The 57,671-nt window shown below is 53.6% G+C and carries 47 protein-coding genes and 2 pseudogenes; 29 read left to right on the top strand and 20 right to left on the bottom strand.

What is annotated here, in order from left to right; genetic code table 11:
• The first annotated feature begins 18 nt into the window (after positions 1–18).
• The 5 genes from potF (at position 19) to rlmC (ending at position 5,489) form a co-directional block, all read left to right on the top strand.
• Entirely contained in the window at positions 19–1,128 is a 1,110-nt protein-coding gene (gene potF / locus WG891_RS21715; RefSeq protein ID WP_337264444.1) for a spermidine/putrescine ABC transporter substrate-binding protein PotF, read from the top strand.
• Between the two features lie 140 nt (positions 1,129–1,268).
• Positions 1,269–2,402, top strand: coding sequence for a putrescine ABC transporter ATP-binding subunit PotG (potG, locus tag WG891_RS21710; protein WP_076942297.1), 1,134 nt, complete (start codon positions 1,269–1,271; stop codon positions 2,400–2,402).
• Positions 2,403–2,426: 24 nt separating this feature from the next.
• Positions 2,427–3,389 (top strand): putrescine ABC transporter permease PotH, encoded by a 963-nt coding sequence (potH, locus tag WG891_RS21705; RefSeq protein ID WP_076942296.1) that lies wholly within the window; start codon positions 2,427–2,429, stop codon positions 3,387–3,389.
• The gene (gene potI / locus WG891_RS21700; RefSeq protein ID WP_337264443.1) at positions 3,386–4,231 is read left to right on the top strand and encodes a putrescine ABC transporter permease PotI; all 846 of its coding nucleotides are present in this window, start codon (positions 3,386–3,388) and stop codon (positions 4,229–4,231) included. Before potH ends, potI begins: the two co-directional genes overlap by 4 nt.
• 130 nt (positions 4,232–4,361) lie before the next feature.
• Positions 4,362–5,489 (top strand): 23S rRNA (uracil(747)-C(5))-methyltransferase RlmC, encoded by a 1,128-nt coding sequence (rlmC, locus tag WG891_RS21695; RefSeq protein WP_337264442.1) that lies wholly within the window; start codon positions 4,362–4,364, stop codon positions 5,487–5,489.
• Between the two features lie 40 nt (positions 5,490–5,529).
• Here rlmC and WG891_RS21690 read toward each other — a convergent pair whose 3' ends face one another.
• The 5 genes from WG891_RS21690 to artP all read right to left on the bottom strand — a co-directional run bounded on the left by WG891_RS21690 (position 5,530) and on the right by artP (position 9,336).
• Positions 5,530–6,264, bottom strand: a complete 735-nt coding sequence (locus WG891_RS21690) for an arginine ABC transporter substrate-binding protein (RefSeq protein ID WP_337264441.1) — start codon at positions 6,262–6,264, stop codon at positions 5,530–5,532.
• Between the two features lie 184 nt (positions 6,265–6,448).
• The gene (gene artM / locus WG891_RS21685; protein ID WP_337264440.1) at positions 6,449–7,117 is read right to left on the bottom strand and encodes an arginine ABC transporter permease ArtM; all 669 of its coding nucleotides are present in this window, start codon (positions 7,115–7,117) and stop codon (positions 6,449–6,451) included.
• Positions 7,117–7,833, bottom strand: a complete 717-nt coding sequence (gene artQ, locus WG891_RS21680; protein WP_076942291.1) for an arginine ABC transporter permease ArtQ — start codon at positions 7,831–7,833, stop codon at positions 7,117–7,119. The genes artM and artQ overlap by 1 nt, the downstream gene beginning before the upstream one ends.
• A 9-nt stretch (positions 7,834–7,842) precedes the next feature.
• Entirely contained in the window at positions 7,843–8,574 is a 732-nt protein-coding gene (artJ, locus tag WG891_RS21675) for an arginine ABC transporter substrate-binding protein (RefSeq protein ID WP_337264439.1), read from the bottom strand.
• 33 nt (positions 8,575–8,607) lie between these two features.
• Entirely contained in the window at positions 8,608–9,336 is a 729-nt protein-coding gene (artP, locus tag WG891_RS21670; RefSeq protein WP_337264438.1) for an arginine ABC transporter ATP-binding protein ArtP, read from the bottom strand.
• A gap of 371 nt (positions 9,337–9,707) precedes the next feature.
• On the opposite strand from artP, the gene WG891_RS21665 reads away from it, so the two are divergent.
• On the top strand, positions 9,708–10,556 hold the full coding sequence (locus tag WG891_RS21665) for an N-acetylmuramoyl-L-alanine amidase (protein WP_337264437.1): 849 nt from the start codon (positions 9,708–9,710) through the stop codon (positions 10,554–10,556).
• On the opposite strand, the gene WG891_RS21660 is transcribed toward WG891_RS21665, so the two are convergent.
• Together WG891_RS21660 and WG891_RS21655 are read right to left on the bottom strand one after the other, a co-directional pair.
• Positions 10,551–11,561 carry an NAD-dependent epimerase/dehydratase family protein gene (locus WG891_RS21660; protein ID WP_337264436.1) on the bottom strand — a complete coding sequence of 337 codons (1,011 nt, stop codon included), beginning with the start codon at positions 11,559–11,561 and terminating at the stop codon, positions 10,551–10,553. The genes WG891_RS21665 and WG891_RS21660 overlap by 6 nt on opposite strands.
• A gap of 163 nt (positions 11,562–11,724) precedes the next feature.
• A complete protein-coding gene (locus WG891_RS21655; protein WP_337264435.1) occupies positions 11,725–13,170 on the bottom strand; it encodes a DUF2867 domain-containing protein in 1,446 nt (481 codons plus the stop codon).
• A gap of 157 nt (positions 13,171–13,327) precedes the next feature.
• Here WG891_RS21655 and WG891_RS21650 point away from each other — a divergent pair, with 157 nt between their 5' ends.
• Entirely contained in the window at positions 13,328–13,675 is a 348-nt protein-coding gene (locus WG891_RS21650; protein ID WP_337264434.1) for a DUF1294 domain-containing protein, read from the top strand.
• A 54-nt stretch (positions 13,676–13,729) separates the two neighbouring features.
• Here WG891_RS21650 and ltaE read toward each other — a convergent pair whose 3' ends face one another.
• The 4 genes from ltaE to WG891_RS21630 form a co-directional block, all read right to left on the bottom strand.
• On the bottom strand, positions 13,730–14,746 hold the full coding sequence (gene ltaE / locus WG891_RS21645) for a low-specificity L-threonine aldolase (protein WP_337264433.1): 1,017 nt from the start codon (positions 14,744–14,746) through the stop codon (positions 13,730–13,732).
• Between the two features lie 94 nt (positions 14,747–14,840).
• Positions 14,841–15,845: an NADH oxidoreductase gene (hcr, locus tag WG891_RS21640; protein WP_337264432.1), complete on the bottom strand. Its 1,005-nt coding sequence runs from the start codon at positions 15,843–15,845 to the stop codon at positions 14,841–14,843.
• Positions 15,846–15,899: 54 nt separating this feature from the next.
• A complete protein-coding gene (gene hcp / locus WG891_RS21635) occupies positions 15,900–17,549 on the bottom strand; it encodes a hydroxylamine reductase (RefSeq protein WP_337264431.1) in 1,650 nt (549 codons plus the stop codon).
• A gap of 233 nt (positions 17,550–17,782) precedes the next feature.
• Positions 17,783–18,679, bottom strand: a complete 897-nt coding sequence (locus WG891_RS21630) for a lysine exporter LysO family protein (RefSeq protein ID WP_337264430.1) — start codon at positions 18,677–18,679, stop codon at positions 17,783–17,785.
• A 249-nt stretch (positions 18,680–18,928) separates the two neighbouring features.
• Between WG891_RS21630 and WG891_RS21625 the strand changes: the two genes are divergently transcribed.
• Complete coding sequence (locus tag WG891_RS21625; RefSeq protein ID WP_337264450.1) at positions 18,929–20,587, top strand: ATP-dependent endonuclease; 1,659 nt, start codon at positions 18,929–18,931, stop codon at positions 20,585–20,587.
• On the opposite strand, the gene WG891_RS21620 is transcribed toward WG891_RS21625, so the two are convergent.
• Positions 20,584–21,543: a VirK/YbjX family protein gene (locus WG891_RS21620; protein WP_337264429.1), complete on the bottom strand. Its 960-nt coding sequence runs from the start codon at positions 21,541–21,543 to the stop codon at positions 20,584–20,586. The two genes, WG891_RS21625 and WG891_RS21620, sit on opposite strands and share 4 nt — an antisense overlap.
• Positions 21,544–21,742: 199 nt before the next feature.
• On the opposite strand from WG891_RS21620, the gene macA reads away from it, so the two are divergent.
• Together macA and macB are read left to right on the top strand one after the other, a co-directional pair.
• Positions 21,743–22,855: a macrolide transporter subunit MacA gene (gene macA, locus WG891_RS21615; protein WP_337264428.1), complete on the top strand. Its 1,113-nt coding sequence runs from the start codon at positions 21,743–21,745 to the stop codon at positions 22,853–22,855.
• On the top strand, positions 22,855–24,801 hold the full coding sequence (macB, locus tag WG891_RS21610) for a macrolide ABC transporter ATP-binding protein/permease MacB (RefSeq protein WP_337264427.1): 1,947 nt from the start codon (positions 22,855–22,857) through the stop codon (positions 24,799–24,801). The genes macA and macB overlap by 1 nt, the downstream gene beginning before the upstream one ends.
• Before the next feature lie 75 nt (positions 24,802–24,876).
• Here the strand turns inward: macB and cspD are convergent, their stop codons facing one another.
• Positions 24,877–25,098 carry a cold shock-like protein CspD gene (gene cspD, locus WG891_RS21605; RefSeq protein ID WP_037393863.1) on the bottom strand — a complete coding sequence of 74 codons (222 nt, stop codon included), beginning with the start codon at positions 25,096–25,098 and terminating at the stop codon, positions 24,877–24,879.
• A gap of 345 nt (positions 25,099–25,443) precedes the next feature.
• Here cspD and clpS point away from each other — a divergent pair, with 345 nt between their 5' ends.
• Both clpS and clpA read left to right on the top strand, forming a co-directional pair.
• Positions 25,444–25,764, top strand: a complete 321-nt coding sequence (gene clpS, locus WG891_RS21600) for an ATP-dependent Clp protease adapter ClpS (RefSeq protein WP_337264426.1) — start codon at positions 25,444–25,446, stop codon at positions 25,762–25,764.
• Between the two features lie 169 nt (positions 25,765–25,933).
• Entirely contained in the window at positions 25,934–28,213 is a 2,280-nt protein-coding gene (gene clpA / locus WG891_RS21595) for an ATP-dependent Clp protease ATP-binding subunit ClpA (RefSeq protein ID WP_156292892.1), read from the top strand.
• Positions 28,214–28,416: 203 nt separating this feature from the next.
• Here clpA and infA read toward each other — a convergent pair whose 3' ends face one another.
• The 6 genes from infA to WG891_RS21565 all read right to left on the bottom strand — a co-directional run bounded on the left by infA (position 28,417) and on the right by WG891_RS21565 (position 34,810).
• Positions 28,417–28,635 (bottom strand): translation initiation factor IF-1, encoded by a 219-nt coding sequence (gene infA / locus WG891_RS21590; protein ID WP_002211347.1) that lies wholly within the window; start codon positions 28,633–28,635, stop codon positions 28,417–28,419.
• Between the two features lie 106 nt (positions 28,636–28,741).
• The gene (gene aat / locus WG891_RS21585) at positions 28,742–29,467 is read right to left on the bottom strand and encodes a leucyl/phenylalanyl-tRNA--protein transferase (RefSeq protein WP_337264425.1); all 726 of its coding nucleotides are present in this window, start codon (positions 29,465–29,467) and stop codon (positions 28,742–28,744) included.
• 30 nt (positions 29,468–29,497) lie between these two features.
• On the bottom strand, positions 29,498–31,234 hold the full coding sequence (gene cydC / locus WG891_RS21580) for a heme ABC transporter ATP-binding protein/permease CydC (RefSeq protein WP_337264424.1): 1,737 nt from the start codon (positions 31,232–31,234) through the stop codon (positions 29,498–29,500).
• Positions 31,235–31,236: 2 nt separating this feature from the next.
• Positions 31,237–33,003, bottom strand: a complete 1,767-nt coding sequence (cydD, locus tag WG891_RS21575; protein ID WP_337264423.1) for a heme ABC transporter permease/ATP-binding protein CydD — start codon at positions 33,001–33,003, stop codon at positions 31,237–31,239.
• Between the two features lie 250 nt (positions 33,004–33,253).
• Positions 33,254–34,225, bottom strand: coding sequence for a thioredoxin-disulfide reductase (gene trxB / locus WG891_RS21570; RefSeq protein WP_337264422.1), 972 nt, complete (start codon positions 34,223–34,225; stop codon positions 33,254–33,256).
• A gap of 261 nt (positions 34,226–34,486) precedes the next feature.
• Positions 34,487–34,810: a hypothetical protein gene (locus WG891_RS21565; RefSeq protein WP_337264421.1), complete on the bottom strand. Its 324-nt coding sequence runs from the start codon at positions 34,808–34,810 to the stop codon at positions 34,487–34,489.
• Positions 34,811–34,935: 125 nt separating this feature from the next.
• Here WG891_RS21565 and lrp point away from each other — a divergent pair, with 125 nt between their 5' ends.
• The 17 genes and pseudogenes from lrp to WG891_RS21485 all read left to right on the top strand — a co-directional run bounded on the left by lrp (position 34,936) and on the right by WG891_RS21485 (position 57,112).
• On the top strand, positions 34,936–35,430 hold the full coding sequence (gene lrp, locus WG891_RS21560) for a leucine-responsive transcriptional regulator Lrp (RefSeq protein ID WP_004928318.1): 495 nt from the start codon (positions 34,936–34,938) through the stop codon (positions 35,428–35,430).
• Between the two features lie 204 nt (positions 35,431–35,634).
• Positions 35,635–36,063: pseudogene (locus tag WG891_RS27100) on the top strand (DNA translocase FtsK 4TM domain-containing protein); the annotation flags it as partial.
• A 912-nt stretch (positions 36,064–36,975) separates the two neighbouring features.
• Positions 36,976–38,994, top strand: a pseudogene (locus tag WG891_RS27095) (DNA translocase FtsK); the annotation flags it as partial.
• Positions 38,995–39,190: 196 nt separating this feature from the next.
• Complete coding sequence (gene lolA / locus WG891_RS21550; protein WP_076942269.1) at positions 39,191–39,802, top strand: outer membrane lipoprotein chaperone LolA; 612 nt, start codon at positions 39,191–39,193, stop codon at positions 39,800–39,802.
• A gap of 8 nt (positions 39,803–39,810) precedes the next feature.
• Positions 39,811–41,154 (top strand): replication-associated recombination protein A, encoded by a 1,344-nt coding sequence (locus WG891_RS21545; RefSeq protein ID WP_156292898.1) that lies wholly within the window; start codon positions 39,811–39,813, stop codon positions 41,152–41,154.
• 110 nt (positions 41,155–41,264) lie between these two features.
• The gene (serS, locus tag WG891_RS21540) at positions 41,265–42,557 is read left to right on the top strand and encodes a serine--tRNA ligase (protein WP_337264419.1); all 1,293 of its coding nucleotides are present in this window, start codon (positions 41,265–41,267) and stop codon (positions 42,555–42,557) included.
• A 338-nt stretch (positions 42,558–42,895) separates the two neighbouring features.
• Entirely contained in the window at positions 42,896–45,349 is a 2,454-nt protein-coding gene (dmsA, locus tag WG891_RS21535; protein ID WP_337264418.1) for a dimethylsulfoxide reductase subunit A, read from the top strand.
• A gap of 10 nt (positions 45,350–45,359) precedes the next feature.
• Complete coding sequence (locus WG891_RS21530; protein ID WP_337264417.1) at positions 45,360–45,977, top strand: DMSO/selenate family reductase complex B subunit; 618 nt, start codon at positions 45,360–45,362, stop codon at positions 45,975–45,977.
• A 1-nt stretch (position 45,978) separates the two neighbouring features.
• Positions 45,979–46,839, top strand: a complete 861-nt coding sequence (locus WG891_RS21525; protein WP_337264416.1) for a DmsC/YnfH family molybdoenzyme membrane anchor subunit — start codon at positions 45,979–45,981, stop codon at positions 46,837–46,839.
• A gap of 47 nt (positions 46,840–46,886) precedes the next feature.
• A complete protein-coding gene (gene dmsD / locus WG891_RS21520) occupies positions 46,887–47,495 on the top strand; it encodes a Tat proofreading chaperone DmsD (protein ID WP_076942263.1) in 609 nt (202 codons plus the stop codon).
• The gene (locus WG891_RS21515; RefSeq protein ID WP_337264415.1) at positions 47,495–48,055 is read left to right on the top strand and encodes a 4Fe-4S dicluster domain-containing protein; all 561 of its coding nucleotides are present in this window, start codon (positions 47,495–47,497) and stop codon (positions 48,053–48,055) included. Before dmsD ends, WG891_RS21515 begins: the two co-directional genes overlap by 1 nt.
• Before the next feature lie 120 nt (positions 48,056–48,175).
• Complete coding sequence (locus WG891_RS21510; protein ID WP_076942261.1) at positions 48,176–49,321, top strand: MFS transporter; 1,146 nt, start codon at positions 48,176–48,178, stop codon at positions 49,319–49,321.
• 216 nt (positions 49,322–49,537) lie between these two features.
• Positions 49,538–50,434 (top strand): hypothetical protein, encoded by an 897-nt coding sequence (locus tag WG891_RS21505; protein ID WP_337264414.1) that lies wholly within the window; start codon positions 49,538–49,540, stop codon positions 50,432–50,434.
• Positions 50,435–50,815: 381 nt separating this feature from the next.
• Positions 50,816–51,823, top strand: coding sequence for a hypothetical protein (locus WG891_RS21500; RefSeq protein ID WP_337264413.1), 1,008 nt, complete (start codon positions 50,816–50,818; stop codon positions 51,821–51,823).
• A 218-nt stretch (positions 51,824–52,041) separates the two neighbouring features.
• Positions 52,042–52,815, top strand: coding sequence for a hypothetical protein (locus WG891_RS21495; protein ID WP_337264412.1), 774 nt, complete (start codon positions 52,042–52,044; stop codon positions 52,813–52,815).
• A gap of 11 nt (positions 52,816–52,826) precedes the next feature.
• Positions 52,827–56,141, top strand: coding sequence for a DEAD/DEAH box helicase (locus WG891_RS21490; RefSeq protein ID WP_337264411.1), 3,315 nt, complete (start codon positions 52,827–52,829; stop codon positions 56,139–56,141).
• A 266-nt stretch (positions 56,142–56,407) separates the two neighbouring features.
• Positions 56,408–57,112, top strand: a complete 705-nt coding sequence (locus tag WG891_RS21485) for a hypothetical protein (protein WP_337264410.1) — start codon at positions 56,408–56,410, stop codon at positions 57,110–57,112.
• Between the two features lie 103 nt (positions 57,113–57,215).
• On the opposite strand, the gene WG891_RS21480 is transcribed toward WG891_RS21485, so the two are convergent.
• Positions 57,216–57,623: a hypothetical protein gene (locus WG891_RS21480; RefSeq protein ID WP_337264409.1), complete on the bottom strand. Its 408-nt coding sequence runs from the start codon at positions 57,621–57,623 to the stop codon at positions 57,216–57,218.
• Positions 57,624–57,671: the final 48 nt, after the last annotated feature.

Below are 57,671 nucleotides of genomic sequence, written 5' to 3'. Positions count from 1 at the left end.
TTTTGGAGGAAGTTACGGATGGTCAACCAACGTAAAAAGTGGTTATCGGGTGTTGTCGCCGGTTTGCTGATGGCAGCTTCTGTTACAGCATCAGCCGCGGAGAATACGCTGCACATCTACAATTGGTCCGACTATATTGCGCCGGATACCCTCGCCAAATTCCAGAAAGAAACTGGCATTAAAGTGGTGTATGACGTCTTCGACTCCAATGAAGTGTTGGAAGGCAAACTGATGGCGGGCAGCACCGGTTATGATTTGGTCGTGCCTTCGTCCAACTTCCTTGAGCGCCAGTCCAGGGCCGGTATTTTTGAACCGCTGGACAAGAGCAAAATCCCTAATTACAAAAATCTCGATCCTGAGATGCTGAAATTGGTGGCAAACAACGACAAAGACAACAAGTACGGCATTCCCTACATGATGGTGACGACCGGTATCGGTTATAACGTCGATAAGGTGAAGGCCGTATTGGGCAAGGATGCGCCGCTTGACAGCTGGGATCTGATCCTCAAGCCAGAGAACCTGGAAAAGCTCAAAAGCTGCGGGGTGTCGTTCCTGGATGCGCCAAGTGAAGTGTATGCCACCATCCTGCATTATCTGGGCAAAGATCCGAACAGCACCAATGCAGAGGATTACACTGGCGCTGCGAACGATCTGCTGATGAAACTGCGCCCGAACATCCGTTATTTCCACTCTTCGCAATACATTAACGATCTGGCAAATGGGGATATCTGTGTGGCGATCGGCTGGTCCGGTGACGTGATGCAGGCAGCCAACCGTGCCAAGGAAGCGAAGAACGGTGTGAATGTGGCCTATACCATTCCGAAGGAAGGGGCACTGGCTTATTTCGATATGTTTGCGATGCCAGCAGACGCGAAAAACAAAGATGCGGCCTACCAGTTCCTGAACTTCCTGCTGAAACCGGAAGTGATTGCGGATATCAGTAACCACGTCTTCTATGCCAATGCGGTTACAGAAGCCACTGCGCTGGTGGATGCCCAGGTGCGTGATAACCCGAACATTTATCCGCCAGCGGATATTCGTGCCAAACTGTTTGCCTTGAACGTGCAGTCGCCGAAAGTTGATCGTGTAATTACCCGCGCCTGGACTAAAGTTAAAAGCGGGAAGTAATGTGTAAGGGTTCTGCAGATAGAGCCTGATTATCCATATTATCTGACCAGCAGGCGGAGGGTATTCCCGCCTGCATTGCCATTCTGGGCCATGGTAATTGCCGTGGTTATTTGTACTGTTTTAGCCGGAGAGCACCCCGATTGAACGACGCCATTCCTCGTCCTCAAGCCAAGTCGCAGAAGGTATTTACCCCTCTGCTGGAAATCCGTAACCTCACCAAAACCTTTGATGGCCAAAACGCGGTCGAAGACGTCAGCCTGACGATCTACAAAGGCGAAATCTTTGCGCTGCTTGGCCCCTCCGGTTGTGGAAAGTCCACGCTGCTGCGTATGCTGGCCGGTTTTGAACAGCCAACAGAAGGGCAGATTGTCCTCGATGGTCAGGACATGTCCCTCGTTCCGCCTTATCAACGCCCGGTGAACATGATGTTCCAGTCCTATGCGCTCTTCCCGCATATGACAGTGGAGCAGAATATCGCTTTTGGCCTTAAGCAGGACAAAATGCCGCGCGCGGAAATCAACGATCGCGTTACGGAGATGCTTTCTCTGGTACACATGCAGGAGTATGCCAAGCGCAAACCTCACCAGCTTTCTGGCGGGCAGCGTCAGCGCGTGGCGCTGGCACGCAGCCTGGCTAAGCGGCCAAAGCTGCTGTTGCTGGATGAACCTATGGGGGCGCTGGATAAAAAACTGCGCGACCGCATGCAGCTTGAGGTGGTGGATATCCTGGAGCGTGTTGGGGTGACCTGCGTGATGGTTACGCACGATCAGGAAGAAGCGATGACCATGGCGGGGCGTATTGCCATCATGAACCGTGGCAAGTTCGTGCAGATTGGTGAGCCGGAAGAGATTTATGAGCATCCGAACAGCCGTTTCAGCGCCGAATTTATCGGTTCGGTCAACGTGTTTGACTGCGTGCTGCAAGAGCGGCGCGATGACGCTCTGATCCTGCAAAGCCCCGGCCTGCGCCACGCGCTGAAGGTGGATCCTGACTCTTCGGTTGTGGATGGGGTGCCGATTCAGGTGGCACTGCGCCCAGAGAAAATCATGCTGTGCGAAGACCTGCCGGAAGACGGCTGTAACTTTGCCATCGGTGAAGTGGTGAATATTGCTTACCTGGGGGATTTGTCGATCTACCACGTGAAATTACTCAGTGGGCAAATGATCAGCGCTCAGTTGCAGAACGGCCACCGTTTTCGCAAAGGGATGCCGACCTGGGGTGACGAAGTACGCCTGTGCTGGGAAACCGATAGCTGTGTGGTTTTGACGGTGTAGTTGAGAAGGTGAGGAGTAACCATTATGACATTGCTTTCTGAACGTACGCCGGAGCCCCCGGCACGCACGCCCGGTGCGATAAAAGCCTTTATTCAGCGCTTGCAGATGGCCCACGGCCGCAAACTGGTGATCGCACTGCCATACCTGTGGCTGGTGCTGCTGTTTATGCTGCCTTTCCTGATCGTATTCAAGATCAGTTTGTCAGAGTTAGCCTTGGCGGTGCCGCCTTATACCGATCTGATGAGCTGGGCCGACGGCAAGCTTGATATCGCGCTCAACTTTGCCAACTATCTGCAACTGACCGACGATCCGCTGTACATCGACGCCTATCTGCAATCTCTGCAGATTGCCGCGGTCTCTACGCTGTGCTGCCTGATTATTGGTTATCCGCTGGCGTGGGCGGTTGCGCACAGTAAACCTTCGACCCGCAATATCCTGCTGCTGCTGGTGATCTTGCCGTCCTGGACGTCGTTCTTGATCCGCGTTTACGCCTGGATGGGGATCCTGAAGAACAACGGCGTGCTGAATAACTTCCTGATGTGGTTGGGGGTGATCGATCAGCCGCTGGTGATCCTCCATACCAACCTGGCGGTGTATATCGGCATCGTTTATTCCTATTTGCCATTTATGGTGCTGCCGATTTATACCGCATTGACGCGTCTTGACTATTCGCTGGTGGAGGCTTCGCTGGATCTCGGTGCCAAACCGCTGAAAACCTTCTTCAGCGTGATTATGCCTTTGACGCGCGGTGGTATTATTGCCGGTTCGATGCTGGTGTTTATTCCGGCGGTGGGGGAGTTTGTGATCCCGGAACTGCTCGGCGGGCCGGATAGCATTATGATTGGCCGCGTGTTGTGGCAAGAGTTCTTCAACAACCGCGACTGGCCGGTGGCCTCGGCGGTTGCCACCATCATGCTGTTGCTGCTGATTGTACCTATTATCTGGTTCCACAAGCACCAGAACAAGGAAATGGGAGGGCAGGGATGAATAACTTGCCGGTTGTACGTTCACCATGGCGTATTGCCATTCTGGTGGTGGGTTTCACCTTCCTCTATGCACCGATGCTGATGCTGGTGATTTACTCGTTTAACAGCTCGAAGCTGGTTACGGTGTGGGCCGGGTGGTCAATCCGTTGGTACATTGAGCTGTTTAACGATTCAGCGATGATCAGCGCCGTTGGCCTGAGCCTGACCATTGCGGCGGCATCGGCCACGGCGGCGGTGATCCTCGGCACCATTGCCGCCGTGGTGATGGTGCGCTTTGGCCGTTTCCGTGGTTCAACTGGTTTTGCTTTCATGCTGACGGCACCGCTGGTCATGCCGGATGTGATCACCGGTCTGTCGTTGCTGCTGCTGTTTGTTGCCATGGGGCACGCTTTTGGCTGGCCGTCGGAACGCGGGATGTTCACCATCTGGCTGGCACACGTCACTTTCTGTACCGCCTATGTTTCGGTGGTGATCAGTTCACGTTTGCGCGAGCTTGATCGTTCGATCGAAGAGGCCGCGATGGATCTGGGGGCAACGCCGCTGAAAGTATTCTTTGTCATCACTTTGCCAATGATTGCGCCAGCCCTGATCTCCGGTTGGATGCTGGCGTTTACCCTGTCGCTGGATGATTTGGTGATAGCCAGCTTCGTCGCTGGGCCAGGCGCCACCACGCTGCCGATGCTGGTGTTCTCCAGCGTGCGTATGGGGGTTAACCCGGAAATTAACGCCTTGGCGACGCTGATCCTGCTGGTGGTTGGTGTACTCGGTTTTATTGCCTGGTGGTTTATGGCGCGCGCAGAGAAACAGCGTGCGCGTGAGCTGCAAAGGGCCGCCCGTGGCTGATCGCCGAACCTGACTCAAGGCGCCGCCTGATTAGGCGGCGCTTTTTGATCGCCCATAAATAAGTTTTTGTGGGTTTACAGTGCTACAATCTGCGCCCTCATTAGTCACCCTGATTTCACGGTTAATATTCATGCATTGCGCTTTGTACTCGGCGGGCACCTGCCGTTCCTGTCAGTGGCTGGAAAAGCCTTATCCACAGCAACTGGCGGAAAAACAGCATCACCTGCAGTCGCTACTGGGTGAACATCCGGTAGAACAGTGGCTGGATCCGGTTGCCGGTGAGCAAGGCGCATTCCGCAATAAGGCGAAAATGGTGGTTAGCGGCAGCGTTGAACGCCCGCTGTTGGGGATGTTGCACCGCGATGGCTCGCCGGTAGACTTGTGTGCTTGCCCGCTCTATCCCGCCAGTTTTGCACCGGTATTCAGCGCATTGAAGCGTTTTATTGCCCGCGCGGGGTTAACGCCCTACAACGTGGCGCGTAAACGCGGTGAGCTGAAGTATCTGCTGCTCACCGAAAGCACCAGCAATGGCGGTATGATGCTGCGCTTCGTGCTGCGTTCAGAGAACAAGCTGGCGCAGCTGCGTGCCGCTTTGCCTGAGTTACAACAGCAACTGCCGCAGCTGCAGGTGATTTCCGCTAATATTCAGCCAGTGCATATGGCGATCATGGAGGGGGAACGCGAAATCCCGTTAACCGAACAGCAGGCGCTGGAAGAGCAATTCAATCAGATACCGCTGTATATTCGCCCGCAGAGTTTTTTCCAGACTAACCCGCAGGTGGCCAGCCGCCTGTACGCGACCGCGCGCGATTGGGTGCGTACGTTGGCTATTAATAGCCTGTGGGATCTGTTTTGCGGCGTGGGGGGCTTTGGTTTGCACTGTGCTCAACCGCAAACGCGGCTGACCGGTATTGAGATCAGCGCCGAGGCCATCGCCTGTGCCAAGCAGTCGGCGCAAACGCTGGGTTTGCAGCAGGTTGATTTCCAGGCACTGGATTCAACCCGCTTTGCCACCGCAGAAGGGGAAGTGCCGGAACTGGTGCTGGTTAACCCGCCACGCCGTGGGATTGGTAAAGACCTGTGTGAGTATCTCAACCGTATGGCACCGGGTTTTATTCTCTATTCAAGCTGTAACGCAGTGACCATGGCGCAGGATATGGCGAGTTTAACGGATTACCGTATTGCACGTGTTCAACTGTTCGATATGTTCCCGCACACCGCGCATTATGAAGTGCTGACGCTGCTGGTGCGTAATTAAACCGGGCCCGGCAAGCAGGCCCGTAAAACGTGCAACCTGCTTACTGTGGGAACCACTTATCGTTGATCGCCTTGTAGGTGCCATCCGCTTTGATGGCCTCCAGCGCGGTATTCAATTTGGCCAGCAGCGCCTGATTATCCGGGCGTACCGCAATGCCTAGGCCAGTGCCGAAGTAGGCGGCATCGGTGACATGCTCACCTACCGGAGCCAGCGTCGGGTTCGTCTTCAGCCACTGATTGACCACCGCAGTATCGCCGAATACGCCATCGATACGGCCGTTTTTCAGCTCCAGAACGGCATTCTGGTAGCTGTCATAAGAGACGGTATTAATGTCAGGATGTCTATCCTGCATGTATTTCTGATGAGTAGTGCCGTTCTCCATTCCGACCTTTTTGCCTTTCAAATCCGCCAACGAGTTGAATTTCCCTTTTTCGGCGATCACGATCGCCGAGTTGGCATAGTACGGCTGAGTGAAAGAAACCTGCTTGCTGCGCTCTGGCGTGATATCCATTCCGGAAATGACCGCATCGTATTTTTTGAATTTCAGCGCGGCGATCAGGCTATCAAATGCATGATTGGTAAAGGTGCATTCAGCTTGCATCTGTTTACACAGCGCCTTGGCTAGATCGATGTCAAAACCGACAATCTGGTTGCTGGCATCCAGAGATTCGAACGGCGGATAGGTGGCCGAAGAGGCAAAACGGATGGTATCCGCAGCGCTGGCGTTAAAGGTCATCCCGGCCAAAATCGTGGCGGCGAGTAACAGTTTTTTCATGGGTAAAACTCCTGTCAGAAATGGTTTTTATCGCGCCATCATTGGTTTTTACCTGGCGGTATTTGGGATGGCTATGCTGGAAATATGCCATTTAGTGAATTTATATGCAATTAAAATGACTATTAATTTTATTGAAGGGTAAAAAAAGCCCTGCATAGGCAGGGCTGGATAGAGCAGGGTAGGATCAGTTGCGGCGTTCAAACGCCAGCGCACGGCGTTCAATCAGGCGCATCAGCAACGTCAGCAAACCGTTGACGCACAGGTAAACGATGCCGGCGGCACCGAATACCATCACATCATAAGTGCGGCCATACATCAGTTGGCTGTAGCCCATCACTTCCATCAACGTAATGGTATAAGCCAGCGAGGTACTTTTGAATACCAGCACCACTTCGTTGGAATAAGACGATAGCGCACGCTTGAAGGCAAACGGCAACAGAATGCGCAGCGTTTGTTTGCGTGACATGCCCAGCGCTTCGCAAGACTGCCATTGGCCTGCCGGGATAGCGCGCACCGCGCCGTGGAACAGCAGGGTGGTATAGGCTGCGCTGTTTAGCGCCAGTGCGATCATCGCACACAGCCAGGGCTGTGAAAGAAGGCTCCACAGCCATGGATATTCGCGGATCGCCGGGAACTGGCCTGGGCCGTAGTAAATCAGGAAGATCTGCACCAGCAACGGAGTACCGGTGAACAACGTAATGTAGATCTTCACCAGGGGGGTAAGCACTGGCGTTTTCAGCGTCAGGATCACCGTCAGCAGCAGCGACAGCAGCAAGGCAACGATCAGCGCCGCGATGGTTAACGTCAGGCTGGTGTGCAGCCCTTTGAGGATCTCGGGTAAGAACTCAAGCATCAGGATGGCCCCCGTTCAAAACGCGTCGTACGGAGTTCGATCCGTTTAAGGATATATTGGCTGAACAGGGTCACGAGCAGATAAATCGCCGCCGCGATCACGTACCAGGTAAAGGGCTCCTGAGTGCGGGTAGCGATACTCTTGGTTTGCAGCATCAGATCGTTGACGCTGATCAGCGAGACCAGTGCGGTATCCTTCAGCAGCACCAGCCATTGGTTGCCTAACCCAGGTAACGCGTGACGCCACATCTGCGGCATGATCAGGCGGAAGAAAATTGCCGCTTTCCCTAGCCCCAGAGCTTGGCCTGATTCCCATTGGCCCTGCGGCACGGCTTTCAGCGCACCACGCAGCGTCTGAGAGGCGTAGGCAGAATAGAGCAGGGCCAGGGCGATCACGCCGCACAGGAACGGGCTGACTTCGAAGTTATCGATAGCTAACTGCACCGGCAACTGGAACAGGCCAAAATTCAGGGTAAAGCCGTCCGACAGCATCAGTAACAGCTGGGACGAACCGAAATAAATAAACAGCACCACCAGAATTTCCGGCAGGCCGCGCAGCAGGGTTACCCAGGCGGTGCCGAGCCAACTGACCACTTTCCAGCGTGAGGATTCCCAGACGGCAAACAGCATCGCCAGGATCAGCCCGAGGACCAGGGCACAAACGGCAAGGCCGACGGTCATCCCGGCGGCGCTGGCTAAAGGTTGGATTTCATTCATGGATGATGATTACTGCTGAAACCATTTTTTGTAGATGGTTTCGTAAGTCCCATCCTGTTTGATTTTATCCAGAGCGGCATTCAGTTTGCCCTGCAGCTCAGTATTCTGCAGACGCATGGCGATACCCAACCCGGTGCCGAAGTAATCTTTGTCCGTCACTTTGTCACCCACGGCGGCCAGTTCAGCGTTCTGCTTCAGCCAATCGTTGACCACGGCGGCGTCACCGAATACCGCATCAATCCGGCCGTTTTTCAGATCCAGAATGGCATTCTGATAGCTGTCGTAAGGTACGGTGGTGATTTCCGGGTGTTTGTCGGTCAGGTACTTCTGGTGAGTGGTGCCGTTCTGCACGCCAACGCGTTTGCCTTTCAAGGCGGCAACATCAGCCACTTTGCCTTTCTGCGCAATGAACAGCGCCGAGTTGGCATAGTAAGGCTGAGTGAACAGCACCTGCTTTTCACGCTCAGGGGTGATATCCATTCCAGATATTACCGCATCGAAGCGCTTGAACTTCAGGCTAGGGATCAAGCTGTCAAAGGCCTGGTTGGTGAAGCTGCAGTCAGCCTGGATCTCTTTACACAGGGCATTAGCCAGATCGATATCGAAGCCCTGAATTTTATTGTCTGCGCCGATAGATTCGAATGGAGGATAGGAAGCCTCCATCGCAAAACGGACCTTTTCGGCCGCAGAGGCGGAAACGCTGATACCCGCCAGAACGGCGGCGATAATGAATTTTTTCATCGTAAACTCCCCTAAAAACAGCAAGTCAATTTATTAGTGTGATAAATAGTTCGCAAATTCAGCGGTTTGCGGTTGCGCAAAGTGGCTGGCATCGCCCTGTTCCACCACGTGGCCGTTTTCCATATACACCACACGGCTGGCGGTTTTACGCGCCACTTCAACCTCGTGGGTGACGATCACCTGAGTGATACCGGTACCGGCCAGTTCGCGGATGATGCTGACAATCTGGGCGGTGATCTCCGGATCCAGTGCGGCCGTCGGTTCATCGAACAGCAACACCTGAGGCTCCATCATCAGCGCACGGGCAATGGCGACACGCTGTTGCTGGCCACCGGAAAGGTGCAGCGGGAAACGATCGGCAAAGTCGGTCAGACGCAGGCGTTTGAGCAGCTTATCGGCACGCTCCATCGCCTGTGCCTTGCTCAAGCCAAGCACGCGGCAAGGGGCTTCGATCAGGTTCTGCACCACGGTCAGGTGGGGCCAGAGATTATATTGCTGGAATACCATGCCGACGTTCTGGCGCAGCTCGCGAATGGCTTTTTCACTCGGCGTCTGTTTGAAGTCGAATTGATTGCCTGCAATCTGCAGTTGGCCTGAGCGCGGCATTTCGAGCAGGTTCAGGACCCGCAGCAATGAGCTTTTCCCCGCACCGCTTGGGCCAAGCAGCACTAAGGTTTCCCCTGCTGGGCAATCCAGCGTGATGTTAAACAGCGCCTGGTGCGCGCCGTAAAAGCAATTGATATCTTTTAGTTGAATACTCATGCGCCGGAATTGAATAGACATTGATGCCGCGAATGTTAACTTCCGCAGAATACTTATGCAATCTTTGTGAGTTAAAATTTATTACTACGCATCATAATGGTGAAAGAATAGTACAAGATACCGCGACTCACGCATGAATGGCGGATTTGTCGCGTACTGTGTGATATTGGTAGCGATTTTTCTTAAGCTGCTGATAATTTGCGCTGGCTTTTTCCAGGCTAACAGGTTGGCGGTGGAGCATGGGTAATAGGTTACACTTCCTTGTAAATCAGCGGGCTCTGTGATCATGTGTTGAGTATTGGTACAGGTTAATCAAGGTAAGTTACACATTACCGCCCAAGCCAATGGGCAAAAAAGACAGGAAGAAACAGATGAATATCAGGTCAGGGGTCGTTGCCATCATGCTAACGCTGTTAGTGGGCTGCCAACGCTCAGGGGGCGACACGTTGGTGGATCACGGCAGTTATCAGTTGGAAACGCGGCATCAGGCGCAGGGGACCGATCAGCGTATCCGTTTTCTGGTGATGCACTATACCGCCGAAGATTTCCATTCATCGTTGAAAACCCTGACCGATGAACACGTCAGCGCCCATTATCTGTTGCCTGAACATCCGTCATTACGTGATGGCAAACCCGTCGCCTTGCAATTGGTGCCGGAAGAGATGCGCGCCTGGCATGCCGGGGCCAGCTACTGGCGGGGGCGTAGCAGTCTGAACGATACCTCGATCGGTATTGAGATCGTCAACCCAGGTTTCAGCCGTACGCTGCTGGGCACACAGTGGCAGCCCTATACCCGCGAACAAATCGATCTGCTGATTCGCCTCAGCCGCGATATTGTGCAGCGCTATGGCCTGCAGCCGACGGATGTGGTTGGCCACAGCGATATTGCTCCGCAGCGTAAGCAGGATCCTGGGCCGTTATTCCCCTGGCAGCAACTGGCGCAGGCGGGCATCGGTGCCTGGCCGGATCGGCCGGTGGTCGAACGTTATCTGGCGGGGCGCGATAAACAGATGCCGGTGCCGATGGCGACGCTGTTGGAGAAGCTGGCACGCTATGGTTACGGTATCGATCCGCAGTGGAATGCCGAACAGCAGCGAAATGTGGTGGCGGCATTTCAGATGCATTTCCGGCCCAGCGATTATCGCGGTGAGCCGGATGCCGAAAGTGAGGCGATTATTGATGCGTTATTGGCGAAATATGGTGCTGCGCGCCGATCATAAACCGTGCAGTTTGCCGTGATCTTTCAGCCAGCGCGCCGTGCGGCTGATGCCTTCTTCCAGCGAAATCAGCGGCTGGTAGCCTAACTCCTGCTGTGCTCGGGTGGTGTCCAGCGTCAGGTCAAAGTTGAGCTTGGCGACTCCGTAGTGGGTCAACACCGGCTCTTTCTCGCTTTTGCTGCTGAGCTTTTCCATGCCGCGAGCGATCATGTCCAGCATGGGATAAGGCACCGAGCGGATGCGGCATTTCATGCCCAATTCGTCGATCAGTTGCTGTACAACTTCGCGCAGTGGGCAGACCTGCTGATTGGTGATGTTGTAGGCACGGCCAGACTGGGTGGTCTCTTTCTGGGTTGCCAGCCACATGGCGTGGACCGCATTTTCCAGATAGGTCATATCCACCAACGCGTTACCCCCGCGCGGCAGCAGCAGGCTGCCATAGTGCTTAATCATCTGCAGCAGGCGTGGCAGCATCACCTTGTCGTGCGGGCCAAACAGCCCCTGTGGGCGCAGAATGGTAAAATGGGTCTGTGGGTTGGACAACGCCAGTTGCTGGATCACCTGTTCACCTGCCGCTTTGCTGCGGGCGAACTCATTGGCGTAGCGCAGCGGGCGGAAATCTTCGCTCACGTTGCGATGATGCCGATAGTCGAAGTAAATCGCCGGTGAAGAGATATGGATAAACTGCGAAACGCCGTAAGCGGCGGCCCATTCCCCCAAACGGCGGGTAGCGCGCACGTTGGCCAGCTCAAAGGCCTTCTCTGTGCCCCAGGGGGAGGTAAAGCTGGAGCAGTGCCATAACACGTCCACATCTGCCAGCATGGCCTTGGCCTGCGAGGAGATCAGATTGGTGAGATCGGCATGAATAAATTCGGCACCCAGCTTTTCCAGCAGGCTGCCCATCGCCTGGTTGCGGCCGGTGGCGCGCACTTTTATGCCTTGGCGGCGCAGATATTCAACGGCGTTACGGCCTAAACCACTGGTGGCACCGGTGACCAATACCTTCATAGCGAACTCGAGTTCTCACCAAAAATCAGAATGCGGAATGGGGAGTTAAGGCTCCCCAGTACAAGTAGGCCGCCATTCTTTCGTGAATCAGTGCGCTATGCAATCGGAAAGCACCCAACCGCTGCGGGAAACTGTGCGGTTGATCGGTAAATAGGCACCGCCCTCATTTCTCTGGGTGCTGATGATCGTACTCTTCGGCCAATTTGGCGATGCGTTTGGCCATGCCGCGGAAAATAAACAGGTGTGCGGGCATCATCACAAACCAATACAGCAAACCGCTGAAACCGGCAGGGTGCCACCAGGCGCGCACATCAAGCTGACGGCAATCGCCCATCTCCTTGATGCTGAATGTCAGCCGGCCGAGACCTGGCGCTTTCATACCGAACATCAGCGCCAACTGACGCAGCGGCTTCATGGTGATCACTTTCCAGCCGTCAACCAGATCGCCAACCTCTAGCGTATCGCGCGCGGGGCGCCCATAAACGATGCCATTACCCGTCAGGTCATCCATGCGTGCGCGAATCTGCCACAAAATGTTGGCGTAGAAGTAGCCTTCCTTGCCGCCCAGTTGCTGCACCACGTGCCATAAAGCGGCGCTGGAGGCCTGCGTATCCAGCGTGCAGCCAGCCTGTTTCGGGTAAAAGCCGTAGCCTGGCCGCCAACGGGCTCGGGCTTCAGGATCGTAGCCCCAGTCGGCGGAGTCGATCACTTCATCCTCGCGGCGCAACGTTTCCTTCACCGCCTCATCAAAGGTTTGCAGCTTCTGTGGGATCAGCGCCTGCAGCGGTTGGCCATCGGCAGGGAGATCGTGGTTCAGCCCTTGGATCAGCGCACTGGCGATTGAAGTGGGAACCGAGGTAATCATGCTGATAAACCACACCGAGATAAAGCGTGTGGGTAATGGAACCGGGATCAGCCAGCGTTTTTTACCGCTGATGACGATAAAGCGCTCAAACAGGGTTTGATAGCTGATGTATTCCGGCCCGGCGACATCAAAAATGCGATTCTCCTGCGCCGGGTGCTGCAGCAGTTCAGTGAGGTACACCAGGAGGTTTTCCAGCGCCACCGGCGAGGATTTTGAGCGCACCCAGCGCGGAGGTGTAAGGATCGGCAGGTTGTAAACCATATCGCGCATCACTTCGAATGCGGCGGAACCGGGGCCGACAACGATGCTGGCGCGTAATTCAGTCACTGGAATACCGCTCTGACGCAGAATTTCGCCGGTCAGTTTGCGGGCGATCAGGTGTGGCGAGCTTTCCCCCTCTGGTTGCAACGCGCCGAGGAAAATCACCTGTTTAACTTTTGAACCACGCAGGGCGTTGCGCAGGTTTTCTGCTGCCTGACGCTCTTTTTCGATAAAACCATCACCGTCGCCCATGCCATGAATCAGGTAGTAAACGGTATCGATCTGCCATAACGCTGCCTCCAGCGTGTCCGGGCGATAGATATCCACGTAACGGCAGCTCACGCGTGGCCAGTTTTGCTCTTCCAGCCATTCTATACGGCGCGCGGCGGCTGTGATCTCATGCCCTTGTTCCACTAGTCGGGGGATCAGATGCTGGCCGATATAGCCGCTGGCTCCGAGAACCAGAATACGTTGGGGTATCATTAATACAGCCTTGTATCATTATTTTTGGTGTAGGAGGAGTGACAGGATGCCAAATTTGCTGATTAAATTCACTTTTTGTATGGATATTCCGCGTTGCATTTGAGCGGGTGTCAGTCCACTATACGCAGCGTATCTTGCTCAGCATCCGTGAACTTCCATGAAAATCAATCATTTCTGCTATCTCTTCCTGGCGCTGCTCTCCGCTGGCTGCCTGTACTTTTCAAACCCTCTTTGGCTCTGGCTGCTGCTGGTTAACCTGCTGACGCTACTGATTTATGGTGGGGATAAACTCGCCGCCTGCAAGGGGTGGCAGCGCGTACCAGAAATCACGCTGTTGCTGTTTGGGCTGATCGGCGGCTGGCTGGGAGCTATTTTGGGCCAGCAGCTTTTCCGGCATAAAACGCAAAAACAGCCCTTCAAGACCTATTTTATGCTTAGCGTGGTGGTTAACCTGCTGGCCATACTGGGGGCCGGTTATTGGTTCTATGGCCGGATGGTGGTTTGAGCGCGGGCAGCGCAATCCCCCGAAAAAGCATCAGGGGATTGCGGCTACACGGCATCAGGCATGCTGATGCAGAAATTGTTGCCACAAATCGACCACTTTCTGCAGATCCTGACGGCTGACGTTGAGGTGGGTCAGGATCCGCGTCAGCGGCCCTGAACTGATCAGCACACCGTTTTCGCGCATCCATGGGCCGAGTTTGGCGGCCATCTCCGGAGATTGACGCAGATACAGCACGTTGGTCTGCGCGCCCGGTTCTGCGATCTCTACGCCGATATTACGCAGTTGCTGTTCCAGCCATTTCGCGTTGTCATGATCGTCTTTCAAGCGTGCCACGTTATGCTCAAGCGCATACAGGCCCGCCGCCGCCAGAATACCGGCCTGGCGCATACCGCCACCGGTCATTTTGCGCCAGCGGAGAGCACGCTGGATAAATTCCTCACTGCCGCATAACAGCGAACCAACCGGTGCACCCAGCCCTTTTGACAGGCAAATGGTAAAGGTATCGCAATATTGTGCGATGGTTTTCAACGGAACGTTGAGCGCGACGGCGGCGTTGAAGATGCGCGCGCCGTCGATGTGCAGTGCCAGATGGTGCTCGCGGGTGAATTGCCAGGCCTGTTGCAGGTAATCGAGCGGCAACACGCGGCCGCTGATGGTATTTTCCAGGCTTAACAGGCGGGTTTTGGCAAAATGGATATCGTCGGGTTTGATCGCCGCCGCCACTTTGTCCAAGGGCAGGGTGCCGTCGGGATTGGCCTCGATCGGCTGTGGCTGAATGCTGCCCAGCACGGCAGCACCGCCCGCTTCGTATTTGTAGTTGTGCGCCTGCTGGCCAACGATGTATTCCTCACCGCGTTGACAGTGGCTTAACAGCGCTACCAGATTGGCCTGGGTGCCCGTGGGCAGGAACAGCGCAGCCTCTTTGCCGGATAGCCTGACGGCTTCTGCCTGCAGTGCGTTCACCGTTGGGTCGTCACCATACACGTCGTCGCCAACGGCGGCATGCGCCATAACGTTGCGCATTGCTGCGCAGGGTTGTGTGACGGTATCACTGCGTAAATCTATGAGCATACGAATCCTTATCGCCAATCAGAGAAATGGCTTCCATCATAACCGGATTGCGGCGCTGAAAAAGCAGAAAATGCAGTGCGTGCTGGATGTCCGATCAGGCGAGAGTCACATCACCCTGTAACTGGCAACTGCAGGCTAAGACATAGCCCTGCTCAATTTCTGCCGGGGTTAGCGTCATAGTACTGCTGGTGGTGTAGTGCCCTGCCACAATACGGGTTTTGCAGGAGCCACATACGCCAGCACGACAGGCGGCAAGAACCGGCAGTTTATGGGCTTCCAACGCCGCGAGCAGCGTGCTGCCGACTGGGACGCGGAACTCACGCAGCGGTTGGCCGATACGCAGTGTCAGTGACTCGTTTGACGCATCGCTCTGTTCTGCTGAAGTATGGAACTGCTCTTTGTGGAAGCGTGAGGCGGGAACGCCAAGCTGCGCACAGAGTTGCTCGATCTGCTGCATATAAAGCTCGGAACCACAGGCCATGACCACACGTTCGGTGATATCGGGAGCGACCTGCTGTAAGAATGGCGCACTGATACGGCCATTCAGCAAGCCAGATTGTGCACTCTGTTTGGCGATCAGCGTCAGTTGTAACTGTGGATGTGCGGTACACAGATCTTGCCATTCGTCGGCAAAAATCACGTCCGCCAGCGTGCGCACGTTATAGATTACGCGGATATCGCATTGCGGGCGGTTGGCCACCAGCCAGCGGCACATCGACATTATCGGCGTAACGCCGCAACCGGCCGCCAGCATCAGGTAACGATCGCTGGGGTGTTGGACACAGCTGAAATCGCCCTGAGCATCAGACAGCCACAGCACATCGCCGGGTTTGACTTCCTGCGTCAGCCAGTTCGAGCCGCTGCCTTCCGGCAGACGACGTACGCTGAGGCTGATAAAACGGCTTAAACCGGGCGAGGAGGAGAGGGTATAGGCGCGCAGCGTATCTTCACTGTTACGAATGCTGACCAGCGCAAACTGACCGGGTTGATAGAGGTAAACATCAGGATTAATCAGGTTCAGCGTCCAGACATCGGCGGTTTCCTGCTGGATGGAGTGCACCTGCATCGGGTTAGGGCAAAGTGGGCTGGGTGGGGTCATCGTGCACCTCAAAAATAAAAAACGGGGCCGCTATTGCAGCCCCGGAAAACGGTATTAGCCGAGCAGCGTTTGCATGTCCTGCTCTACGGTAGTGATCGGGCGTAGACCGAATTTGTCGTTCAGCACCGCCAGCAGGTTATCGGTCAGGAACGCCGGTGCGCTCGGGCCGGTAACGATATTTTTTACGCCCAGTGACAGCAGCGTCAGCAGGATGACGATCGCTTTCTGCTCGAACCAGGACAGCACCAGGCTCAGTGGCAGATCGTTCACCGTGCAGCCGAGTTTCTCGGAGAGTTTTACCGCCAGCATCACCGCCGAATAGGCATCGTTGCACTGGCCGACATCCAGCAGGCGTGGCAAGCCTTCCAGCGTACCGAAGTCCAGCTTGTTGAAACGGTACTTGCCGCACCCCAGCGTCATGATCAGGCAATCTTGCGGCACGCTGCGGGCGAAATCGGTGAAATAGCTGCGATCGTCACGGCTACCGTCGCAGCCGCCCACCAGAAAGACATGGCGCAGTTTTTTCTGTGTTACCAGGTCGATCACCGTATCGGCCGCGTTCAGCAGCACCTGGCGGCCAAAGCCGATGGTGATCAGGTGTTCAAGCTCATTGTACGGGAAGCCGTTGAGCTGCTGGGCCTGGCCGATCACCGCGCTGAAATCGTCCCCTTCCAGGTGTTTGACACCCGGCCAGCCGACCATGCTGCGCGTCCAGATGCGATCGCCATAGTTGCCAACGTTCGGATCGATAATGCAGTTGGAGGTCATCACGATCGGGCCTGGGAATTTGGCGAATTCGGTCTGCTGGTTCTGCCAGCCGCTGCCGTAGTTACCCACCAGATGAGGGAACTTTTTCAGCTCTGGGTAAGCGTGTGCTGGCAGCATTTCGCCGTGGGTATAGACGTTGACGCCGCTACCTTCGGTCTGCTCCAGCAACAGGCGCAGGTCTTGCAGATCGTGGCCGGAAATCAGGATAGCTTTACCCGCCACCGGGCGCACGTTGACCGAGGAAGGTTGCGGATCGCCATACGCCAGGGTTTCGCCACGATCGAGCAGCGCCATAACGTTGAAGTTCATCTTACCGATGGCCATGGCGTTATTCAGCAGGGTATCGACATCGCGCGGTGCGGTGCCGAGCCAGGCCATAAAGGCGTGGTATTCGGCGTAGATCTGGTTATCGAACTGCCCCAGCACGTGGGCGTGTTCCATATAGGCGGCGGCCCCTTTCAGGCCGTATAAGCACAGCATACGCAGGCCGTGAATATCGTCGCCGACTTCAGCTTTATCGCTGTTGAGCGCAAACTGTGCCGCCTGCTGTAACAGCGAGGGGATATCATTGCCTGCCAGTTGCAAGGCCGCCAGCGGATGATCGACACGCACGCTGGCATCCAGCAGGCGGCAGCGCGCGGCCAGCGATTCGCGCAGGGCAATGGTCTCACGTGCATAGCTGATAATGCGATCGGAATCGAAATTCACGTTGGTCAGCGTTGAGAAGAAGGCGCGTGGGGAGAAGTTGTCGATGTCATGATCAATAATGCCCAATGCGCGGGCTTGTAAGGCCCAGGCGGAGAGGCCTTGCAGCGCGGCGACCAGCAGATCTTGCAGGTCGGAGGTTTCTGCCGTTTTGCCACACATCCCTTGAGCATAAGAGCAGCCGTTACCTGCCGGTGTCCGGATAGTTTGTTCACATTGCACACAGAACATAATCGCTTCCTTTTTAAAGTTGCATTTGTAATGCCTGTTTTTGAGCATAGATCGTCAGGGAGGGCTTAAAAAGACTTTTTTATTAAAACCTTACCTAAACTTGATGTAGGACAAATTAGTGCGCGGATGGGAATTATTACGCTTTGCGCTCCGTCATATTTCAAGCTGCAGGTACGTGGGCTTTCCTGCAGCTCGAGTTATTCAGAGAGGGCGGTAAAGGCAAGATGAAAAGATCAGGAGAACAGCGCCATCAGCACCGGCCCCAGCAGGCTCAGCAAGAAACCGTGTACGATCGCCGGTGGAACCATTTCCAGCCCGCCGCTGCGTTGCAGAACCGGTAAGGTGAAGTCCATTGAGGTCGCGCCGCACAGCCCCAGCGCCGAAGAGCGGCTGCGGCGCACCAGCGTCGGGATCAGCATAATGGCCACCAGTTCGCGCGCCAGATCGTTGAAGAATGCCGCGCTGCCCAACACCGGGCCGTAGGCGTCGGTGATCAGGATGCCGGAAAGCGAATACCAGCCAAAGCCGGAAGCCATCGCCAGCCCGGTTTTCAGCGGCAGCCCCAGCAACTGTGCCGCCAGCGCGCCGCCCGCCAGTGCGCTGAGCGCTACCACCAGCGCCACGATCATGCCACGGCGGTTGAGCACGATCTGGCGTAGCGTCATACCGCTGTTACGCAACTGAATACCGACCAATAGCAGCAGGAAGAGCAGGGCATACTCGCTGCCCTTGCTGGCGAACTGCAGCCATTGCCACTGCGTCAGGCCCAGCACAAATCCCCCCAGCACCACGAAGCACAGCTTCAGCGATTCCAGTGCCATATGCAGGCGCGAAGGCAGTTTTTCCTGCTTGTGGGTATTTTTCCACGGTTTTCGGCGTTCTAACACCAATAACATCAACAGGTTGGCGCAGAAGATGCACAGGAAAAACACCCCGGTGTACTTAAATATCAGCACCAGATTGCTGCTGAGATCCTCCAGAAATGCCAGGCTGATGCCCATAAAGAACAAAATAACGTAGACCATCCAGCTCAGCAGACGGTTAATGGCCTGAATCAGGGGCTTGCTGCGCAAAGGAATAAGGTAACCGGCGATCAGCGGTAAGAGAATAATCAGCAGTCCTGAATACATGATGAAGCGTGTGTCCTTTAATCTGGGAGAGGGCCGGGAACCCGGCAAGCTCAACACGCTAACGAAAATGCGCGCTGGAGTAAAGCAGCAGATTTGATGATGTCTGCTTGACCTCAAAGGGTTTTTTTGACCATTCTCAAGGGGTAGAGTTCGCATATTGGCAGGGCGATTTCCCCCTGGTTATCTGACGTTGCAAGGGGTTAGCGACGCTCCCCCGCATCGGGGTAGAGTGCGCAGGCGAGGTGGATGATGTTCTTAGAGCGTGTTGAAATTGTTGGATTTCGTGGTATCAACCGGCTTTCATTGATGTTGGATGAGAACACCGTATTACTCGGTGAGAATGCCTGGGGTAAGTCCAGCTTGCTGGATGCAATGACCTTTCTTCTGGCACCAGAGCAAACGCTGTACCGTTTTGAAGCGCGGGATTTTCACTTTCCCCCTGGCGATGAGGCTGCCAAAGAACGTCATCTGCAGATTATTTTCACCTTCTGTGAAAAGGATATTGGCCACGCGCACTTGCCACGTTATCGCCATCTTTCGCCGCTTTGGTCGAAGGGCGAGGATAACCTGGGGCGTATTCACTACTGTTGTGAAGGTGAGCTGGAAGATGATGGCACGGTGTGCACCTGGCGGCGTTTTCTTGATGCCGACGGCAATGCGCTGAACCTGCATCATATCGATCAACTGGTGCATGCGCTGATCCGTATTCACCCGGTGCTGCGCCTGCGTGATGCGCGTTTTATCCGCCGTTTGCGCCCCAGTTCTCTTAACGATCGTCTCCCGGTCGATAACGAAGCATTGGCACAGCAGTTGGATCAATTGACGCGCGAACTGGTCCGTAATCCGCAAAAGTTGACCAATTCCGAGCTGCGTCATGGGCTGGCGGCGATGCAGCAACTGCTGGAGCACTATTTTGCCGAGTTGGGTTCACAGGTGCCCGGGCCACGCCGCCATCGTCAGGCGGAGGATCGGCAGGCGTGGCGCTCGCTGGACAACATCAACCGCACGATCGCTGAACCCAACAGCCGCAGCATGCGCCTGATCCTGCTCGGCATGTTTTCCACGTTGCTGCAGGCCAAGGGCAACGTGAAGCTCGATCCCCATGCCCGGCCTTTGTTGCTGGTGGAAGACCCGGAAACGCGTCTGCACCCGATTATGCTGTCGGTTGCCTGGAGCTTGCTCAACCAGATGCCGTTACAAAGGATCACTACCACCAACTCCAGCGAACTGGTTTCCCTGGTGCCGGTGGAGCATATTTGCCGCCTGGTGCGTGAATCGGCCCGTGTGGCAACCTATCGCCTGGGGCCGAGTGGTTTGAGCCCGGAAGATGGGCGGCGTATCGCGTTTCATATCCGCTTTAATCGGCCTTCTTCGCTGTTTGCCCGCTGTTGGCTGTTGGTGGAGGGAGAAACCGAAGTCTGGCTGCTGAATGAACTGGCACGCCAATGTGGTTACCACTTTGAGGCCGAAGGGGTGCGGGTGATCGAGTTTGCCCAATGTGGCCTGAAACCGCTGCTGAAGTTCGCCCGCCGGATGGGGATTGAATGGCATACGTTAGTCGATGGCGATGAAGCCGGGAAAAAATATGCCAATACCGTGCGCAACCTGCTGGATAACCATGAGGACAACGAGCGCGATCGCCTGACGGTGTTACCGGCGCTGGACATGGAGCACTTTATGTACAAAGAAGGGTTCAGCCCGGTTTATCACCGGGTGGCGTCGGTGCCGCTCAAGGTACAGATGCCGGTGCGGAAAGTGATCCTCAAGGCAGTGCATCACTCATCGAAACCCGACCTGGCGATTGAGGTGGCGATGCAGGCGGGGGCCTGGGGAACGGACTCCGTGCCGCCACTGCTGAAGAAAATGTTCTCGCGCGTCGTCTGGCTGGCACGTGGCCGGGCTGATTAGGCCTGAGGCTGTGGGAAATGCGCGGCGATGCCCTGCTGCAGCTCATCCAGCAACTGGTAGCGGCGGCGGTATTCTGCGCGTTTCTTACTGGCGATCTCCTCCATGGGTTTGCGGGCAACATGCTTGGGCAGCAGAAAATACCCGTCATCGAACGGTTTGCCTCCTATAGAAGCCCAGAACTGATCGTAATCGGCATGCAGCAGAGCTCTCTTTTTCCGGTTATAGCGCCAGTTCTGATAAATATGGGTGCTATTGCCCACCGCTATCACTTGACCGAGCTTCAACTGCTGCGCCAGTTGAAGAGTGCCCTCCAGAACCAATCGCTTTGGAAACAGGCCGTGGCAGGCTTTGGTGGTGCTTTGGATCTCTGCATGTGGAACCGTGCAATGAGCACCCTGCAGGCCGCCGATAAACAGCGTTGGCTGGTGGCGGTAGTTCATTAAGGTAAAGGTCACCTCCGCTAGCATGATACCTTTAGCGTTACGCAGGAGCAGGGTAGCTTCTCCTTCCTTGTTCAATTTATCGATAGCGGCCAGTTGCAGGCAGATTTGCTCACCGTTTTTGCCCTGGGCGGAACTCAAGGTGAAAGGCTGGCGTCCAAGATGACCAAGCCGCATTTTCAGTGGCATACGCTGGATAATCAAATTGTAATGATCGCGCAACGCAAACAGGCCATCAATGTGTTTCATATTGGCGGCCAGGTAAGGGCGATGCAGTTTGCACGGCAAGTTCGGCTGTGCGCTTAAAATCTCATCCAGCAAAGGGTTGCTGGCCAGCGTATTGAGCAGGCCGCTGGTAATGGGCCAACTGAGCAGTGAGCGGCTGAAGAACTTAAGTCGGAAGGAGGTTTTTCTCCAAGCCTGACTGGGTATCTTGTCGCCAATGAGCAGTGCCGTTATCAATTGCCAACCGTTGGCAGGTTTGACAGAGGTGAATGAATCGCTGAGCTGGGACATGATGACGTTCTCGTTGGTATTGAATAGCGTCATTTCAGCAAAATGTCGCTAAACAGCAGGTCAATAAGGGCCTTTCAACGTCAGGAGTTGGCAACGCGTTGAGCTTAGGTTTAGTTATTGATAACTAAGCATGATAACTTTATTCGGCTGTGGTATTCGGCAGCCCACGACTGACAAAAACAGGTAGGAACAAACATTGATGGGGTTAGCAGGACGTAAAAAACGCTGGTTGATAGGATGCACCGTTTCAGTAGCGCTCGCCGCTCTGCTCTATTGGCATTTTAGCCATCCGGTACCGGTGAATTTTCAGACGGTCAAGGTAACCAAGCGTGATCTGCAGCAGAACGTGCTGGCAACCGGCCAGTTAGATGCGGTGCGCAAGGTTGACGTCGGTGCTCAGGTCAGCGGCCAGTTGGAGAGCCTGAAGGTCGAGATTGGCGACAGGGTGAAAAAGGGCCAACTGCTGGCCATTATCGATCCGCAACAGGCGCAAAACAGCATTCGTGAAGGTGAAGCTACCCTGCAGCAACTGCAGGCCCAGTTGTTGCAGGCGCAGGCAGAACAGCAGTTGGCGTCGGTGACCTTACAGCGCAATCGTGAATTGGCCAAACAGCAGGCGGTATCGCCTCAGGATCTGGATCAATATGCGACCGAACTGGCGGTGAAAAAAGCGCAGGTTGCCACCATCAAAGCGCAGATCATGAAAAATCAGGCCAGCCTGGACACCGCAAAAATCAACCTGGCCTATACCCGTATCGAAGCACCGATGGACGGCGACGTGGTGCAGATCACCACTCAGCAAGGCCAGACGGTGATCGCCGCGCAGCAGGCACCTAACATTCTGACGTTGGCGGATATGAGCACCATGCTGGTAAAAGCCCAGGTGTCTGAAGCCGATGTGATCAACCTGAAACCGGGGCAGAAAGCCTGGTTTACCGTGCTGGGCGATCCAAAAAAGCGCTTCGATGGCGTGCTGAAAGACATCCAACCGACGCCGGAAAAGGTCAACAATGCCATTTTCTACTACGCGCGTTTTGAAGTACCGAACCCGGAAGGTTTGTTGCGCCTGCAAATGACGGCTCAGGTGCATATTCAGCTTTCTGGTGTCAGCAATGCGCTGGTGATCCCATTAACAGCCTTAGGGGATCAGATCGCCGATAATCGTTATCACGTTGCGCTACTGAAACAGGGCAAAGAAGAAGCGCGTGAAGTTACCATCGGCATTCGTAATAACATTGATGTGCAGATCCTCAGCGGGTTGGACGTGGGTGACGAAGTGATTATCAGCCGTGGCGGCGTGGGGGCCCACTGATGGCGGCGTTGTTGGAACTGAAGGGGATCCGGCGTAGCTATCTCTCTGGCGATCGGACGGTGGATGTGCTGAAGGACGTCAGCCTGAGCATTGAGGCGGGTGAGATGGTGGCGATTATGGGGGCCTCCGGCTCCGGTAAATCGACGCTGATGAACCTTCTCGGCTGCCTGGATAAACCCAGTGCCGGAACTTATCGGGTGGCTGGGCAGGATGTTGCCACCCTCAACGGTGATGCGCTGGCACAGCTGCGGCGTGAGCATTTTGGTTTTATCTTCCAGCGCTACCACCTGTTACCCCACTTGAGCGCAGCACATAACGTTGAGGTTCCTGCGGTTTATGCCGGTTTAGGCAAGGCGGCGCGGCGGGAAAGGGCGGCGGCGTTGCTGCAGCGCCTGGGTCTGGGTGAACGCATCGCTTATCGGCCAAGCCAGCTTTCTGGCGGCCAGCAGCAGCGCGTCAGTATTGCGCGGGCGTTGATGAACGGCGGGCAGGTGATCCTGGCGGACGAACCGACCGGCGCACTCGACAGCCATTCCGGTGAAGAGGTGATGACGATCCTCAAGCAACTGCGTGAGCAGGGGCACACGGTGATTATCGTCACGCACGATCCGGCGGTGGCGCGCCAGGCCGAACGGATTATTGAAATTCGCGATGGGGAAATCATCGCCGATTCTGGTTCGGTGGCACGCAACAATACACAGGCAAAAACCGTGGAATTGGCCACCCCGGCCCCTTCCTGGCAGCAGATATCCGGCCGTTTCCGTGAGGCATTGGTGATGGCCTGGCGGGCGATGGTGGCCAACAAAATGCGCACGGCGCTCACCATGCTGGGGATTATCATTGGTATCGCTTCGGTGGTGTCGATTCTGGTGATTGGCGATGCAGCTAAACAAATGGTGCTGGCAGATATCAAATCGATCGGTACCAATACCGTGGATGTTTTTCCGGGGAAAGATTTTGGCGATGATGATCCCGCTTACCGCCAGGCTTTGAAATATGGCGATCTGGACGCGCTACGCGAGCAGCCCTACGTCAGCGCACTGTCACCCAAGATCGCCAGCAGTATGCGGCTGCGTTTTGGCAGTATTGATGTTGCGGCCAATGTCACCGGCGTCAGCGAGCAGTTTTTCCGGGTTTATGGCATGGAATTCACCCAGGGTGCGGGTATCGATCCTCGGCAGGTGCAATCGCAGGCGCAGGTGGTGGTGATTGACACCAATACCCAGCGCCGTCTGTTTCCGTACCAAAAAGAGGTGGTGGGGGAAGTGATTCTGGTCGGTAATATGCCAGCCACGGTGGTGGGCGTGGCAAAAGAGAAGCAGTCGATGTTTGGCAGCAGCCAATCGCTGAGCGTGTGGGTGCCCTACACCACCATGGCTAACCGCCTGGTAGGCAAAGACAGCTTTGATTCGATCACCGTGCGTATCCCCGAGGGTTACAACAGCCTGGAGGCGGAACAGCAACTGACGCGTTTACTGACCTTGCGCCACGGTAAGAAAGATTTCTTCACTTACAATATGGACACCCTGGTACAGACGGCGGAAAAAACCACCCGTACCTTGCAGCTCTTCCTGACGCTGGTGGCAGTGATCTCACTGGTGGTTGGCGGCATCGGGGTGATGAATATCATGCTGGTTTCGGTAACGGAAAGGACGCGCGAGATCGGCATTCGTATGGCGGTGGGGGCTCGCTCTGGCGACGTATTGCAGCAGTTCCTGATTGAAGCGGTGCTGGTGTGCCTGGTGGGTGGTGCGCTGGGGATTGCCCTGTCGTTTGCCATCGGCCTGCTGGTGCAAATGGTGCTGCCGGGTTGGCAGATCAGTTTCCCTCCTGCTGCGTTGCTGAGCGCGTTTCTGTGCTCGACTGGGATCGGTGTGGTATTCGGCTATTTACCGGCGCGCAGTGCGGCAAGGCTGAACCCGATTGATGCGTTGGCTCGTGAGTGATAAGCCCAATAAAAAATGCCAGTCAGAGTTGGCTGGCATTTTTATGTGCATCGTAGAAGAGCTTTGAGGGGGCGTCTAGGCCAGTGCCTCGCTTTCCAGCGGCATAATAAGGCTCGCATGGTTCCCTTTCGGCCCTTGATGAACGTCAAACCTGACTTGCTGGCCCGCTTTGAGCGTTCTGTAGCCATCCATTTTGATTGTTGAATAATGAGCGAAGATATCTTCACCGCCGCCTTCAGGACAGATAAAACCGAAACCTTTGGCGTTATTGAACCATTTAACAGTACCCGTCTCCATGCTTCTACATCCCTCGCAACGCAATATTTTAGGTGAGATGAATAACTGATTCTGGTGAGTTTCAGGTGGTCAAAAGACCAGCAACTCACGAAATTACACTCTAGAGCAAATGATCATCACGTCAAGGGATCGGCTTTTGACAGTGGCGGGCAGTTCACCAAAGTTTGAAGCAGTTAACGCTATTGACATTGTTTGGTAACAAATTGTGCAAAAAATCGGGGCCGTTTTATCAACTTTCTGCTGCGGCGCGTTGGCCGTGAAGATGGTAAAATAGTAGCAATACTCCCTTTGGATAACCCAAACGTGCCCCGATATATGAGGGTATGGCAGAGAAGATGAACAGCGATGGGCAAGAGCAACGATTGGCTAAATTTTGAACATTTGGCTGAAGAGAAACAAATCGATGCGGTAAAACCGCCATCAATGTATAAAGTTATACTTAACAACGATGATTACACACCGATGGAATTTGTGATTGACGTGCTGCAAAAGTTCTTTTCTTATGATATTGAACGTGCAACACAACTGATGCTTACGGTTCACTATCGAGGTAAGGCGATCTGCGGTGTTTTCACCGCCGAGGTGGCGGAAACCAAGGTCGCCCATGTGAACCGTTACGCCAGGGAGCATGAGCATCCGTTGCTTTGTACGTTGGAGAAAGCCTGAATGGAGTCTGATTCAATAGGCGTTATCGGTATCGCCAGTTTGGGTGTCGGCAACGCGTAGCCCAGAACGTATACGCAGTGCGTGAAAAGGCAAACACAGCCCTAGCGCAAAGTGGCAAGTAAGATAGTCTGGTGAACAGGCTTAAAGGTAATCTATTTGGGAGGTGCCTATGCTCAATCAAGAACTGGAACTCAGTCTCAACATGGCTTTCGCCAGAGCGCGTGAGCACAGACATGAGTTTATGACCGTGGAGCACCTGTTGCTGGCCCTGCTCAGCAACCCTGCCGCGCGCGAAGCGCTCGAGGCATGTACGGTGGATCTGGCGGCGTTGCGTCAGGAACTGGAAGCCTTTATTGAACAAACAACGCCTACGCTGCCTGCCAGCGAAGAAGAGCGCGACACTCAGCCGACGCTCAGCTTCCAGCGCGTGCTGCAACGTGCGGTATTCCACGTGCAATCTTCTGGCCGCAGCGAAGTCAGCGGTGCCAACGTGCTGGTGGCGATCTTCAGCGAACAGGAGTCGCAGGCGGCTTACCTGCTGCGCAAACACGACGTCAGCCGTCTGGACGTGGTGAACTTCATTTCACATGGTACGCGTAAAGATGAGCCGGGCCAGGCTCCGAATGCGGAGAACCCGGTAAACGAAGAGCAGTCCGGAGGGGAAGACCGTATGGAAAACTTCACCACCAACCTGAACCAACTGGCGCGTGTGGGCGGTATCGATCCGTTGATTGGCCGCGATCGTGAGCTGGAGCGTACTATTCAAGTGCTGTGCCGTCGCCGTAAAAACAACCCGCTGCTGGTGGGGGAATCCGGCGTGGGTAAAACCGCGATCGCCGAAGGGCTGGCCTGGCGTATCGTGCAGGGCGACGTGCCGGAAGTGATGGCTGACTGCACGCTGTATTCGCTGGATATCGGTTCGCTGCTGGCAGGTACCAAATACCGTGGCGACTTTGAGAAACGCTTCAAGGCGCTGCTGAAGCAACTGGAGCAGGATCAGAACAGCATTCTGTTCATCGACGAAATTCACACCATCATCGGTGCCGGTGCGGCTTCCGGTGGGCAGGTGGATGCCGCTAACCTGATTAAACCGCTGCTGTCGAGCGGCAAGATCCGGGTGATCGGTTCCACCACCTATCAGGAGTTCAGCAATATTTTCGAAAAAGACCGTGCTTTGGCACGTCGCTTCCAGAAAATTGATATTACTGAGCCGACGCCGGAAGAGACCATTCAGATCATCAACGGTCTGAAAACCAAATATGAAGCGCACCATGACGTGCGTTATACCGCCAAGGCGATCCGCGCTGCGGTTGAGCTGTCGGTGAAATATATCAACGATCGCCATCTGCCGGATAAGGCCATTGACGTGATCGACGAAGCGGGCGCGCGCAGCCGGTTAATGCCGATCAGCAAGCGCAAGAAAACCGTTAACGTGGCGGATATTGAGTCTGTGGTTGCACGCATTGCGCGTATCCCGGAAAAAACCGTTTCTGCCAGCGATCGTGACGTGCTGAAGAACCTGGGCGATCGCCTGAAAATGCTGGTGTTTGGTCAGGATCCGGCGATTGAAGCCTTGACCGAGGCAATCAAGATGAGCCGTGCGGGGTTGGGCCAGGATCGCAAACCGGTGGGTTCCTTCCTGTTTGCCGGGCCGACCGGCGTCGGGAAAACCGAAGTTACGGTGCAACTGGCGAAAGCGCTGGATATCGAGCTGCTGCGGTTTGATATGTCCGAGTATATGGAGCGCCATACCGTTAGCCGCCTGATTGGCGCACCTCCAGGCTATGTAGGTTACGATCAGGGGGGGCTGCTGACCGATGCGGTGATCAAGCATCCGCATGCGGTGGTATTGCTGGACGAGATCGAGAAGGCGCACCCGGACGTGTTCAACCTGCTGTTGCAGGTCATGGACAACGGTACCCTGACCGATAACAACGGCCGCAAGGCAGATTTCCGTAACGTTATTCTGGTGATGACCACCAACGCCGGGGTGCGTGAAACAGAACGTAAATCGATTGGCCTGATCGAGCAGGACAACAGTATTGACGCGATGGAAGAGATCAAGAAAGTGTTCACGCCAGAATTCCGTAACCGTCTGGATAACATCATCTGGTTCAACCATCTGTCTCCGGCGGTGATCCAGCAGGTTGTCGACAAGTTTATCGTTGAACTGCAGGCACAACTGGATGCCAAGGGCGTGTCGCTGGAAGTGAGCGACGAAGCGCGTGACTGGCTGTCAGTGAAAGGCTATGACCGTGCGATGGGGGCTCGCCCAATGGCGCGCGTGATGCAGGAAAACCTGAAGAAACCGCTGGCCAACGAACTGTTGTTTGGCTCGCTGGTCGACGGTGGTTCGGTGAAAGTCGAGCTGGATAAGGACAAGAAACAGCTGACCTATCGCTTCCTCAGCGCTGCGATGCGTAAAGCCGATGAAGGTGCCGTGCATTAAGCGGTAATCTGATAATAAAAAAAGCGATGCTTCGGCATCGCTTTTTTTATGCGTGAATTCACACACAACGGAAATGATTGAGCCCTCTCAGTTTACTCGCGCCGGTGCAACTCGGTGTTGAACGTTGCTGCGGGGGTAAACGGAAAGGGCTCCTGAGGGATCACATCCTCAATGTTGCCAAAAGTTGGCAACGGGTGAGCCGATTAACGGCTACGGAAGACAATGCGGCCTTTGCTCAGGTCGTACGGGGTCAGCTCTACAGTGACTTTGTCACCCGTCAGGATGCGGATATAGTTTTTACGCATTTTACCGGAGATATGAGCGGTTACCACGTGCCCGTTTTCCAATTCAACGCGGAACATGGTGTTTGGCAGCGTATCAAGAACGGTGCCCTGCATTTCAATATTGTCTTCTTTGGCCATCGAATCCTCTAGGTGTAACTACCTTAGTTTTTAACCGGCAAGATAATGCCGAAAAACCCACATTATGTAAAGAAGTGTCGGTGAACAATGCACCGTTTCCGCAAAATTAGTTTGTTGGGGAGGGCGGTTCAACCGGATGTGGGGGTATCACTTGTGGTTGCCAGCATTCCGGCGCTAAAACCCTGCGTTGGAGGTGACTCAGCAACTGCAAAAATTGGCGGCGGGGAATTTCTTTGGCTCCCAGCGAGGCAGTGTGAGCGTTAAGCACCTGACAGTCAACCAATTCCCCGCCATAAGCGGCAAAATGATGGCAAAATGCCATCAAGGCACATTTTGAGGCATTGGTGGTGCGGCTGAACATGGATTCGCCGCAAAACAGCGCACCTTGGGCGACACCGTACAGGCCGCCAACCAGCTTATCTTCCTGCCATACCTCAACGGAGTGGGCGTGGCCCTGCAGGTGCAGCTGTAAATAAGCTTGCTGCACTTCTGGGCCGATCCAGGTTCCTTCGTCTGGGCGGTATGCGCAAGCGGCAATCACCGCAGCAAAATCCTGATTCAGAGTGATCCTGAAAGGATTGGCGCGCAGGAAGCGTTTAAGGCTGCGGCTGACGTGGTGCTCAGAGGGAAACATAACGGCACGCGGATCGGGCGACCACCATAAAATCGCTTCCCCCGGTGAGTACCAAGGGAAAATGCCGCGCTCATAGGCGGCCAGCAGGCGTGAAGGCGTGAGATCGCCACCGATTGCCAACAGGCCGTTAGGATCGCGCAGAGCGCCCTCTGGTGAGGGGAACGCTAATGATTGCGGTGACAGCTTAACAATGCGCATAGAACTCCTCAGCGTTGCCTACAGGCCGTTTTACAGCGAGATATTGTTGATCCGCTGGCGGAATTGGGCATAACGACCTGATTGTTGCATCAGGGCAGCATGATGGCCCTGCTCCACGATCTGGCCGCCGTCCATCACACAGATGCGATCAAAATGCTCCAGACCGTACAGGCGATGAGTGACCAGAATCAGCGTTTTGCCGCGGCAATGCTGGCGTAGCAGAGCCAGAATCTGCTGTTCGGTTTCAGCATCCAGCCCTTCGGTCGGTTCATCAAGCAACAACAGCGGAGCCTGGTGTAACAATGCGCGGGCAATCCCCAGACGGCGCTGTTCACCGCCTGAAAGCTGGCGGCCACCTTCGCCTAGCCAGGCATTTAAGCCTTCGTTTTCCAGCAGTTTGTCCAATCCAACCTGTTGCAGCACGTTTTTCAGTATTTCGTCGCTTGCCTGCGGGGCAGCGAGGCGCAGGTTTTCACGCAGCGTATTGCTGAAGATATACACCCGCTGGCTGACGACGGCAGTCATGGCGCGCAGCGCCGCTTCATCGTAGGCGTTCAACGGTTGCCCATTGAGCTGAATCTCGCCGCTGTTGGCATTCCAGGCGCGCGTCAGCAACTGCAGCAGGGTGGATTTACCACAGCCGGTTCGCCCCAGCAGCGCGATGTGTTCACCGGCGGCAATAGTTAATGTCACGTCATTCAGCACCGGGAGCGGCTGCCCTGGATAGGTGAAAGAAAGATCGTGCAGGTCCAGCGTTACGCCGGGCTGTGCTGCTGGCCCCGTGTCAGGGAAAATAGCCTCCGGTTGCTGATCGATAATCTGCTTGACTCGCGTGGCGGAAGCGATCACCTGGCCCAGATGCTGGAAAGCGGCAGCAACCGGCATCATAGCTTCAAAAGAGGCCAGTGCGGCAAAGGCAAACAGGGCAATCAGCGCCCCCGGTTGGCTATCACCACCGATACCGGCTGCCGCCAGCCAAAGCAGCAGCGTGACGGTAAAACCACTGGCAAGAATCGTGAGTGCTTGGGCGATGCCGCCCAGCGAAGCCTGTTGCCACTGACGCTGTTGCCAGCGCTGTTCCGTGGCATTTAATCTGGTGCGAAAAGCGTCCAACGCACCAAAAATCACCAGTTCAGCCTGCCCTTGCAGCCAAGAGGCCAGATCGGTGCGGTACTGGCTGCGCAATGCGGTTAATTCACCGCCTATCGGCTTGCCTGCGTAATAGAACACCGGGGGTAGCAACAGCAGCAACAGCAGCAGAATGCCACCCAAGGTGAAAGCCAACGGGCCATCCAGCCAATTCAGGCCAAAAGTCACCACCATAATCACCACCGCCGCGCTGACTAGGGGTGAAATCACGCGCAGATACAGGTGATCGAGCGTATCGACATCGGCCACCAGCCGGTTCAGCAGTTCAGCCTGGCGAAAACGGGCAATACCACCGGGCGACAGTGGCAAGATCTTCTTGAAGGTAAATACCCGCAAGTGTGATAGCACGCGGAACGTCGCATCATGGCTGACAACGCGTTCCGCATAGCGCCCCGCCGTGCGGAAGATCGCCGCTCCGCGCACGCCCGCCGCGGGTAACATGTAGTTGAAAGTATATAGACCGGCCAACCCGGCCAGCGAAGAGGCGGCCAGGAACCAGCCGGAAAGCGCCAGCAGGCCGATACTGGCCAGCAAAGTGACGATCGCCAGGATAATCCCCAGGCCAATCAGGACGCTGTGCCTGCGGTACAACGCCAGGAATGGCAATAAAACGCCCATAGTTATAGCTCCCCGCTGCGGTGTGCGATCAGATTAGCGAATAGGCCGGGTTGCGAACTGAGCGTGGCATAGTTGCCGCACTGTACGATTTGCCCGTTGTCCATCACCCAAATCTGGTCGTAATCTTCGGTATCTTCCAACTGGTGCGTCACCAGTAAGGTGGTCTGCTGATGTGAAGCACGATTCAATGCCTGCATGACCCAGCGTTCACTGTGGGCATCTAGACTGGCGGCAGGCTCGTCCAGCAGCAGCAGGCGACGCGGGCTGATCAGCGCACGTGCTACGGCCACGCGCTGCGCTTGCCCGACGGAGAGGCGCGCGGCGCTATCGCCCAGCTCGGTTTCCAGCCCGTTTGGCAGATGCGGCAAAAATTCGCTGACATAGGCCTGTTCAACCGCTTGCCGTAGCTGCTCTTCGCTGGCTTCGGGGTAGCCAAGCAGAATATTATCCCGTAGCGTGGGGGCTGGCAGATGTGGGTTTTGCCCCACCCAGCCGAGCTGTTGGCGCCAGTTTGCCGCTGCCAGCTCACGCAGTTCTGTTCCGTTAACCAGCAAGGAGCCACGGTAGGGCAGGAAGCCGAGCAGCAGATTCAGCAGCGAGCTTTTCCCGGCACCGCTCAGCCCAACCAGCGCAATACGTTGATTGGCGGGCAGGGTAAACGTCAGCGGCCCGGCCAGCAATGCGCCATTGGGGGAGAGAATCTCCAGATCCCGCGCGTGTAACGTCAGTGGTATCTCGCTATCCAGTACCTGTGTGCCATTTCCCACCTGTTCCCCCTCCGCCGCCAGGAAGGTTTCCAACGCTTCGGCAGCGCCCACGGCCTGTGCCTTGGCATGGTAGAAAGCCCCCAGATCGCGCAGCGGCTGGAAGAACTCTGGCGCGAGGATCAGCACCAGGAAACCGGCAAACAGCGTTACTCCGGTGCCGTAGCTGCCGAAATTCAGTTCACCGAGATAGGAGAAACCAAAATAGACCGCCACTACGGCGATGGAGATGGAAGCAAAAAACTCCAGTACCGCAGAAGAGAGGAAGGCCATACGCAGCACTTCCATGGTGCGTTGGCGAAAATCTTCCGAGGATTTGGCAATCTGTTCCGTTTCCGCCCGCCCACGGTTAAACAACCGCAGCGTATCCAACCCGCGCAGGCGATCGAGGAAATTGCCGCTCAGGCGTGCCAATGCGACAAAATTACGGCGGTTGGCATCTGCCGCTCCCATGCCGACCAGCGCCATAAACAGCGGGATCAGCGGAGCGGTGGCCAGCAGGATCAATCCGGCAGCCCAGTTGATCGGGAAGACGGTGATCAGGATCAGCAACGGGATAAAGACGGCCAGATACATCTGCGGCAGATAGCGGGCATAGTAATCCTGCATATCTTCAATCTGTTCAACGATGATACTGGCCCAGCTACCGGCGGGTTTCCCCTGGATCCAGGCAGGGCCGAGCCGCTGCAGCTTATCCAGCACCTGCGCCCGCATGCGCTGGCGGATCACCTGCCCGCAGATAAACCCGACGCGCTCGCGCAACCAGCCGAGCAACGCCCGCAGCGCAAAGGTGGCAAGCAGCCAGATAAACGAGGAAACAAGTTCAGCGCGTGGTTGATGTTCGATGATCAGGGCATGAAGCAGGGAGGCCAACAGCCAGGCTTGGGCGACAATCAATAGGCCGCTGAACAGGCCAAGCAGCATAGAAAGACGCAGCCAGCGTTGCGCCAGCGCGCTCTGGGTTTTGAGCCAACGGGTTAATTGGTATTGTCTGGTTTTTTTCATCAGGTAGTCTGCGTCGCCGATGCCTGTCGCAACAGGTCAGGTTAACGTACTGTTAAAAAAAGTGTTTGCCTCGACCTGAAGCGAAACAAGTGAGAGCTAATGTTACCTCGTCACTGGGCAGACTGAAAATAAATCTCCCTCTCGTCGTGTCAGCTGCGGCAGATTGTTGGTTATGCTCAGGGGGAGGAGGGATGTGCTGCAGATAAATAAGGCGGCCAACAAGCCGCCTTGATTGTACGAAAAGGAGAATTTACGACGCGTTAGCCTGGGCGATCCCATCAAGATAGCGTTCGGCATCCAGGGCGGCCATACAGCCGGTACCGGCGGACGTGATCGCCTGGCGGTAGATGTGATCCATGACATCGCCAGCGGCAAACACGCCAGGAATGCTGGTCTGGGTGGCGTTGCCATGAATGCCAGACTGCACCTTGATGTAGCCATTTTCCAGCTCGAGCTGACCACCGAAGATGGCGGTGTTCGGGCTGTGGCCGATCGCGATAAACACACCAGCAACGGCCAGTTCTTCAACCGTGTTGCTCTCTTTGGTGCTGCGGATACGCACACCGGTTACCCCCATTTGATCGCCGAGCACTTCGTCCAGAGTGCGGTCGGTGTGCAGAACGATGTTGCCGTTCTTCACTTTATCCATCAAACGGTTGATCAGGATTTTCTCTGAACGGAAGCTGTCACGGCGATGGATCAGGTGCACTTCAGACGCGATATTGGAGAGATACAGCGCTTCTTCCACCGCGGTGTTGCCCCCGCCGACGACCGCGACTTTCTGATTGCGGTAGAAGAAACCATCACAGGTCGCACAGGCGGAAACCCCTTTGCCCTTGAAGGCTTCTTCCGTTGGCAAGCCGAGATAGCGGGCAGAGGCACCGGTTGCGATGATCAGTGCGTCACAGGTGTATTCACCGCTGTCGCCAGACAGGCGGAAAGGGCGATTCTGTAAATCGACGCTGTTGATATGATCAAAGACGATTTCAGTCTCGAATTTCTCAGCATGCTCGCGCATACGATCCATCAACGCTGGGCCAGTCAGCCCCTCGGCATCCCCAGGCCAGTTTTCAACGTCGGTCGTGGTGGTCAACTGACCCCCTTGTTCCATGCCGGTGATCAGTACCGGATTCAGGTTTGCGCGTGCTGCGTAAACAGCGGCGGTGTAACCTGCCGGGCCGGAACCCAGAATCAGTAATTTGCTATGTTTAGCCGTGCCCATGAATGACCTCTTTTTCCACGATGGCGGACAGTGGTAGCGATTGTAGGGAAAATACGGCAGTAAAAAAAGCATCTGGCGACGTTGTTAACAATTTGTCTGATAGCTAATCCTAATTAATGACAATATCCCCATACCTGCAAGTAACAAACTCTGCAATTTCATTAATCAACCCTCAAGGGGATACTGCGCAGAAATGCACGAAAAGTGGCATTTTTGTTGGGTTTATGCCGCTAACTTCTAGGGTTTTTCATATGGATATTCCTAAATGAAAATGAGGTGCTCGGTTTTCTTCACGGTACGTTCTTCTGATTTTGCTTCTTTTACTTTGACAATCCGCTGCGCATTTGCGAAAACATCATAGGAAGAAGAAATTATCCCCGCACCGGCAGTAAATCGTATGTATTTATGCCAAGCAAGCAGCGTATGCATCCTTGCTGCAGGTGAGGGCGGGTTTGGCTCTACGGTGGTGAATTCTCTTCTGTTGTGAGCACCATTTGCATTCGTTGTAGAGGGTTGACAGACAGGCTGTATAACGGCGGCAGGTGGTAATGAAGGAAGCAGTACGGCGGTCGGCTTGACAGACATATCCCCTGCCTCAGGGGAGTACCGCTTATCAAAGACATCGGGTCTTCGCTTGGAACAAGCCCTTGCACATTGACGTTGGCTAGGGTGTGGCAAGTGCAGGGAAGAACATAAGAGAGACAATAATAATGGCAGACAACAAAAAACGCCCGGGTAAAGATCTTGACCGTATCGATCGTAACATCCTCAATGAGTTGCAAAAGGATGGGCGAATTTCGAACGTCGAGCTTTCGAAGCGCGTGGGGTTATCCCCAACGCCATGTTTAGAACGTGTGCGCCGTCTTGAGCGCCAGGGTTTTATCCATGGTTATACCGCATTGCTCAACCCGCATTATCTGGATGCTTCCCTGCTGGTTTTCGTGGAAATCACGCTGAACCGCGGTGCGCCAGATGTGTTTGAGCAATTCAACTCAGCCGTACAGAAGCTTGAAGAAATTCAGGAATGTCATTTGGTTTCCGGTGATTTCGACTATCTGTTGAAGACCCGCGTACCCGATATGTCGGCTTACCGTAAGTTGCTGGGCGAAACTCTGCTGCGTTTGCCGGGAGTGAATGACACCCGTACTTACGTTGTGATGGAAGAAGTGAAACAGAGTAACCGTCTGGTTATCAAAACACGGTAAGGCGCAGGTGCAAAACCTGATAAAGTTCGTTATACTCCTGTTTATCCATACAGTTTCGGCGCCGAGGAAGCCTCTCGGCGCTGTTACTATGCCAGCTAACAGGAACCTGGAGAGCCTTTCTTGAGCCAGGAATACACAGAAGATAAAGAAGTTACCCTGAGAAGGCTCAGCAGCGGGCAGCGTTTGCTCGAGGCTCTGTCGATCATGGTGGCGATTTTTGCCGTTTACCTCATGGCCGCACTGGTCAGTTTCAATCCTTCTGACCCCAGTTGGTCGCAAACTGCATGGCATGAACCTATCCATAATCTGGGCGGCAGTGTCGGCGCTTGGTTAGCGGACACGTTGTTCTTCACCTTCGGGGTACTCGCCTATGCGATACCACCGATCATGCTCATCCTTTGCTGGGCTGGGTTCCGCCAGCGTGGCGACCATGATTACATTGATTACTTTGCGCTGTCGCTGCGTCTGATAGGCACGTTGGCACTGGTGCTGACCTCGTGCGGCCTGGCGGCGTTGAATGTTGACGATCTCTATTATTTTGCCTCCGGTGGCGTGATTGGCAGCTTGCTGAGCAGTGCCATGCTGCCGTGGTTCAATGGCATTGGTGCTACCTTAGCGCTGCTGTGCATTTGGGCGGTGGGTTTAACGCTGTTCACCGGCTGGTCCTGGTTGGTGATTGCTGAAAAAATCGGTGGAGTGGTGCTGGGAGCCCTCACCTTTATGACCAATCGTTCGCGCCGTGACGAGCGCTACTACGATGAGGATGAGCAGGTTGAGCAGCCAGGGCCAGATCGCCAGGGCACGACGGCAGTATCAGCGGCTGTGGCCGACGATGATGTGCTGTTTTCTGCCCCTCCTGTGACTGAAATTGCCCAGCAACAAGATGATAGCGATCCATTGTTGAGTGGCTTGCGTGCCATTGATACTGATGATGAACCTTACGCAGTTGCAACTGAGCATGCACGGGGCGATGCACCGATCATCACGTCAACGGCGGTGACGGCGGCCCCCGCCGCGCCCGCTTCGGTCAATCAGCATCCGTTGAGCCCTGCGCCAGAGCAAAGTACGCCACCGCTATACTCATTTGAGCTGCCGGAAGAAACACCTGCGCCAAGAACCACACGCCAGACAGATCTCTATCAGGATGAGAATGAACCGCGCTTGGGGGATTGGAACGCATCCGTCACGCCGCAGCAGGAGCCGTCGCCGTTTGACTTTTCTGCCGCACAGCGCGATCAGGTCGATTTCAGTGGTTCAACCGGGTTCAGCAGCCGCGATGATGTGCCGGCCTTTGGGGCTGTGAAACCATCAGGCGGTACGACAACCGCCGCCGGCGCTGCAACGCACACCTTTATGCCGGCATTTACCGCCACCAGCGATAGCAGCTCTCAGATCAAACAAGGCATCGGCCCGGAATTACCGCGCCCGAACCCGGTGCGTATCCCAACCCGGCGTGAGCTGGCCTCTTACGGGATCAAACTGCCTTCACAACGCCTGGCAGAGCAAGAGCAGCGCCATCGTAGTGAAGAGCTACCCCCGCCAGCCAGTCAGTCGCCGGATGATGAGGCGCTGCAGGAAGCCGCGTTGCGTCAGGCATTTGCCGAACAGCAAAGCCAGCGCTATGGCGAAGAATATCAGCATGATGATGAAAGTGCCTTGCAGGAAGCGGCACTGGGCCAGGCTTTTGCGCAACAGCAACAGGCGCGTTATGGTGAAGAGCATATTGAGCCTGAACCCGCCCCCCTGTCACGCCCAGTGGACACCAGTAAGGCCTTCAGCTTCTCGCCGATGGCAGATTTAGTCGATGATGGCCCAACCGAGCCATTATTCACCCTGTCACCGCAGCTCGAAGAACGTATTGAGCTGCAAAGTGAACAGGAAGACGACGTGCCTTTCGGCCAGTTTGAGCCAGAAGCGCCTGCTTATCAGGCACCGCGGCCTCAAACTCCGCCGGCACCTGCTTACCAAGCGCAACAGCCTTATCAGCCACCTGCGCAGCCGCAACCTGCTGCACCAGCGATGGACAGCCTGATCCACCCGTTCCTGATGCGTAACGATCAGCCATTGCAGAAGCCGACAACGCCTTTGCCGACGCTGGATCTGTTGGCTGAAGCCCCGAAAGAGGTGGCGCCGATCGATTCTTTCGAGCTGGAGCAGAAGGCCCGTTTGGTGGAAGCCAGCCTGGCGGATTATCGGGTTAAGGCTGACGTTGTCGATATTCTGCCTGGCCCGGTGATTACGCGTTTCGAACTGGATCTGGCCCCTGGCGTCAAGGCCGCACGTATTTCCAACCTGTCGCGCGATCTGGCTCGCTCGCTTTCAACCTCGGCGGTGCGTGTGGTTGAGGTGATCCCTGGTAAACCTTATGTAGGGATTGAGTTGCCAAACGCCAAGCGCCAGACCGTGTATCTGCGTGAAGTGCTGGACTGCCCGGCGTTCCGCGACAATCCATCGCCGCTGGCGATCGTGTTGGGTAAAGATATTTCAGGCCAGCCGGTAGTGGCGGATCTGGGCAAAATGCCGCACCTGTTGGTGGCCGGTACCACCGGCTCCGGTAAGTCGGTTGGGGTCAACGCCATGATCCTGAGTATTTTGTTTAAAGCCACGCCGAAAGAAGTGCGCTTTATCATGATCGACCCGAAAATGCTGGAGCTGTCGGTCTATGAAGGTATTCCGCATCTGCTGACCGATGTGGTCACCGACATGAAAGACGCGGCTAATGCGCTGCGTTGGTGTGTTGCCGAGATGGAACGTCGCTACAAGCTGATGTCTGCACTGGGTGTGCGCAATCTGGCGGGTTACAACGAACGGGTCGATCAGGCTGAAGCCATGGGCAGGCCGATCCCGGATCCATTCTGGAAGCCGAGTGACGGCATGGGTACTGTGATGCCGATGCTGGAAAAAGAACCCTACATCGTGGTGATGGTGGATGAGTTTGCCGATCTGATCATGACGGTCGGCAAGAAGGTGGAAGAGTTGATCGCCCGTTTGGCACAGAAAGCGCGTGCTGCGGGTATCCACCTGGTATTGGCAACGCAGCGTCCATCGGTGGATGTGATTACCGGCTTGATCAAAGCGAACATTCCAACGCGTATCGCCTTCACCGTTTCCAGCAAGATCGATTCCCGTACCATTCTCGATCAGAGCGGCGCAGAATCTTTGCTGGGGATGGGGGATATGCTGTATTTGGCACCAAACTCCTCCATTCCGGTGCGTGTGCACGGCGCTTTTGTTCGCGATCAGGAAGTGCACGCCGTGGTGAAAGATTGGAAAGCGCGTGAACGGCCACAGTACAAAGAAGGTATCCTCAGTGGTGGTGATGAGGGTGAAGGCGGTACCGGGGGCAGCTTGGACGGTGATGAAGAGCTGGATCCGCTGTTCGATCAGGCCGTGGAGTTTGTGGTGGATAAACGCCGCGCCTCTATCTCTGGCGTACAGCGCCAGTTCCGCATCGGCTATAACCGCGCTGCGCGCATCATTGAACAGATGGAAGCGCAGGGGATCGTCAGTGAGCAAGGCCATAACGGTAACCGTGAAGTCTTGGCTCCGCCGCGCCATGATTGATGGCCGTTCTCTAGCCACGTAGAAATAAAGGGCCGCTTTTGCGGCCCTTGTGCAAAGAAGCGTAAACCCAGCAATTTCTTGGCGTATTGTTCTGGCAGCCCGTTCAGGGCTTCAGGTACAGTGGTGAGCGTTGAAGGTTATTTGATCCGCACGGTGTTGCCTTGCGGTAAATGTATTTCATAAGGTGCTTGGAATAATGAAAAAACTGTTAGTTGCCTGTTGTCTGCTTTCGGGATTTGCCTCCACATCCGTGCTGGCGGATGCCGCTCAAGATCTGCAAAGTCGCCTGGCGAAAGTGAACAGTTTCCACGCCAGTTTCTCCCAGTCGGTGACCAGCGGCGACGGCGCTGCGGTGCAGCAAGGGGAAGGTGAACTGTGGGTCAAACGCCCGAACCTGTTTAACTGGCATATGACCTCGCCAGACGAGAGCGTGCTGGTTTCCGACGGCGAAACCCTGTGGTTCTACAACCCATTTGTTGAGCAGGTGACGGCGACCTGGCTGAAAAATGCCACTGGCAATACGCCGTTTATGCTGATCACCCGCAATAATGCCAACGATTGGAAACAGTACCATGTTAAGCAAAAAGGCGATGATTTTGAGCTGACGCCAAAAGCCAGCAGTGGCAATCTGAAGCAATTTGCCATCACAGTTACCAACAGCGGTACGATCAAGAGTTTTACCGCGGTTGAACAAGACGGCCAACGCAGTGATTATCAGCTAAAAAGCCAGCAGAATAGCAGCGTTGATGCCGCCAAATTCAAATTTACCCCGCCGAAGGGAGTGACGCTGGACGACCAGCGGAAGTAGAGGCCTGCGTGAGTAATCTGTCGCTCGATTTTTCCCACAATGAATTTCAACCCTTGGCCGCGCGTATGCGGCCAACAACGCTTGCACAGTACATCGGCCAGCAGCATTTGCTGGCAGTGGGTAAGCCTTTGCCACGGGCGATCGAAGCCGGGCAACTGCACTCGATGATCCTGTGGGGCCCACCGGGAACCGGGAAAACGACGCTGGCAGAGCTGATTGGCCGCTATGGTCAGGCAGACGTCGAGCGGATCTCCGCGGTGACTTCCGGCATTAAGGAAATCCGCGAGGCGATCGAACGTGCGCGGCAAAATCGCGATGCCGGGCGCCGCACCATTTTGTTTGTCGACGAAGTGCACCGTTTCAACAAAAGCCAGCAGGATGCCTTCTTACCGCATATCGAAGACGGCACCATCACCTTTATCGGTGCGACCACGGAAAACCCCTCTTTTGAGCTCAATTCGGCCTTGCTATCCCGCGCTCGTGTCTATCTGCTGAAAGCGCTTACCGCCGAAGACATCTGCCAGGTGCTGGAGCAGGCCATGCAGGATAACAGCCGCGGTTTTGGCGGGCAGAATGTTGTCTTGCCAGCAGAAACCAAGCGTATGTTGTCAGAGCTTGTGGGGGGCGATGCCCGTCGGGCTTTGAACAGCCTGGAAATGATGGCCGATATGGCGGAGATCGATGCGCAGGGAATGCGGGTATTAACGCCGGAATTGTTGAAAGAGGTCTCTGGTGAGCGCAGTGCACGCTTCGACAACAAAGGTGACCGCTATTACGATCTTATCTCTGCACTGCATAAGTCGGTACGTGGTTCAGCACCGGATGCGGCGCTGTACTGGTACGCGCGTATCATTACCGCGGGGGGCGATCCGCTCTATGTGGCGCGCCGCTTGTTGGCGATTGCGTCTGAAGATGTCGGCAACGCCGATCCTCGCGCTATGCAGGTGGCGATCGCGGCCTGGGACTGTTTCACCCGCGTCGGGCCGGCGGAAGGCGAACGCGCCATCGCCCAGGCGATTGTTTACTTGGCCTGCGCGCCGAAAAGTAACGCTGTTTACACCGCATTTAAAGCGGCAATTCGTGATGCCAAAGAGGGGGCGGATTACGATGTGCCGGAGCATTTACGCAACGCGCCGACCAAGCTGATGAAAGAAATGGGCTTAGGAGCGGAGTATCGTTATGCTCACGACGAACCCAATGCCTATGCGGCTGGCGAGAGTTATTTCCCTCCAGAAATGGCGGCTACGCGCTACTATCATCCGACCTCGCGCGGGCTGGAAGGTAAAATCGGTGAAAAGTTGGCATGGCTCGCTGAGCAGGATCAAAATAGCCAGACAAAACGCTACCGCTAGCGTTGCCGTTGCGGTAAGGTTAACGGGTATCACTCTTCTTTTTGTGCGGCTTTAACTTCGCCGCATGAAACAACAATTTCTCTTTCAATAACAACAAGCACAGGATTAGCATGCTCGATCCCAATTTGCTGCGTAATGAGCTAGACGCAGTCGCCGTAAAACTGGCTCGCAGAGGCTTTAAACTCGATTTGGACCTGCTGCGTTCGCAAGAAGAGCGCCGTAAAGTTCTGCAGGTGGAAACCGAAACGCTGCAGGCAGAACGTAATTCCCGATCGAAATCCATCGGCGCAGCCAAAGCGCGCGGTGAAGATATCGAGCCGCTGCGTCGCGAAGTGAACGAACTGGGTGAAAAGCTGGATGCCGCTAAAGCCGAACTGGATAAGCTGCAAAATGAGATCCGTGATTACGCGCTGACGTTGCCAAACCTGCCGGACGACGCCGTACCGAACGGAAAAGACGACAGCGAGAATCTGGAAGTCAGCCGCTGGGGCGAGCCGCGTCAATACGATTTCGCCGTGCGCGATCACGTCGAACTGGGCGAAATGGCTGGCGGCCTGGATTTTGCCGCCGCGGTAAAACTGACCGGTTCTCGCTTTGTGGTGATGAAGGGGCAAATGGCCCGCATGCACCGTGCGCTGTCGCAGTTTATGCTGGATCTGCATACCGAGAAACACGGTTATCTGGAAACTTACGTACCGTATCTGGTCAACCATGCCACCTTGTACGGCACGGGGCAGTTGCCTAAGTTTGGTGAAGATCTGTTCCACACCAAGCCGCTGGAAGAGGAATCAGACAGCGGCAACTATGCGCTGATCCCCACTGCGGAAGTCCCTGTCACCAACCTGGTGCGTGACGAGATCCTCGACGAAGAAGACTTGCCGCTGAAGATGACGGCGCATACGCCATGTTTCCGTTCTGAAGCCGGTTCTTACGGCCGCGACACGCGCGGCCTGATCCGTATGCACCAGTTCGATAAAGTTGAGATGGTGCAGATTGTGCGCCCGGAAGACTCTATGGCCGCCTTGGAAGAACTGACTGGCCATGCGGAGAAGGTGTTGCAGTTGCTGAATCTGCCGTATCGTAAGGTGCTGTTGTGTACCGGCGATATGGGCTTTGGCGCATGCAAAACCTACGATCTGGAAGTGTGGTTACCGGCGCAGAATACCTATCGTGAGATCTCTTCCTGCTCCAACATGTGGGATTTCCAGGCGCGCCGTATGCAAGCGCGTTGCCGCAGCAAAACCGAGAAAAAGCCGCGTTTGGTACACACGCTGAACGGTTCTGGTTTAGCCGTGGGCCGTACCCTGGTGGCGGTGCTGGAGAACTATCAGCAGGCTGATGGCCGTATTCAGGTGCCGGAAGTATTACGCCCTTACATGGATGGTTTGGAATATATCGGTTAACCATCAGTTCCGAGCATCATCATTAAAAAGCGCCTGCGGGCGCTTTTTTCGTCTACGTTGTAAAACGCATCCCCAATTAAATTTCCCTGCCTTAGCCCAACAAATTATTAAATAAAAATCATTATCAATAAGGTTGTTTATATCAACCATTTATTGATTGCGAACAAAGCGAAACTACCTCTTTAGGAGGATAGTTCCACTGTTCGCAGGCCACAATAAAAACGATTTTGCCTGCGTGTTTAAAGCTGATCTGCTTTCGGAATGTCGTAACACCTTGATTGCAGGTTTTCTCGTTGCCAATCCACTGGCTAACTGAAGCAACCCAGAGCGAAACCAATATGAGCGAATCTGAAAAAAAACCATTGTCCGGCCTCCAGTGCTCGCGACGAAAACTGGTTAAGAGTAGCGCTATCGGCGGCCTTGCGCTTGCTGTCGGCGGGATCTCCCTACCGTTCAGCCGCCAAGCGGGTGCTGATACCTCTCCAACAACCCCGGCCACCAAACAACCCGATGAAAAAGTGGTATGGAGCGCCTGCACGGTAAACTGCGGTAGCCGTTGCCCACTGCGGATGCATATTACCGACGGTGAAATCAAATATGTCGAAACCGATAACACCGGTAACGATGAGTACGCAGAACTGCATCAGGTGCGTGCTTGCCTGCGTGGGCGTTCAATGCGCCGCCGTGTATACAACCCCGATCGCCTGAAATACCCCATGCTGCGGGTGGGTAAACGCGGTGAAGGCAAGTTCAAACGCATCAGTTGGGATGAGGCCTTCACGCTGATTAGCGATAACCTGCAGCGCATCATTAAAGACTATGGTAACGAAGCCATCTACCTGAACTACGGCACCGGGACACTGGGCGGCACCATGACCCGCTCCTGGCCGCCGGGTGCTACGCTGATTGCCCGCCTGATGAACTGCTGCGGCGGCTATCTGAACCACTATGGTGACTACAGCACGGCCCAGATTGCCGCTGGCCTGAACTATACCTATGGGGGGTGGGCCGATGGCAACAGCCCGACCGATATCGAAAACAGCAAACTGGTGGTGATGTTCGGTAATAACCCTGGTGAAACCCGCATGAGCGGCGGTGGCGTCACCTACCTGCTGGAACAGGCGCGTGAGCGTTCGAATGCGCGCATGATTGTTATCGATCCGCGTTATACCGACACCGCTGCTGGGCGTGAAGATGAATGGATTCCCATCCGCCCTGGTACCGATGCGGCACTGGTCGCCGGATTAGCACACGTGCTGATTAGTGAGAATCTGGTCGATCAGCCTTTCCTGGATAAATACTGCGTCGGTTACGACGAGAAAACCTTGCCAGCTGGCGCTCCGGCCAATGGGCACTACAAGGCGTATATCCTGGGCCAGGGCGAGGACGGCGTGGCGAAAACGCCTGCCTGGGCTGAACAAATCACCGGCATTCCGGCTGCTCGCATCATCCAACTGGCGCGTGAAATCGGCAGTGTGAAGCCAGCTTATATCTGCCAGGGATGGGGGCCACAGCGCCAGTCCAACGGTGAGTTGACCTCGCGTGCCATTGCCATGCTGCCGATCCTGACCGGTAACGTAGGGATTAATGGCGGCAACAGCGGAGCGCGTGAAGGATCTTACGGGCTACCGTTCGTGCGCATGCCAACCTTGGAAAACCCGGTAAAAACCAGCATCTCAATGTTCCTGTGGACCGATGCCATCCTGCGCGGGCCGGAAATGACCGCCAAGCGCGACGGTGTGCGTGGTAAAGACAAGCTGGATGTGCCAATCAAGTTTATCTGGAACTATGCCGGTAACTGCCTGGTTAACCAGCACTCTGAAATCAACCGGACTCACGACATTCTGCAGGACGACAAGAAGTGCGAAATGATTGTGGTGATCGATAACCACATGACGTCGTCGGCGAAATACGCAGACCTGGTGCTGCCGGATTGCACCGCTTCTGAACAGCGGGATTTCTGCCTGGATGCCTCGAGCGGCAATATGGGCTACGTCATTTTTGCCGATCAGGCCATTAAACCGCGTTTTGAATGCAAAAACATTTATGACATGACCAGCGAGATCGCTCGGCGCATGGGGGTGGAGCAGGCGTTCACCGAAGGCCGGACGCAGGAAGAGTGGCTGCGCCATCTTTACCAGCAGTCCCGTGAGAAAATCCCGGCGTTGCCTGACTATGAGCAATTCTTGCAGCAGGGGATCTTCAAACAGCGCGATCCTGATGGCCACCATGTGGCATACAAAGCGTTCCGTGCCGATCCGCAGGCTAACCCGCTGACCACGCCATCCGGCAAGATCGAAATCTACTCTGCTGAACTGGCGAAGCTGGCGGCCACCTGGGAACTGGAAAAAGACGATGTAATACACCCATTGCCCATTTATGCCGCAGGTTTTGAAAGCCCAGCCGATCCCCTGAGCAGCAAGTATCCGCTGCAGATGACCGGTTTCCACTTTAAAGCGCGTACCCACTCCACCTACGGCAATGTGGATGTGCTGAAAGCGGCTTGTCGTCAGGAGATGTGGATCAACCCGATTGATGCGAAGGCTCGCGGAATCAGCAATGGTGACCTGATCCGCATTTATAACGATCGTGGTGAGGTGCGCATTAATGCCAAAGTCACGCCACGTATGTTACCAGGCGTGGTCGCGCTGGGTGAGGGGGCCTGGTATTCACCAGACGGCAGCCGTATCGATCACGCTGGCAGTATTAACGTACTGACTACCCAGCGTCCTTCGCCGCTTGCCAAAGGGAACCCTTCTCATACCAACCTGGTGCAGGTCGCCAAACTGTAAGGAGTAGCTGATGACTACGCAATATGGATTCTTTATCGATTCAAGTCGTTGCACCGGCTGCAAAACCTGCGAGCTGGCCTGTAAAGACTATAAAAATTTGACGCCGGAGGTCAGCTTCCGCCGTATCTATGAATATGCCGGCGGTGACTGGCAGCAGGATGGGGATAGCTGGCACCAGAATGTGTTCGCCTATTATCTGTCGATCGCCTGTAACCATTGCGAAGATCCCGCCTGTACCAAAGTGTGCCCAAGCGGGGCGATGCATAAGCGGGAAGATGGTTTGGTCGTGGTGAATGAAGAGATTTGTATCGGTTGCCGCTATTGTCACATGGCCTGCCCGTATGGCGCACCACAATACAATGCGGAAAAAGGCCATATGACCAAGTGTGATGGCTGTTACGAGCGCGTGGCTGAAGGGAAAAAACCGGTGTGCGTGGAGTCTTGTCCGCTGCGCGCACTGGATTTTGGCCCGATTGATGAACTGCGCAAACAGCATGGCACCCTGGCGGAAGTGGCTCCGTTACCGGCAGCCCATTTCACCAAACCCTGCATCGTGCTGAAACCGAACGCCAACAGCCGCCCAAGTGGTGACACTACTGGCCATCTGGCCAATCCGAAGGAGGTTTAAAATGGGTATGGGATGGCATGAATGGCCGCTGATGGTGTTCACCGTATTAGGGCAGTTTGTGGTGGGCGGCGTGATAGTCATGGGGCTGGCGCTGATCACCGGGAATTTGACCGATCGCCAGAGTAAAGCGGTCCACGGCACAATGTTCTTCCTGTGGTTGCTGATGGGCATCGCGTTTGTCGCTTCGGTGCTGCATTTGGGGACGCCGCTGCGGGCCTTCAATTCGTTGAATCGCATTGGCGACTCGGCGCTGAGCAATGAAATTGCCAGCGGTGCGCTGTTCTTTGCGATAGGGGGCCTGTACTGGCTGTTGGCGGTGCTGAAAAAACTGCCGCAGTCGTTGGGGAAAGCGTGGCTGGTAGTGACCATGGTGCTGGGCTTGCTGTTTGTCTATGCCATGACTCGCGTCTACCAGATCGATACGGTTCCCACCTGGCATAATGGCTACACTACGCTGAACTTCTTCCTGTCGGTGCTGATCGGCGGGCCGCTGCTGGGTGTATTGTTGCTGCGTGCTGCCGGGCTGGAGGTTTCTGGGCGTTACCAACTGGTGATGTTGAGCGTGCTGGCATTGTTGCTCAGCCTTTGCTCTGCGCTGCTGCAAGGCAGCGAACTGGCGACGATCAATAGCTCGGTACAGCAGGCTTCGGCATTGATCCCGCAATACGGCCAACTGATGGTCTGGCGGCTGGTGCTGCTGGTACTGGGGTTGGGATGCTGGATTTATCCACTGTTGCGCCGTGGTAATGCGGGGGTGATGGGGTTGACCTTGGGCTTTGTGTTAGTCTTTGCCGGTGAGTTGATTGGCCGTGGTGTGTTCTACGGCCTGCATATGACCGTTGGCATGGCCGTGGCTGGCTGACGTTTAACCTGGGCGCAGCGCGCTGCGCCCCTAGAGAAGCCAGAGTGATGATGCTTGAAAAAATCGCGTTAACCGGCCGCGTGCTGGGTATTTTGCTGTATGCACCGCCAGAGAGCAAAGAGTGCCAGCCACTACTGGCGACGCTACAGGATCCCACATGGGCGGCGGAATGGCCGCATGAAGGCTGCCAGCAGGCTGCGGCCTTGATCGCCGAGGGGCTGGCGGATAACCCACCAGAGCCTCTGGCAGAGGCTTATCAACGCCTGTTCGTTGGCCCTTATGCCTTACCTGCACCACCTTGGGGATCGGTATATCTCGACAAAGAAAGCGTGCTGTTTGGTGATTCGACGCTGCGTTTACGCCAGTGGCTGCGGGTGAACGGTATCGAAGCCCAGCGCGAGCACAATGAGCCAGAGGACCATATCGGGACTTTACTGATGATGGCGGCCTGGTTAGCAGAGGAAAAGCAGCAGGCCATGGTGAGCGGGCTGCTGGCAGAGCATTTGCTGCCTTGGGCACCACGCTACCTGGAACTGTTGCAGCAGCACGCCGGGCATCCGTTTTACCAAGGAGTGGCACAACTGGCGCAAGTCACGCTGGCCGCTTGGGCAGCAGATTGCCCGGTAGCTATCGCTAAGTGGGAACTGTATTACTGATGAAGAACGATCGGCAACTCACACCGCAAGGCACTAGCCGGCGCAGGTTGCTGACCGGCTGGATGGAGCGGCGAAAATGCCAGCCGGAACAACCGTCTTTGGCCGTGCCTGCGGTGGCTTGCCCACCCCAGGCCGTGCCTGAACCGTTATTCGGTGCGCTGTGCGATGGCTGTGCTGCCTGCGTAAGCCGCTGCCCATATGGTTTATTGCATATCGAACAGGGCAAAGCGGTGCTGAGCATCGATTTCACCGAATGCGACGCTTGCCGGAAATGTACCGCCGCCTGCCCAACGGGGGCGTTGCGTGAGCAAATGCCTTGCGATACGTTGTTGCGCCCGCAAATTAGCCTGAGCTGCCTTGGGCGGCAGGACAGCTGTCGAATGTGCATGATTAACTGCCCGCAGCAGGCGTTGGCTTTCAGCGTTTCTGCCAGCGGCGATCGTCAATTGCAGTGTAACAATGAGCGTTGCAATGGCTGCGGCTTGTGTAAATTATCCTGCTTCCATGGCCATATTGCGCTTTCTCCGCACGGTGAAAAATCTTTGCCTGAGCAGGGATAAGCAGCGTTGCGCTCGGTGCACCAACATATTGTGCGGTTATCACTTAGCCACTGATTGACTTTTTTATCGCCAGTGGCATGATGCGCGCACTCTCTTAGCGCGTTCGGTTTCAATTTCATTATGTCCGTATATTCCCGCCCAGTGCTGTTGTTGCTCTGCGGTCTGTTATTGCTCACGGTTTCCATTGCCGTCTTAAATACCCTGGTCCCTCTTTGGTTAACTCATGCTCAATTGTCAACTTGGCAAGTGGGCGTCGTCAGCTCTTCTTATTTTACCGGCAACCTGGTGGGCACGCTGATTGCGGGCAAACTGATCAAGCACATTGGTTTTACCAGGAGCTATCATTTTTCTTGCCTGGTTTTTGCCGTGGCCACTGCCGGTATGGCGCTGTCGCTGGATTTCTGGAGTTGGGTAGGCTGGCGTTTTTTTGCCGGGGTAGGGTGCGCGTGGATCTGGGTGATCGTCGAAAGTGCCCTGTTGCGCAGCGGTAACCAAAGCAACCGTGGCCAACTGCTGGCGGCCTATATGATGGTTTACTATCTGGGGACCGTCGCAGGGCAACTGTTGCTGAGCATGGTATCCACTGAATTACTGAACGTGCTGCCCTGGGTGACGGCCATCGTGATCGCGGCGATGCTGCCCATGCTGTTTGCCCGTGTGAACAACCAGAATGACGAACCGCAGCAGATCGCCGTGTGGCCCATGTTCAAGCGCCGCAGCGCGCGTTTGGGGATCAATGGCTGCATTATTTCTGGAATAGTACTGGGTTCGCTTTATGGCCTGATGCCGCTTTATCTGGCTCATCAGGGGATGAGCGATGCCAGCGTAGGGTATTGGATGGCGCTGCTGGTCAGCTCGGGAATCGTCGGCCAATGGCCGGTAGGGCGGATGGCCGATCGCTATGGCAGGCTGTTAGTGCTGCGCATTCAGGTGTTTGTGGTGATCCTGGCCAGCATCGCGATGCTGGGGAACTATGCCATGGCGCCTGCGCTGTTTATTCTTGGCTGTGCCGGTTTTACCCTTTATCCGGTCGCCATGTCCTGGGCCTGTGAAAAAGTGCTGCCGCATGAGTTGGTGGCGATGAATCAGGCGCTGTTGATGAGTTACACCATCGGCAGCTTACTGGGGCCGTCAATGACCTCTATGCTGATGCAAAATTACTCCGATCGTCTGCTGTTTGTAATGATCGCCGCCGTGGCGTTGATTTATCTGCTGATGCTGTTGAAAAAACCAGACCACCACCACACCCCGTTGGCGGCGGCCTGATAGTATCCTCTGAAGACTATTGGGTGATGCAGTATAAAAATCCGAGGTTAGCTGGCTAACCTCGGATTTTTTATGTCCGCGAGACAATATTGGCAACGAGATACGTTATGAATGACTGTTTAAGGCCACCATGACTTTTTATCTCTCGCCGTTTGCTAATGATCGCTATAGTGAAGTGACATTGCACTCACGGTAACTCTGAATTGGAAAGCGCTCATGCATTTTTTACTTACGGCGATGCTATTTGTCCTCTTATCTTCAGTGCTCCCATTAGTGGTCAACGCAACTGCAAAAGTTATGCAGATGCCTTTTCAGTTGGATGACACCTCTCTCCCAGTGACCCAGATTGATATGGCTGGCAAGCGCCAGACGTTCTCGATCGATACGGGCTCATCCATTGCTCTGCATCTATCAAAAGATGTTATGGCGCAACTGCCTGGGTTGATCATCGATCCTGAAAAAGAGCGCACTACTGACCTGACGGGCAAGATCTTTCTCAATGAGAGATTCCATATTCCACAGCTTTCGATCAATGGAATGATATTTAACAACGTTCAAGGGGTGTCGTTAACCCCGTGGGGAATGGTTTTAATCCCCAATGGACATCTTCCCACCTCAATGGTTATTGGCCTGGATTTATTCAAGGGGAAGGCGGTACTGATTGATTATAAAGCCCAGCGCCTGTCGGTGGCTGATAGTGTTCAAACATTGGGCGTCAACGTAGCCGAGGGTTGGGTGGCTTTGCCGCTGCGCCTTAGCCAGGAAGGCATTGTGGTGAATGTTTCGCATCGTTTACAGCGTTACAACATGGTTTTGGATACCGGCGCATCGGTATCCATTTTTTGGAAAGATCGGCTTAAATCTTCTTTTAGTCACCTCCCTTGCCAGCTTGTGATGGCAGAAATGAACAATAAAGGGTGCGCGGCAACAGAGTTTCAACTTGATGAGGTGGGCAAAGAAGATATTAGGTTGAATGCGGTACTGTTAGACGGCGCATTTGAGCATATGGAAACCGATGGCCTAATTGGTAATAATTTTTTCAAAAACTTCGCCGTCCTTGTCGACTTCCCGGGTCAGAAATTATTCATTAAAAATCACCGCTCACCAGAGTGACGTTGTGGGGGGGCCTGATAACGGCTGTTGTGAGCGCCAGTTTAGAGCTTGATAGCGTTGAAATGAAAAACGCCACGGATTCGGTAAGAAATCCATGGCGTTAAATTTGGCTCCTCTGACTGGACTCGAAACTTATTTTATCCAATTGAATTTAATATGGTTATTATTTTAAATTTAGAACGAAGCCCCCAATAAAGCCCCTAAAATTGTTGTTTGTCATAAATGTGACGGCTATCTCATCTTGATGGCATTGTTGCATCACGGGCTCGGTTAGTTTTTGCATTTTATAACAGGATTACTTACCTGATGTGAGGACATTTTAATCCGATATCTGGGGGAGTGTTGCTTCATGTTGGTAATACAATCGAAAAAGGAGAAAAAATGTTCTCACTGCTGGAGGAGAGCGATGAAATTGCTAAGGCACAACGAAAGCTGGAAAAAACGCTTCGAGGTAATTTTCCGAGAAGAGCTTTCAAGAATATTGGTTATCCTGGTGGAACGATCTTTGATGCGAATGTGTTCAATGATGGTGAATATTGGTTTTGGTCTGCAAACTACAATGCTTCGGATGTCCCAAATCCTAGACGACTAAACTGGTTTGGCCTCTTTCATGAGGCTGGAGGCCTCCAAATTTCTGTTGAGATCAATACAACATATGCAGGTCGTAACGATCGAATTGCTGGATTCTTCGCCCGTGACAATTCCACTGGATTGATCTACTTGATGCATTCGGGTCGTGTTGGAGGCGGCACACAAGGTGTTGGCCAATCAGCATTTTTGGCGTGGAGTAATCAGCATTTGATTGATGTCGCGGATACTTCTGGAGACATCCGAGAGGGAGTGTTAGTGATGCCGATAGAAGGCTTAGTCGCAAAGCGGTCAGCTATCAGCTACATCAATAAGATCGTGCGTTTCAAGCGAGCTGTTCGAGATGGAGAGCTTAACACTACCGAATTCCAGCATAAGAAGCAGCAACTGGAGGATTATTACGCTGAGGCGCGTGGAAAGCGCAAAGGAAGTCGATCTAGCAAGATCGACTACATCTCTCGACACGGTGAGGTAGTCGATGCACTCTACGAATGGCGAAAGTCGAAACCAATGCCGCAGAGTGGTCGTCTTGTAAAGAATATCTTGATCGACTTGGGAGTTGCTGTTGAGGAGAATGTGGTTGAGATCTATGAGGTAAAAAGTTCAGCGACACGCACAGATATCTATTCAGCTATTGGACAACTTTTGGTTCATGGGGTGGTCGGTGATTGTCGAAGAGTAATGGTGATTCCTTACACTGAGACCATCTCCGATGATCTCAGTAACGCTTTACGGCGATTGCGTATCGAGCTGTTAAGGTTTGTCCTCGACGATGAGAAGGCAACAATTATTGAAAGGTGATTGGGATGCTTGATTACTGAAGCTGAAGAGTGGTGATTCTGCCTAGAGCTTTATATGATTTTTGTGAAAATCATAAATTATGTTGCCATGTTTTAAACTGTCTTCCTAAAAATTGCATGCTGCCGTTAAATGCTCCATTTCATTAAGCTACTGAACTCTTTGTGCATAGTAGAAAAAGATGTAAAGTGGTAATTAAAAATAATCTTGCATGGTGACAGATGACAATTAGCATAGCACCATATGAACATAGTGATCTATGTCATGGAAATACATGGACAGTTACTGATCTGGATGCATTAGCTCAGCAAATTGCCCTTGTTGCATTGGGACAGTCTCGCCATGTGCAGCGGATTCTTGCGGGTACATCTTTAGTAGCTCGACCAGCGACAGATAATGCAGTCCTTGGAGCTATCAGGTTATTGACAGTTCCACCTGATGAGAAACCATGGCATCGAGATGGGTGGATGTTTCAAGTAATATCATGGATTGCTGCTCATCGAGGAACTCCCAGCGGAATTATTCGAGCTCCTCATATGATACATGCTGAAAAAGGGTTTGATGGACTCCAACTCAAGATTGATGTGCAAACGGGGGTTGTTACTGCTGCCATTATATTTGAAGATAAAGCAACAGATGCTCCTCGAAATACTATTCGAGAAGATGTATGGCCTGAGTTTGCAGCACTTGAGGCTGGTGAGCGTGAGAATCTACTGACTGCTGAGGTCACGTCTCTTTTGCAGACACAACCCGACCTAGATCCTGATCTCGCAATTGAGAATATTATCTGGGGAAGTGTTAGACACTATCGCATTAGCATTACAGTCTGTACGACTCATAATAGCGATACTGGTAGACAACGCCTATTTAAGGAGTTTGACGCAGTCGTGCCAGGAGATAACCAACGACGCCAAGGAGAAACATTTTATGTTCAGAACCTTCGACCTTGGATGCAGGCGCTCGCAGAAAAGGCAATAGCTTTGATTCAGGGATGAGGTAGATTGAGATGTTTGATTCCGACACTGTTAGACTTATTGCTAGTGCGCCTCCTTTTTCTGGACTTGATTTAGACGATTTACCGAAAAAGCTCACAAATGCTTATGCATCTCTAGTATCTGCTCGGGTTCGATTACAACATTCGGCTGCGAATACTATAGTGCCAGATGATATTGCCAATATTGTAGATGAAATGAAGCGTTTAGCGTATGCAAATGAAGCATTTGTATCTGTACTAGATGAAAGAGAAAATAGAGCTGCAGCAGCGTTTGTAGCTGGAACTGCCCATCATATCACTTTAATGGCAGACAAATTTCGTGTTAAACCCTTGCGAGCAAGCTATCTTACTCTCGATGGGATCTCACCTGAAGTATCCGCAACCATCCTATTTCTTATCGCTGAATCAAGTGCTGACGCTGCAGAGATGGCAAAAGCAATTGTCGTTAATTCTAATGACATGGTTGAAGCAGCATTGCTACATGCTATTGCTCATCTTGCTAATGGAAGGTTTCGTAAAATATTAGAAACAGTCCTGCCAACATCAGAACAGATTCTTGAAGGAGATGATTCCGAGCAGGCTGTTAGAGCACTTTACTTCATGCTTTTAAAAGGAGTGTGTGCATTAGCTGCTCGCATGCTTGGTGTTGATTCATTTGGCGAGATTGAGCCAAAAAATCAGTTTGATGAAGTAAAGAAACTTTGTATTGAGCCTATTGATGTGATAACAGACGAAGTAACTATTTTTACTAACAGCGTCTATCCAGGGCCTTTGCACCTGGCATCGTTACTTTCATCTGTCTCCAGAGATTTGTTTGATTCTGCTCTCGTAAAGATACCCTCGCCACAAAATATAAATCCAGGGCGTTGGTTAGATGTCTTAAAAACTATTGCTGAACATCGCCCATATTTATGGCGAAATCATCGTCAGGCCATCGCTTCAGGATATCTGGAAATAGGAGTTTCTTCAGCTATCAGTTTCCCAACAGGTGCGGGAAAGTCGACTTTAGCTGAGTTAAAAATTGCGACAGCGCTCCTTAATGGAATGAAGGTTGTTTTTCTTGTTCCAACACTTGCACTTGTTGATCAAACGGCTAAAGCGATTACAGGGACATTCCCAAATGCAGAGGTTATACAAGAGCGTCCAGAAGAGTTGATTTTTGAACTTAATGAAAGAACGTTACCTGCTATCTCAGTCATGACGCCAGAGCGTTGCCTTGCGATGTTGAGTTTTGATCGAGAGGTTTTTTCCAGAGTTGGGTTATTGATTTTTGATGAATGTCATCTGTTACATCCACGTGATATGGATCGCAGTCGTCGTGCAATTGATGCCATGTTATGTGTACTTAATTTTGTAGCCATTGCACCAAACTCTGACCTTTTATTTCTTTCAGCGATGATGAGGAATACTGAAGAAATAGCGGCTTGGATGGAAACACTGACGGGGCGCAGGTGTTTGGCGTTAGCTCTGACATGGAAACCTACTCGTCAGGTAAGAGGATGTGTGGTTTATTCTCAAGAAGAGATTGCTACCTTAGAAATGAGGCTCAGAGTTGAACGTATAAATGCGATCACTAAGGATGCTCCGCAATCGTTGAAAAGAAAATTAAAAGCTAGACCTTATGGATTCTTTTGCCTTCATCAGACTTGGCAATCCCGAAGTCGTAATGACTACACACTTTTACCATTACTTGAGCAGCCAGTAATGCTTACTAATGGGGTAACAAAAAGGCAAGACTGGTATTTAACACCGAATGGTAATCAAGTCGCAGCCACGATTGGAACATCCACAGCACGACAAGGTTTAAAAACACTGATATTTGCGCAAACAATACCATTGGTTAATAGCGCATCGAGAACTATTTCCCTCTCTCTTGGTAGGCAAGGTTGCTTGCTTTCTGAAGAAGAGAAACATCTATACGAAGTTGCGCTTGATGAGTGTGGTGGGGCGACGCACCTCTATATTGAGGTTGAAGCAGGTGAAAGATTAATTTCATCCAGCATCTGCCATCATGGCCTTCTTCTGTCGGTTGAGCGTCAATTACATGAGTCCTTATTTAAAAGGAAAGATGGTATTAATATAATTGTTGCTACATCTACCCTTGCGCAAGGAATGAATCTTCCTAGTGAAATTGTCATTATCGGTGGAGACAGCCGTTTTGATCAGGCAATTAACGGAATGGAGCAGTTAGAAGCCCACGAGCTATTGAATGCCGCTGGTCGAGCAGGGAGAGCAGGTGATTCATCATATGGGTTTGTCCTTGTTGTTCCAAGTAAGGTTGTTAGCCTCAATAATGAGGAAAACTCAATAGATGCCCATTGGACGACTCTTCAAGCTATTTTTTCTCAGAGTGACCAATGTCTTACCATTGATGATCCAATGACCTCTTTACTTGATCAGATTCATATTGCTGCAATTGACGCCCCTCTCTCTGAAATGGTTACCTATATGCTAAGGAGACTTCCAGTCGGAGAATCGCAGAATATGAATGAGTCTGATATTCCTGCCCAGGAATTGCTTAATCGTTCTTTCGCAGCTTTTCGAGCAAGGCAACGAGGGGATCAGCATTGGGTAAACTCGAGGATTGAAGCAGCTATTGCATTACGTCACGCAGATCCGAGTATATCTAATAGTCTTACATGGGTAGATCGTCTTGCCGCTGCAGCAGGTGTTCCAGTGGATATCATTCGTGAGCTAGGTGAATCTCTTTCGGGAGCGATTAACTCTGACGCCCCAATGTCAGCCTGGTATGAATGGTTCATTAGTTGGCTTACCGAACGGCCACATATTATACCATTGCTTATTCGTCGTGAAAGCCTCGAAGGATTATTAGGAACGGAATATAAAAATCTAAATGATGATCAGTCGCGAGGGGAATTAGCATCCAGACGTATTTTCCCCTTGCTAAATAGGTGGATGGCTGGTGATACGCTTGCCGAATTGGAAAGTTTGTTTGGGACTCCAGAACACTTGATTAAATCATGTGAGAAAGCTAGGAGCTTTGTTCTGAAAATTGTCCCTGAGCTTGCGTATATCTGCGGTTTACCTCAGCAGGTACTTAGGGCATTAATCGCAGAAAGATCAGAGGTGGCTCTTGTCCCAACTGCGCTGGAGGTCTTAGGCTCTTGCGTACAGGTTGGACTCGATAGCATTGAAAAATTAGCCCTAAGACAGCATTACAGGAGACGAGTGAATCGGCGAGCTATCCATCGAAAGTTCACGTTGATTGAGCCATATATAGTGGCTTCAGCACCAAATGAGAGATTCAATGCAGTTGTTACGCGTATTGAGAATGCTATACACACAGCTCAAATGTTTGGTGCGTAGTTGTTCCCAAAATTTGTGCTGTTGCAATATGAGAATATTAAAGTTGGCCTTGTTACTTTGTCTGCGGCCGGTAAAATAAAATTATTTAGCTGTAGAAATAATGTTCGCTAAGAAGGTCAAATGGACACTAAGTAACAGATTAAAGCCAAAAAGAATCGATGGTATCACCCGGAAGAATCTGTTGGACTGGAGGAGCGGCTAGGTATCAGTCTCATACCTCACGGGGGGATGTATATGCTTCATATCAACTTCGAAAGAGAATTAATATGAGTGAGATTAATATTCCTCACAACGAGCGAGATGCCCTTAAAGCAGTCGATACAAACATTTTAGATCAGCTTATTGAACAGTGTCTGAGTGAGGAGCGACCTGACGCTTTGCGGTGTCTTCGGCTTGAGTGTTGCGGGGTATATGTTGCTTCACAACTTCGAATGTATGAAAAGACCTTGGGAGAGTACAGCAAATCGAAAACTGCCAAAAAGTGTGCAGAAACGAAATATAGCGCCCGCTTGGCTGGTAACGATTTAGCTCATGCTGTTCAACAGATGAAATCCCGGGTTGAAAAGGAAGAGAAGGAGGCGCTGCTATTCTGCATTGAAGACCAGATCATGAAACCATACCATTTCAACGAGCATATTACGGTGAGAGTTAACTATCATTGGCGTCAATCAACTGAGGATAAATGGGTTTATGGAAAAATAACCTTTTTCCATGATGTCGACTTGCGACCGGATTACTTGATACCATTATCAAACCGGAAGCCAAGCGTGGCTAAACAGAAGCTGGATAGACAGGACAAACTGTATCGCGAATGGGAATACCTAAAGATATTAGGTCTCCATTCGGTCAAAGAATATTTCAGGAATGGTGGTGACGGGGCGTTAATCCCACAAATGTTTCAAGCGAAGATTGACCCATTTACGCGTAGATTAAACAATTTCAGCGCTGAATTTTGGCATAAGCTACCTTGAAACATTGACTAGAGAGGCTTTGTAGGTACTCTTGGTAACGGCACTAATGTTGTTCCTGACACGCAACGGCGAATGTAGTGTGTTTTTCTCGGTTACCTAAAAACTATTCAAGAGGGCGATGGCTACAGAGTTGTGGGTCGAATAACGAGTCGCTGACAATAGAGAGCAAGTGGTTTGAATTGATCATTCCGCCGCAGAATTCAGGCTCAGTCGCGATGGTCATACCCGCCATGCGTGGGAATACCCATGAGAGGAGGGGATTCGCTGGATTTAAGACTGAACGAATATCGTTTTCAGCGACCAGGGTGACATCCGAGCCTCCGCCGCATGAGTCAGGGCTTTCGGTAAAATAGTCCAAATCAATGTCAAAGAAAACTCTCGGGTAGTCGCAACTGGAAACGGTTTCTACCAGTGATTCTATTGAGTCGTAGCAGTGAATGGCATGGTCGTAAGCGTCCGGCGAACTCATATTGTTAACAAAACTCTGCTGCCACATGCTGCCTTCATTCAATACAACGAACCTGAGGCAAAATATGGCAAAACAGTATTCTCACAGTGA

Source organism: Serratia sp. MMO-28, assembly GCF_037199905.1.
In the GTDB taxonomy this organism is placed as follows: Bacteria; Pseudomonadota; Gammaproteobacteria; order Enterobacterales; family Enterobacteriaceae; genus Chania; species Chania oryzae.
Note: the sequence above shows the minus strand (reverse complement) of the source record. Positions and strands in the feature narration are given on the sequence as shown.

Coding starts and splice junctions, on each gene's coding strand:
- potH (WP_076942296.1), top strand. CDS start 2,427: ATGACATTGCTTTCTGAACGTACGCCGGAGCCCCCGGCACGCACGCCC.
- artP (WP_337264438.1), bottom strand. CDS start 9,336: ATGAGTATTCAACTAAAAGATATCAATTGCTTTTACGGCGCGCACCAG.
- clpA (WP_156292892.1), top strand. CDS start 25,934: ATGCTCAATCAAGAACTGGAACTCAGTCTCAACATGGCTTTCGCCAGA.
- WG891_RS21515 (WP_337264415.1), top strand. CDS start 47,495: ATGAAGAACGATCGGCAACTCACACCGCAAGGCACTAGCCGGCGCAGG.
- WG891_RS21565 (WP_337264421.1), bottom strand. CDS start 34,810: ATGTCTGTCAAGCCGACCGCCGTACTGCTTCCTTCATTACCACCTGCC.
- WG891_RS21485 (WP_337264410.1), top strand. CDS start 56,408: ATGAGTGAGATTAATATTCCTCACAACGAGCGAGATGCCCTTAAAGCA.
- WG891_RS21690 (WP_337264441.1), bottom strand. CDS start 6,264: ATGAAAAAACTGTTACTCGCCGCCACGATTTTGGCCGGGATGACCTTT.
- WG891_RS21530 (WP_337264417.1), top strand. CDS start 45,360: ATGACTACGCAATATGGATTCTTTATCGATTCAAGTCGTTGCACCGGC.
- cydD (WP_337264423.1), bottom strand. CDS start 33,003: ATGAAAAAAACCAGACAATACCAATTAACCCGTTGGCTCAAAACCCAG.
- hcr (WP_337264432.1), bottom strand. CDS start 15,845: ATGACCCCACCCAGCCCACTTTGCCCTAACCCGATGCAGGTGCACTCC.
- aat (WP_337264425.1), bottom strand. CDS start 29,467: ATGCGCATTGTTAAGCTGTCACCGCAATCATTAGCGTTCCCCTCACCA.
- clpS (WP_337264426.1), top strand. CDS start 25,444: ATGGGCAAGAGCAACGATTGGCTAAATTTTGAACATTTGGCTGAAGAG.
- infA (WP_002211347.1), bottom strand. CDS start 28,635: ATGGCCAAAGAAGACAATATTGAAATGCAGGGCACCGTTCTTGATACG.
- WG891_RS21490 (WP_337264411.1), top strand. CDS start 52,827: ATGTTTGATTCCGACACTGTTAGACTTATTGCTAGTGCGCCTCCTTTT.
- cspD (WP_037393863.1), bottom strand. CDS start 25,098: ATGGAGACGGGTACTGTTAAATGGTTCAATAACGCCAAAGGTTTCGGT.
- WG891_RS21625 (WP_337264450.1), top strand. CDS start 18,929: ATGTTCTTAGAGCGTGTTGAAATTGTTGGATTTCGTGGTATCAACCGG.
- WG891_RS21665 (WP_337264437.1), top strand. CDS start 9,708: ATGAATATCAGGTCAGGGGTCGTTGCCATCATGCTAACGCTGTTAGTG.
- WG891_RS21525 (WP_337264416.1), top strand. CDS start 45,979: ATGGGTATGGGATGGCATGAATGGCCGCTGATGGTGTTCACCGTATTA.
- artM (WP_337264440.1), bottom strand. CDS start 7,117: ATGCTTGAGTTCTTACCCGAGATCCTCAAAGGGCTGCACACCAGCCTG.
- dmsA (WP_337264418.1), top strand. CDS start 42,896: ATGAGCGAATCTGAAAAAAAACCATTGTCCGGCCTCCAGTGCTCGCGA.
- macA (WP_337264428.1), top strand. CDS start 21,743: ATGGGGTTAGCAGGACGTAAAAAACGCTGGTTGATAGGATGCACCGTT.
- WG891_RS21660 (WP_337264436.1), bottom strand. CDS start 11,561: ATGAAGGTATTGGTCACCGGTGCCACCAGTGGTTTAGGCCGTAACGCC.
- macB (WP_337264427.1), top strand. CDS start 22,855: ATGGCGGCGTTGTTGGAACTGAAGGGGATCCGGCGTAGCTATCTCTCT.
- WG891_RS21500 (WP_337264413.1), top strand. CDS start 50,816: ATGTTCTCACTGCTGGAGGAGAGCGATGAAATTGCTAAGGCACAACGA.
- WG891_RS21655 (WP_337264435.1), bottom strand. CDS start 13,170: ATGATACCCCAACGTATTCTGGTTCTCGGAGCCAGCGGCTATATCGGC.
- trxB (WP_337264422.1), bottom strand. CDS start 34,225: ATGGGCACGGCTAAACATAGCAAATTACTGATTCTGGGTTCCGGCCCG.
- rlmC (WP_337264442.1), top strand. CDS start 4,362: ATGCATTGCGCTTTGTACTCGGCGGGCACCTGCCGTTCCTGTCAGTGG.
- cydC (WP_337264424.1), bottom strand. CDS start 31,234: ATGGGCGTTTTATTGCCATTCCTGGCGTTGTACCGCAGGCACAGCGTC.
- ltaE (WP_337264433.1), bottom strand. CDS start 14,746: ATGCTCATAGATTTACGCAGTGATACCGTCACACAACCCTGCGCAGCA.
- artQ (WP_076942291.1), bottom strand. CDS start 7,833: ATGAATGAAATCCAACCTTTAGCCAGCGCCGCCGGGATGACCGTCGGC.
- WG891_RS21495 (WP_337264412.1), top strand. CDS start 52,042: ATGACAATTAGCATAGCACCATATGAACATAGTGATCTATGTCATGGA.
- WG891_RS21630 (WP_337264430.1), bottom strand. CDS start 18,679: ATGTATTCAGGACTGCTGATTATTCTCTTACCGCTGATCGCCGGTTAC.
- hcp (WP_337264431.1), bottom strand. CDS start 17,549: ATGTTCTGTGTGCAATGTGAACAAACTATCCGGACACCGGCAGGTAAC.
- lolA (WP_076942269.1), top strand. CDS start 39,191: ATGAAAAAACTGTTAGTTGCCTGTTGTCTGCTTTCGGGATTTGCCTCC.
- potF (WP_337264444.1), top strand. CDS start 19: ATGGTCAACCAACGTAAAAAGTGGTTATCGGGTGTTGTCGCCGGTTTG.
- artJ (WP_337264439.1), bottom strand. CDS start 8,574: ATGAAAAAATTCATTATCGCCGCCGTTCTGGCGGGTATCAGCGTTTCC.
- lrp (WP_004928318.1), top strand. CDS start 34,936: ATGGCAGACAACAAAAAACGCCCGGGTAAAGATCTTGACCGTATCGAT.
- WG891_RS21620 (WP_337264429.1), bottom strand. CDS start 21,543: ATGTCCCAGCTCAGCGATTCATTCACCTCTGTCAAACCTGCCAACGGT.
- potI (WP_337264443.1), top strand. CDS start 3,386: ATGAATAACTTGCCGGTTGTACGTTCACCATGGCGTATTGCCATTCTG.
- WG891_RS21650 (WP_337264434.1), top strand. CDS start 13,328: ATGAAAATCAATCATTTCTGCTATCTCTTCCTGGCGCTGCTCTCCGCT.
- serS (WP_337264419.1), top strand. CDS start 41,265: ATGCTCGATCCCAATTTGCTGCGTAATGAGCTAGACGCAGTCGCCGTA.
- dmsD (WP_076942263.1), top strand. CDS start 46,887: ATGATGCTTGAAAAAATCGCGTTAACCGGCCGCGTGCTGGGTATTTTG.
- WG891_RS21510 (WP_076942261.1), top strand. CDS start 48,176: ATGTCCGTATATTCCCGCCCAGTGCTGTTGTTGCTCTGCGGTCTGTTA.
- WG891_RS21505 (WP_337264414.1), top strand. CDS start 49,538: ATGCATTTTTTACTTACGGCGATGCTATTTGTCCTCTTATCTTCAGTG.